Origin of the sequence: Burkholderia alba (assembly GCF_034721475.1) — a bacterium.
In the GTDB taxonomy this organism is placed as follows: Bacteria; Pseudomonadota; Gammaproteobacteria; order Burkholderiales; family Burkholderiaceae; genus Burkholderia; species Burkholderia alba.
This window is the reverse complement of record NZ_JAWJWL010000028.1, coordinates 1-57,671: the sequence shown is the minus strand read 5'-3', so window position 1 is coordinate 57,671 and position 57,671 is coordinate 1. Positions and strand designations below refer to the sequence as shown.

At 67.2% G+C, this 57,671-nt stretch carries 47 protein-coding genes and 1 pseudogene (1 of these 48 running past the window's edge); 23 read left to right on the top strand and 25 right to left on the bottom strand.

The window, feature by feature from the left end; translation table 11 throughout:
• The 4 genes from RZR99_RS26495 to RZR99_RS26480 form a co-directional block, all read right to left on the bottom strand.
• Positions 1 to 225, bottom strand: the 5' end (the start) of a protein-coding gene (locus RZR99_RS26495; protein WP_323122744.1) for a proline dehydrogenase family protein. Its footprint begins 747 nt before the window's first position; the window shows 225 of its 972 coding nt (coding positions 1–225); it begins with the start codon at positions 223 to 225; the stop codon falls past the left edge of the window.
• Positions 226 to 1,224: a guanitoxin biosynthesis L-arginine gamma (S) hydroxylase gene (gntB, locus tag RZR99_RS26490; RefSeq protein ID WP_323122743.1), complete on the bottom strand. Its 999-nt coding sequence runs from the start codon at positions 1,222 to 1,224 to the stop codon at positions 226 to 228.
• Positions 1,225 to 1,809: 585 nt separating this feature from the next.
• Positions 1,810 to 2,910, bottom strand: a complete 1,101-nt coding sequence (locus RZR99_RS26485) for a polyamine ABC transporter substrate-binding protein (protein WP_407655501.1) — start codon at positions 2,908 to 2,910, stop codon at positions 1,810 to 1,812.
• Positions 2,911 to 2,995: 85 nt separating this feature from the next.
• Positions 2,996 to 4,726: an amidohydrolase gene (locus RZR99_RS26480; RefSeq protein ID WP_323122742.1), complete on the bottom strand. Its 1,731-nt coding sequence runs from the start codon at positions 4,724 to 4,726 to the stop codon at positions 2,996 to 2,998.
• Positions 4,727 to 4,940: 214 nt separating this feature from the next.
• Between RZR99_RS26480 and RZR99_RS26475 the strand changes: the two genes are divergently transcribed.
• A complete protein-coding gene (locus RZR99_RS26475) occupies positions 4,941 to 5,771 on the top strand; it encodes a helix-turn-helix transcriptional regulator (RefSeq protein WP_323122741.1) in 831 nt (276 codons plus the stop codon).
• 236 nt (positions 5,772 to 6,007) lie between these two features.
• Complete coding sequence (locus RZR99_RS26470) at positions 6,008 to 8,044, top strand: arabinofuranosidase catalytic domain-containing protein (protein ID WP_323122740.1); 2,037 nt, start codon at positions 6,008 to 6,010, stop codon at positions 8,042 to 8,044.
• A 124-nt stretch (positions 8,045 to 8,168) separates the two neighbouring features.
• Here RZR99_RS26470 and RZR99_RS26465 read toward each other — a convergent pair.
• From RZR99_RS26465 to RZR99_RS26445, 5 genes and pseudogenes are all read right to left on the bottom strand, one after another.
• A pseudogene (locus tag RZR99_RS26465) lies at positions 8,169 to 8,498 on the bottom strand (Gfo/Idh/MocA family oxidoreductase); the annotation flags it as partial.
• A gap of 41 nt (positions 8,499 to 8,539) precedes the next feature.
• The gene (locus tag RZR99_RS26460) at positions 8,540 to 9,565 is read right to left on the bottom strand and encodes an ABC transporter permease (protein WP_323122739.1); all 1,026 of its coding nucleotides are present in this window, start codon (positions 9,563 to 9,565) and stop codon (positions 8,540 to 8,542) included.
• 29 nt (positions 9,566 to 9,594) lie between these two features.
• Positions 9,595 to 11,148 carry a sugar ABC transporter ATP-binding protein gene (locus tag RZR99_RS26455; RefSeq protein ID WP_323122738.1) on the bottom strand — a complete coding sequence of 518 codons (1,554 nt, stop codon included), beginning with the start codon at positions 11,146 to 11,148 and terminating at the stop codon, positions 9,595 to 9,597.
• A gap of 70 nt (positions 11,149 to 11,218) precedes the next feature.
• A complete protein-coding gene (locus RZR99_RS26450) occupies positions 11,219 to 12,145 on the bottom strand; it encodes a sugar ABC transporter substrate-binding protein (RefSeq protein ID WP_323122737.1) in 927 nt (308 codons plus the stop codon).
• 140 nt (positions 12,146 to 12,285) lie between these two features.
• Positions 12,286 to 13,131, bottom strand: coding sequence for a TIM barrel protein (locus tag RZR99_RS26445; protein WP_323122736.1), 846 nt, complete (start codon positions 13,129 to 13,131; stop codon positions 12,286 to 12,288).
• Positions 13,132 to 13,633: 502 nt separating this feature from the next.
• Here RZR99_RS26445 and RZR99_RS26440 point away from each other — a divergent pair.
• Entirely contained in the window at positions 13,634 to 14,725 is a 1,092-nt protein-coding gene (locus RZR99_RS26440; RefSeq protein ID WP_323122735.1) for a LacI family DNA-binding transcriptional regulator, read from the top strand.
• A 150-nt stretch (positions 14,726 to 14,875) separates the two neighbouring features.
• Here the strand turns inward: RZR99_RS26440 and RZR99_RS26435 are convergent, their stop codons facing one another.
• The 3 genes from RZR99_RS26435 to RZR99_RS26425 all read right to left on the bottom strand — a co-directional run bounded on the left by RZR99_RS26435 (position 14,876) and on the right by RZR99_RS26425 (position 18,047).
• Positions 14,876 to 15,265 carry a DUF488 domain-containing protein gene (locus RZR99_RS26435; protein WP_323122734.1) on the bottom strand — a complete coding sequence of 130 codons (390 nt, stop codon included), beginning with the start codon at positions 15,263 to 15,265 and terminating at the stop codon, positions 14,876 to 14,878.
• 144 nt (positions 15,266 to 15,409) lie between these two features.
• A complete protein-coding gene (locus tag RZR99_RS26430) occupies positions 15,410 to 16,612 on the bottom strand; it encodes an amino acid aminotransferase (protein WP_323122733.1) in 1,203 nt (400 codons plus the stop codon).
• Positions 16,613 to 16,661: 49 nt separating this feature from the next.
• Positions 16,662 to 18,047, bottom strand: coding sequence for an amino acid permease (locus RZR99_RS26425; RefSeq protein WP_323122732.1), 1,386 nt, complete (start codon positions 18,045 to 18,047; stop codon positions 16,662 to 16,664).
• 341 nt (positions 18,048 to 18,388) lie between these two features.
• Between RZR99_RS26425 and RZR99_RS26420 the strand changes: the two genes are divergently transcribed.
• Positions 18,389 to 18,877 carry an Lrp/AsnC family transcriptional regulator gene (locus RZR99_RS26420; RefSeq protein ID WP_323122731.1) on the top strand — a complete coding sequence of 163 codons (489 nt, stop codon included), beginning with the start codon at positions 18,389 to 18,391 and terminating at the stop codon, positions 18,875 to 18,877.
• Here RZR99_RS26420 and RZR99_RS26415 read toward each other — a convergent pair.
• Positions 18,874 to 20,736, bottom strand: coding sequence for a potassium transporter Kup (locus RZR99_RS26415; RefSeq protein ID WP_323122730.1), 1,863 nt, complete (start codon positions 20,734 to 20,736; stop codon positions 18,874 to 18,876). The two genes, RZR99_RS26420 and RZR99_RS26415, sit on opposite strands and share 4 nt — an antisense overlap.
• 603 nt (positions 20,737 to 21,339) lie before the next feature.
• On the opposite strand from RZR99_RS26415, the gene RZR99_RS26410 reads away from it, so the two are divergent.
• The 4 genes from RZR99_RS26410 (at position 21,340) to RZR99_RS26395 (ending at position 23,730) form a co-directional block, all read left to right on the top strand.
• Positions 21,340 to 22,014: a Crp/Fnr family transcriptional regulator gene (locus tag RZR99_RS26410; RefSeq protein WP_323122729.1), complete on the top strand. Its 675-nt coding sequence runs from the start codon at positions 21,340 to 21,342 to the stop codon at positions 22,012 to 22,014.
• A gap of 107 nt (positions 22,015 to 22,121) precedes the next feature.
• Positions 22,122 to 22,679, top strand: a complete 558-nt coding sequence (locus tag RZR99_RS26405; RefSeq protein ID WP_323122728.1) for an RNA polymerase sigma factor — start codon at positions 22,122 to 22,124, stop codon at positions 22,677 to 22,679.
• A gap of 145 nt (positions 22,680 to 22,824) precedes the next feature.
• Positions 22,825 to 23,097, top strand: coding sequence for a RebB family R body protein (locus RZR99_RS26400; protein ID WP_323122727.1), 273 nt, complete (start codon positions 22,825 to 22,827; stop codon positions 23,095 to 23,097).
• 36 nt (positions 23,098 to 23,133) lie between these two features.
• On the top strand, positions 23,134 to 23,730 hold the full coding sequence (locus RZR99_RS26395) for a hypothetical protein (RefSeq protein ID WP_323122726.1): 597 nt from the start codon (positions 23,134 to 23,136) through the stop codon (positions 23,728 to 23,730).
• Between the two features lie 600 nt (positions 23,731 to 24,330).
• On the opposite strand, the gene RZR99_RS26390 is transcribed toward RZR99_RS26395, so the two are convergent.
• From RZR99_RS26390 to RZR99_RS26375, 4 genes are all read right to left on the bottom strand, one after another.
• On the bottom strand, positions 24,331 to 24,654 hold the full coding sequence (locus RZR99_RS26390) for a RebB family R body protein (RefSeq protein WP_323122725.1): 324 nt from the start codon (positions 24,652 to 24,654) through the stop codon (positions 24,331 to 24,333).
• 159 nt (positions 24,655 to 24,813) lie between these two features.
• The gene (locus RZR99_RS26385) at positions 24,814 to 25,197 is read right to left on the bottom strand and encodes a RebB family R body protein (RefSeq protein ID WP_323122724.1); all 384 of its coding nucleotides are present in this window, start codon (positions 25,195 to 25,197) and stop codon (positions 24,814 to 24,816) included.
• Positions 25,198 to 25,392: 195 nt separating this feature from the next.
• Positions 25,393 to 25,722, bottom strand: coding sequence for a RebB family R body protein (locus RZR99_RS26380; protein ID WP_323122723.1), 330 nt, complete (start codon positions 25,720 to 25,722; stop codon positions 25,393 to 25,395).
• A gap of 84 nt (positions 25,723 to 25,806) precedes the next feature.
• A complete protein-coding gene (locus RZR99_RS26375) occupies positions 25,807 to 26,496 on the bottom strand; it encodes a hypothetical protein (RefSeq protein WP_323122722.1) in 690 nt (229 codons plus the stop codon).
• 659 nt (positions 26,497 to 27,155) lie between these two features.
• On the opposite strand from RZR99_RS26375, the gene RZR99_RS26370 reads away from it, so the two are divergent.
• The 3 genes from RZR99_RS26370 to RZR99_RS26360 are packed head-to-tail and all read left to right on the top strand — an operon-like array spanning position 27,156 to position 31,740.
• Positions 27,156 to 30,065, top strand: coding sequence for a molybdopterin oxidoreductase family protein (locus tag RZR99_RS26370; RefSeq protein WP_323122721.1), 2,910 nt, complete (start codon positions 27,156 to 27,158; stop codon positions 30,063 to 30,065).
• Positions 30,066 to 30,083: 18 nt separating this feature from the next.
• On the top strand, positions 30,084 to 30,752 hold the full coding sequence (locus tag RZR99_RS26365; RefSeq protein WP_323122720.1) for a 4Fe-4S dicluster domain-containing protein: 669 nt from the start codon (positions 30,084 to 30,086) through the stop codon (positions 30,750 to 30,752).
• 37 nt (positions 30,753 to 30,789) lie between these two features.
• Positions 30,790 to 31,740, top strand: a complete 951-nt coding sequence (locus RZR99_RS26360) for a dimethyl sulfoxide reductase anchor subunit family protein (protein WP_323122719.1) — start codon at positions 30,790 to 30,792, stop codon at positions 31,738 to 31,740.
• 124 nt (positions 31,741 to 31,864) lie between these two features.
• Here RZR99_RS26360 and RZR99_RS26355 read toward each other — a convergent pair whose 3' ends face one another.
• A complete protein-coding gene (locus tag RZR99_RS26355) occupies positions 31,865 to 32,722 on the bottom strand; it encodes a PA4780 family RIO1-like protein kinase (RefSeq protein ID WP_323122718.1) in 858 nt (285 codons plus the stop codon).
• A gap of 687 nt (positions 32,723 to 33,409) precedes the next feature.
• Between RZR99_RS26355 and RZR99_RS26350 the strand changes: the two genes are divergently transcribed.
• The 3 genes from RZR99_RS26350 to RZR99_RS26340 all read left to right on the top strand — a co-directional run bounded on the left by RZR99_RS26350 (position 33,410) and on the right by RZR99_RS26340 (position 37,748).
• Positions 33,410 to 34,120 (top strand): lytic polysaccharide monooxygenase auxiliary activity family 9 protein, encoded by a 711-nt coding sequence (locus RZR99_RS26350; protein ID WP_323122717.1) that lies wholly within the window; start codon positions 33,410 to 33,412, stop codon positions 34,118 to 34,120.
• A 411-nt stretch (positions 34,121 to 34,531) separates the two neighbouring features.
• Entirely contained in the window at positions 34,532 to 36,214 is a 1,683-nt protein-coding gene (locus RZR99_RS26345; protein WP_323122716.1) for a phospholipase C, read from the top strand.
• Positions 36,215 to 36,317: 103 nt separating this feature from the next.
• A complete protein-coding gene (locus RZR99_RS26340; protein WP_323122715.1) occupies positions 36,318 to 37,748 on the top strand; it encodes a cytochrome-c peroxidase in 1,431 nt (476 codons plus the stop codon).
• Positions 37,749 to 37,831: 83 nt separating this feature from the next.
• Here RZR99_RS26340 and RZR99_RS26335 read toward each other — a convergent pair whose 3' ends face one another.
• Complete coding sequence (locus RZR99_RS26335) at positions 37,832 to 38,092, bottom strand: hypothetical protein (RefSeq protein WP_323122714.1); 261 nt, start codon at positions 38,090 to 38,092, stop codon at positions 37,832 to 37,834.
• Between the two features lie 90 nt (positions 38,093 to 38,182).
• Here RZR99_RS26335 and RZR99_RS26330 point away from each other — a divergent pair, with 90 nt between their 5' ends.
• The 5 genes from RZR99_RS26330 (at position 38,183) to RZR99_RS26310 (ending at position 45,741) form a co-directional block, all read left to right on the top strand.
• The gene (locus tag RZR99_RS26330) at positions 38,183 to 38,968 is read left to right on the top strand and encodes an AraC family transcriptional regulator (RefSeq protein ID WP_323122713.1); all 786 of its coding nucleotides are present in this window, start codon (positions 38,183 to 38,185) and stop codon (positions 38,966 to 38,968) included.
• 250 nt (positions 38,969 to 39,218) lie between these two features.
• The gene (locus tag RZR99_RS26325; RefSeq protein ID WP_323122712.1) at positions 39,219 to 40,481 is read left to right on the top strand and encodes a hypothetical protein; all 1,263 of its coding nucleotides are present in this window, start codon (positions 39,219 to 39,221) and stop codon (positions 40,479 to 40,481) included.
• A gap of 13 nt (positions 40,482 to 40,494) precedes the next feature.
• Positions 40,495 to 41,826 (top strand): cellulase family glycosylhydrolase, encoded by a 1,332-nt coding sequence (locus RZR99_RS26320; protein WP_323122711.1) that lies wholly within the window; start codon positions 40,495 to 40,497, stop codon positions 41,824 to 41,826.
• Positions 41,827 to 41,905: 79 nt separating this feature from the next.
• Entirely contained in the window at positions 41,906 to 44,257 is a 2,352-nt protein-coding gene (locus RZR99_RS26315; RefSeq protein WP_323122710.1) for a GNVR domain-containing protein, read from the top strand.
• A 227-nt stretch (positions 44,258 to 44,484) separates the two neighbouring features.
• On the top strand, positions 44,485 to 45,741 hold the full coding sequence (locus tag RZR99_RS26310) for a beta-glucosidase (RefSeq protein ID WP_407655502.1): 1,257 nt from the start codon (positions 44,485 to 44,487) through the stop codon (positions 45,739 to 45,741).
• 10 nt (positions 45,742 to 45,751) lie between these two features.
• On the opposite strand, the gene ribD is transcribed toward RZR99_RS26310, so the two are convergent.
• From ribD to RZR99_RS26280, 6 genes are all read right to left on the bottom strand, one after another.
• Positions 45,752 to 46,915 (bottom strand): bifunctional diaminohydroxyphosphoribosylaminopyrimidine deaminase/5-amino-6-(5-phosphoribosylamino)uracil reductase RibD, encoded by a 1,164-nt coding sequence (gene ribD / locus RZR99_RS26305; protein ID WP_323122708.1) that lies wholly within the window; start codon positions 46,913 to 46,915, stop codon positions 45,752 to 45,754.
• The gene (locus RZR99_RS26300; RefSeq protein ID WP_323122754.1) at positions 46,912 to 47,895 is read right to left on the bottom strand and encodes a formylglycine-generating enzyme family protein; all 984 of its coding nucleotides are present in this window, start codon (positions 47,893 to 47,895) and stop codon (positions 46,912 to 46,914) included. The genes ribD and RZR99_RS26300 overlap by 4 nt, the downstream gene beginning before the upstream one ends.
• A 107-nt stretch (positions 47,896 to 48,002) precedes the next feature.
• Positions 48,003 to 49,694, bottom strand: a complete 1,692-nt coding sequence (locus RZR99_RS26295; RefSeq protein WP_323122707.1) for a WD40 repeat domain-containing protein — start codon at positions 49,692 to 49,694, stop codon at positions 48,003 to 48,005.
• Positions 49,691 to 50,332 (bottom strand): GTP cyclohydrolase II, encoded by a 642-nt coding sequence (locus RZR99_RS26290; RefSeq protein WP_323122706.1) that lies wholly within the window; start codon positions 50,330 to 50,332, stop codon positions 49,691 to 49,693. The genes RZR99_RS26295 and RZR99_RS26290 overlap by 4 nt, the downstream gene beginning before the upstream one ends.
• Before the next feature lie 121 nt (positions 50,333 to 50,453).
• Positions 50,454 to 51,191: a class I SAM-dependent methyltransferase gene (locus RZR99_RS26285; protein ID WP_323122705.1), complete on the bottom strand. Its 738-nt coding sequence runs from the start codon at positions 51,189 to 51,191 to the stop codon at positions 50,454 to 50,456.
• A gap of 354 nt (positions 51,192 to 51,545) precedes the next feature.
• Entirely contained in the window at positions 51,546 to 52,451 is a 906-nt protein-coding gene (locus tag RZR99_RS26280) for a LysR family transcriptional regulator (RefSeq protein WP_323122704.1), read from the bottom strand.
• A 96-nt stretch (positions 52,452 to 52,547) separates the two neighbouring features.
• Here RZR99_RS26280 and RZR99_RS26275 point away from each other — a divergent pair, with 96 nt between their 5' ends.
• The 4 genes from RZR99_RS26275 to RZR99_RS26260 all read left to right on the top strand — a co-directional run.
• Positions 52,548 to 53,093, top strand: coding sequence for a DMT family transporter (locus tag RZR99_RS26275; protein WP_323122703.1), 546 nt, complete (start codon positions 52,548 to 52,550; stop codon positions 53,091 to 53,093).
• 27 nt (positions 53,094 to 53,120) lie between these two features.
• Positions 53,121 to 54,218 (top strand): efflux RND transporter periplasmic adaptor subunit, encoded by a 1,098-nt coding sequence (locus RZR99_RS26270; protein ID WP_323122702.1) that lies wholly within the window; start codon positions 53,121 to 53,123, stop codon positions 54,216 to 54,218.
• Entirely contained in the window at positions 54,215 to 57,307 is a 3,093-nt protein-coding gene (locus RZR99_RS26265) for an efflux RND transporter permease subunit (protein ID WP_323122701.1), read from the top strand. Before RZR99_RS26270 ends, RZR99_RS26265 begins: the two co-directional genes overlap by 4 nt.
• A 29-nt stretch (positions 57,308 to 57,336) precedes the next feature.
• Positions 57,337 to 57,671 (top strand): TolC family protein (locus RZR99_RS26260; protein WP_323122700.1); only part of this gene is annotated, 335 nt, incomplete at its 3' end.

Genomic DNA, 57,671 nt, shown 5'->3' with positions numbered 1-57,671 from the left:
CTCGCCGACATACTCGAGACCGATCTCATAGCCTTTCGCGGCCAGCATCCGCATCCGGTCGATCGCCGTCCCGGCTTCGCCGGCCACGATGTAACGGCTGGCCGGCGCGTGCAGCAACTGGCGCAGCGCATCGCTTTCGCGGAAGCTGCGCGCGTATCGAGGATTGGCGGCAAGGCCTTTCAAGGCGGCAGCGGCAAGGGTATGGATTTCGTTGTTCATGGTCATTCAGGCGCCTTGACGGGAATCGACAGTGGAATCAAGCGGAGCGGAAACGCGGATTTCGTCGAGAATCGAACGAATGGCGGAGCGCCGGCCGGCGGGTGCGGTGAAGATTCCGCCGGACGTCCGGTTCGCGGCGGCGTAAGCCGGATCGTCGAGCAGGATCGCGTGCGCTCGCCGCAGATTCCAGAACGGAATACCTGCGAGCAGATGGTGCACGAGGTGATAGTTATCGCCGTGCATGCCGATAAATGCACGCTCGACGGCATGGGGAAAACGATTGCGCGTAATCGTCAGCGTACTGCGCGCTGTCCGGATCAGAGGATAATGCTCGGATATCTCGGTAAACCACCCGATCACCTGAAATGTCGTGATCAGCGGGATAAACCAATACAAGATATATCCGACCGGACCGACGGTAACGGAGAACAGTGCGAATATGGCTAATTGAGCCACCACCAGCTCGGTCAATGTTCTTCTATCGATCGAATCCTTTCCGAGCCGATTGATCAGCAAATATCGCAGATAATTCGCCACATTCAGCAGAAATAGCGTCTTGAATATGAAACGAATTACGAAATCGAGGCGATCGCGCACCTCGAACAAACCGCTTTCGACGTACTGGATATAGTCGGGGTCGCGGGTCTCGTCGCCGAGAAACGTATGATGATCAAGGACATGCGACTTCACGTAGGCCGCATGGCTCTGGAAGATCGGGTAGCCGGCCAGCCAGCGGCCGATGAAGTTGTTCAGCCCGCGGTGGCGCGAGAACGTCTTGTGACAGGATTCGTGCAGGAGCGAAGCCAGCGCCCGTTGACGCGATCCGACGACAAGCACCGCCAACGGGTAAAACCACATCGACCATTGCGCCGCGTAAATCGCGGCGGCCATGCATAGATAGTCCCCTGTCAGTTCGAGTGGCCCCCGCCAGTTGTTCAGTGCAAATAAAGGTTTTAATCGATCGCGAATTTCTTTTGAAAATTGGTGCTTTTCTATCACGGTCATCCCCGTCTGCTTATTCTAATAATCGACCCCCGCTTCAGACATCGATGTGTCATGAATGCGGAAATCCCCTCAGATTTTTATCACCACCAGAATCAGCCGACACATTACACGCCGCAAGCATTTTTGCAAACGGCGGTTTAGTCGATGAAATGCTCGAATTTCGTCATAGTGATACATGTTTTCGTCGTTTTGACGAAAATGACGCCTTTCCGTCTGTATTTTTTTGTAAATTCTCGAGGCGAGAAATGCTTAAGCCGGCATTGTCGGGGACGCGCGATCGCGGCCGGCGCTTTCCGGCGGCAATCTTCTGCGATGCGGCACGCGCAATCGGGAAAAGCGGACGGAGGAGTTGCCGGGAAGAAAGCGCACGGCGATGAGGTCCGCGGCGCCACGATGGATCACAACGGGACGGCATGGACCGGCATCCAAACGCCGACCGCGCTTCGCCATAGACGCTCAGGTCGCGCCGCCGCCTGCTGCGCGACGACCTCCGCTTGCGCTTGAGGCGCGAAACCGCGCGGTCCGCGCGAGCGCTATCCCCTGTCCCGCGTCGCGACACCCGATCCGCCTACCGCGGACAGCGGCCTATCCGCTTTTGAGTTTGGTCCAGAGCCGGTTCATCAGGCGCGTCAGATCGGCCGGGATGGGTTTGCTAAGACTCAGCCTGCGCAACGCATCGGACGGCGGGAATACAGCGGGGTCGGCCGTCACTTCCGCGCGCACGCGCTGTTTCGCGGACGGCACTGCCGTCGGATAGAAGGTGTCGTTCGTCAGGTTCGCGCTCTGCGGCGCCGACAGCACGAAATCGATGAACGCGTGCGCCGCATCCGGGTGCGGCGCATCCTTCGGGATCGCCAGCATGTCGAACCACAGCACGCTCCCCTCGCGCGGAATCGTATAGGCGATGCGATACGGCTTGCGCGCATTCGCCGCCGCGAGCCGGGCGGCGTTGACGTCACCCGACCAGCCCAGGGCGACGCAGATGTCGCCGCCGGCGAGATCATTCACATAGCCGCTCGAATTGAATTGCGTGATGTACGGCCGCACGCGCTTCAGCAACTCGTACGCAGCCTGGTAGTCCGCCGGGCTCGCGGTATTCGGATCCTTCTTCAGATAGATCAGCGCCACGCCGAACGCATCGGCGGGGGAATCGAGCATCGAGATGCCGCAGCCCTTCAGCTTCCGCGCGTACTCGGGATCGAACAGCAGCGCCCAGCTGTCGAGCGGCGCCTCCGCGCCGAGCGCGGCTTTCACCTTTTCGACGTTCAAGCCGAGCCCGTCGGTCCCCCAGGCCCATGGCACGCCGAACTGGTTGCCCGGATCGTCCGCCGCCAGTATGGTCATGATCGCCGGATCGAGCAGCGCGCGATTGGGCAGCTTCGACTTGTCGAGCTTCTGGAAAATCCCGGCCTGCAACTGCCGCGCCCAGAAGATATCCGACGGCACCACCACGTCATAGCCGGCATTCCCCGACAGCAGCTTCGCCTGCAGGGTCTCGTTCGCGTCGAACTCCTGGTAGACCACCTTGATGCCCGTCGCCTTCTCGAAATCGGCGATCGTGGTCTTGCCGATCGAATTGCCCCAGTTGTAGACATGGACGACGGAATCCGCCGCGCTCGCCGCCCCGCTCATCAGCGCGAACGCCACGAACATCGTGCCCGCTCGCTTTTTCCACGACGCATCCATCGGCCTGCCCTCCGTCGGTTTTCCTGTCCCGCTCGACACTCGCGCCGCGCACTCGACGCCTCTCGCCTCCCGGTGGCAAACCGCGTCATGTGCCATCGGCGGCCGCGCGCGAACGGCCGCGCCGCATGTCGAGGCCGACTTGCGCGCCGAACCCGGCATTCGCGTGCGTCACGTCACCGTTCATCATCGTCAGCGCGACGTCGATGCGGCCGATCCTGTATTGGTTCGTCTCGAACAGGTTGTCCTCCAGCACGACCAGATCCGCGCGCTTGCCCACCGTCAGCGAGCCGATCTCGTGCTCCATGCCGAGCTGATACGCGCCGTGGATGGTGTAGGCGGCGATCAACTGGGGCAGGCTGAGCCGCTCGGCGATATCGGGAAACACGGCCGCGTCCGGCTCGCCGGCCAACTGGCGCGTATGTCCCGACTCGATATGCTCCAGCGGCCGGTGCTGGCAACGGCACTGACACGCGAGGCCGTCCATCCCGATCGATACCGTCACGCCCTGCTCGATGAAACTGCGAAACGTGTACATGCGGCTCCAGCGCGAAAAACCGTAGTGCTCGCGCAGGCGTTCGCTGTAACGGTCGACCACGCCCCACTGGAGCTGCGTGTTCGCCATCACGCCCGCGCGCCGGAACCGGGGAATATCGTCCGGGTGCGTGAGAAACGCATGCGTGATCACATGCCGGCGGTCGCGCGGCGGGTTGTCGCGATTCACCCGCTCGAAGCCGTCGAGCGCCATGCGCACGGCGGCATCGCCCACGCAGTGAACCATGACGTTCGCGTTCGCGCGATCCGCTTCGGCGAGGTAACGGTTGAACGTATCGGCCGGCATCGTCGGCGCGCCGCGCGTATCCGGGCGGTCCGCGTAGGGCTCGAGCAGGTAGGCCGTGTGGTTGGTTTCGGTACCGTCGAGGAACAGCTTCAGCACGCGCGCCTTCACCAGCGGCGTGTCGTACTTCTCGCGATAGGCGACCAGCGTGCCGACCGGGTCCTCGATCGCGCCGACCACGGCGACGCTGCCTACGACGCGCTGTTTCAGATTCCCGGCCCGCTCCAGCGTCTGCAGGGTCTCGTACAGCAGCGACTGGTCGCCGCCCGCGTCGAGAAAACCCGCATCGAACACGGTCGTTACACCGGCGGCAGCGAGCTTGTCCTGCCATGGCGGGATCGACCGCAGGTACAGGTCGATTCCCGACGGCAGATAACCCGCGCGGCTGATCCTGCGCATCAGCAACGCGTACGCGGCGCCGTCGATCACCACGCCCGTGGGCTCGCCGGTCACGGGATCCTTGTCGAACCAGCTGGCTCCCGCCTGTATCGGCGGCGTATCCGCATCGATGCCGGCAATCTCCAGCGCCTTCGAGTTCACCCACATGGTGTGGAAGTCGGTCGACAGCAGGCACACGGGCCGGTCGGAACAGATCGCGTCGAGCGTCTCCTTGCGCAGCAGCGCCGCCGGGATCGTCGCCTGGATCCAGCCCATGCCGGTGATGGCCGGCTCGTCCGGATGCGCGTCCACGTACGCACGCAGCGCGTCGAGCACCTGCGTCGGGTCCTCGAAGTTGACGAACGCCTGGAACGCGAACGCGGTGGTCTCGAAGTGCCAGTGCGACTCGACGAAACCCGGCAGCACCAGACGCCCGCCCGCATCCACGCAGGTCGTATGCGAGCCGACGTAGCCGAGCACGCCGCCCTCGTCGCCGACATAAACGATCCGCCCGTCGCGGACCGCGAGCGCCCGCGCCCACGGCAGGTGGGGATCGACCGTGTAGATCGTGGCGCGCGTCAGGACGAAGTCCGCCGGTTCCATTGCGGTTCGCGCCGTTTCCGTATGCATGACAGGCCTTTGGTCGAACGTGACGGGATGCCGTTCACTATAGGGAGGCTCGCGCCGCCGGTCTGCCCCCCCGGCACGGGGGCAACCGCGTTTTCTCCGCGTGGCCGCCGCGCGTCGAATTGTTTCCCGACAGACGGCCGTGCGCGACACGCGTAGCATCGACGCATCGCGATCAGCCCATGCCGCCATGCACGCTCTCCCCTCCGACCCGCGCGATCCCGGCTACCACCCGATCGGCCTGAACCCGACCATGCTCGGCGCGGCGATCGATGCGATCGGTTCGTCCGGATTCGCCAGCGCGGTCGCGTCGCTCGTCACCGGACAGATCCCCGGCGACGCCGTCCATCTCGAGCGCTGGCGGATCAATCCCGGCAGTGCCTCCGGCTACCGGGTCGAATGGCTCGGCAGCGGCGGTTCGCGCGAGACCGAGCTATGCACGCTGATGGACCTCTATTACCGGGACTACGCGCTCACCGATCCGCTGTTCCTCCCGGTGCGCGGCCGCAGCGGCACGCTACTGCTGCAACGGCACGTGGGCGGCCTCGCCGACGGCGAATTCCGGCGCCGCTTCTTCGACGAACCACGGATCGCGCAGGAATGCGTGCTGGTGCGAGGCAATGCGCACATCCAGTACGCGATCGCGCTCACGCGCACGAGCGATCAGGCGCGCTTCAGTACCGGCGAACTGTTCCAGTTCCGCCAAATGGCCGACCTCCTGTTCCCGCTGGCGGAGCTGAACGCGCGCACGTGTGCGGCGCTGCGGGTCGCGCCGTCGCCCCTTGCATGCGCCGCGCCGCCCGCCCGCTTCGATGCGCGAGTCGCCCGCCAGGCGATACGGCTGTCGCGGCGCGAGCACGATATCTGCCGGCTGCTGCTGAGCGGCCGCACCCTCCCCGAAGCCGCGGCCCATCTCGACGTGAAGTTGTCCACCGCCGACTCGTTCAAGCAACGCGCCTTCGCCAAGCTCGGCATACGCACGCGGCGCGAACTGTTCGATTGGGCGTTCACCGGCGACTGAGCCGCGATCGGCCATTCGGGCTACCTCGTTCGTCTAGGTAATAATACGGGTAAACACTATAGTAATAATATTTGCAATAAGTTTACCCGCTTGTACTATTGCTTCGGCAGCCTGCCGTCACGACCCACATGATTCGGCATCCTGTCGATGGAATCATGCCGCGCGGAGCGGTATTCCATCCCATCAATACTCAGTATGTCTAAATGAACTGATCGTCCGGAATGGAGGGGATATCCATGGAGTCGTTACTGAAAAAGAAGGCCGCCCCGAGGGCCGCTCGTCTGCTCGGCGGACTCGTGCCCGCGCTGCTCGTCGGCGCGATCCTGCCGTTGGGCATGGCGGGTCAATCGGCCCATGCCGCCACCGCCGGCGCGGCCGGCGCGCCGACTCCGCTGCCCTGCGACGCGGCGGCCGGCGCCGGCACCCAGTGTTCGGCCGCGCATAGCGTAGTCCGTTTGCTGACGGGGAGTTACACGGGGCCGCTGTTTCAAGTGCAGCGGAAATCGGACGGCAAAACCCAGGATGTGTATCCCTATACCGCCGCTACCCTGCCGGCCGGCGCCGATGCCAAGCTGATCGGGTCGACCAACGTGGGAAGCCTCGATCGCTTCTGTGCGAGTACGAGTTGCGTGGTCACGTATCTCTACGATCAGATCGATCTGATCGCCGCGCTGAAGGGAAGCTTCGGCAATGTCCCCGGAACGCTGAAGCTCGATACGAAGACGTCCGGATCCCTGACGCTTCTCCCCCCGGGCAAACCGTCGACGACGGTCCCGGTGACGAACGGCTTTGCCACGCTCAGGCTGCCGTCGGGTCCGACGCTCACCATTCAATTCATTCGACCGTTCGAGGACGGCAATACGTTTCCGGCGACGCAGAACGTGACGGTCGGCAATGACCTGCCCGGCTTGAGCGGCCACTACGACGCGGGGAACACCAAGGATTTCTCCTATACGCCGTTGAACTATGAGTCGCTCGGAAACGGCACGAGAATTCCCACGCTCAAGATGATCGGCGGGAATGCGTACCGCAATCGCGTGGGCACCGTGAATCAATCGATCGGCGACAGCGAGATCGCGGCCTACATGGTGGTGAATCCGCAGTACAGCCAGCCCTCCACCTGCTGCGGCACTTACGGAAACATGGAGGGAAACTACGATCCGAACAAGCAGAACCAAGTGGAAGGCCTGATGTTCGGCCTGGCCTTTTCGAGCGGCGCGTGGGCCACCGACGGCTACGGCAAGGGATACGTCCCCGGCACGAACTACAAGGATTTCGTTGGGAAGAGCGATGCGGCGAACAACGCCAACGTGAACTGGGCGGGCGTCGACGCCGAAGCCGGTGTCTGGCTCTACGGCCCGCAGCGCCCCTCCACGGAATCGTTCTTCACCGTGCTCGCCAAGTACTCTCCGGCAAATGCCGCGAACTACTTCGCCGTGAAGGGCGGCGATGCCACGCAGCCCACGCTCACGTCGCTATTCAATCAAGCCCCGCCTCGCGCCAGGAATTTCGGCAACGATGCCGGCTACAACTTCAAGGGGAAATGGGAAGGCGGACTGTCGCTCGGCGAAGGGGGCGACGCCAGCATCGCACCCGTGCAATTCTTCGAAGGCGCGCTGCTCGCCAAGGCCACGTCCGCCGCGACCGACAACGCGATCCAGAGCAGCATCCAGAGCTTCTACGGCCCGCCGCGCGATGGGACCGCCGCCGCATGCTATGCCAACAACCTGGTGAACTTGCCGCTGAGCCTCACGGATACCTCGGTCTGGAGCGGGAACGTCGACGGCAGGGCGCTCTCGTCGGCCGTCGACATCTCGGGCGTCACCTCCAACGCGGCGGTCGTGTCGAATGCCAGCGGCAGTCCCTTTTCGGCCATCAAGCAGTGGGTCAAGGTGCAAGGCGGCCAGACCTACACCTTCACCGACTACGTGCTCGGCACGTCCGATCCTTCCGTCAAGGTGTTCCCCGGCGGGTCGGTGCAGACCGACGACGCCGGCAATACGGAGTTCGCGTGGGTCGTGAATACCGCCACCGGCAAGGTCACGAGAGGAACCTGGGGCAACGGCGCGATCACCTCGGCGACCTCGGTAAGGACCGGCAATTGGTGGAAGATCTCCATCACCTTCACCGCACCGGCCGGCGCCGGCAACGCGAGGATTTTCATCGATCCTCCGACGTCGGACGCATCCGGCAACCGGAGCACGCAGAATGCCGGACTGGCGGCGACGCATTTCTGTCCGAGCCTGGGGATCGACGCGTCCGTCATCCATTGAATGGCGGGAGGGTGACGTGCAAGCGTCCCCTCCTCTTCGGGTTTCCCGACACGCCCGATCCGCATGCCGACGCGCAGGTGGACCGCAGCCGCCTCGCTCCGGCCGAGCCGAAACGCGGCGCGATTCAGGAACGCCAATCGAGTACCGTCCGGCATCCGCGCGAGACATCGAGCGCGGATCCGCGGCGCCACGATTGCATGGCCGGTTCGGCAAGCTCCAGCGCTTTCACGCCATCGTCGATCGTCGTGCGCGCCGGCTCGTCGCAGGTCAAGGCGTGGACGAAATGCGCGATCTCCGCCGCGTACGCGACGCGATAGCGTTCAAGGAAAAACGGCTCCGGCAAATCGGACGACACGCCCTCCGAACGGGACGACACGACCTCGACCGGACACAGATTGCCCGCCTGCAGCATGCCCTTGCCGCCCAGCACTTCCAGGCGCTGGTCGTACCCATACATACGCGGCCCGTCTCGCCCCCCGCCGGCCCGACCGCCGATCAGCGCCCGCGACGCTTGCGGTATTGATCGGCGATCACCGCACTGACGATCACGCCGCCCTTGACGATTTCCTGGATATACGAATCGATGCCGAGGAACGTGAAGCCGCTGGATATCACGCCGAGGATCAACGCGCCGATCACGGTGCCGGTGATCCGTCCCGCTCCGCCGGCGAGGCTGGTTCCGCCGATGACGGCGGCGGCAATCGCGTCGAGCTCATACGAGAGCCCCATGCCGGACTGGCTGGTCTGCGCCCGAGCCGATACCACCACGCCCGCCAGCCCCGTCAGCAAACCGGCGATCGTATACACCGCGATCAGATTGCGCCCGACGGCAATGCCCGATACGCGCGCCGCCTGCACGTTGCCGCCGATCGCGTACAGACACTTGCCGAAGCGGGTGTAGCGCAGGACCACGTGGAACACCCATGCCGCGAGCAGGAAGATCGCCACCGGCTTCGCCCCGCTGCCGATGGCCGAGTAACCGTCGGTGAACAGGCTGATCGGCTGCCCGTGCGTGTAATAGCGCGCCAGCCCTCGCGCGGACACCATCATGCCGAGCGTTGCGATGAAGGCGGGCACGCCGGTTCGCACGATCAGCACGCCGTTGAGCAAGCCGCACAGGCCGCCCGCCAGCACGCCCGCCAATACCGGGACCAGCACCGGCAGGTCCGCCGCCCCCGGGAAGATCGTCGAACCGAAGGCCGCCGTCTGCGCGAGGCTGCCCGCGAGCATCGCGGACAGCGCGACCACCGAGCCGGACGACAGATCGATCCCCCCGGCGATGATGACCATCGTCACGCCGACCGCGATCAGACCGATCTCGGACACGCGCAGCACCATGATCAACAATCCCTGCGGATTGTAGAGAAACGATTGGCCGCGCTCGATCCAGCCGAGCGCCTCGAACGCCAGCGCGATGACGACCAGCACGAACAGGATGCCCGCCTCCTGGGGCAGGCGCCACTTTCGCGGCGCGGAGGCCGCCAGATCCGGGGGGTCGAGAGCGGGGTTGCGCACATCCATCTCCTGTCTTCCTGTCGTTGTCGGTTCCATCAAAGCGACTCGCCGGAGGCCAGCGTCATGATCGCCTCCTGGGTCGCGGCATCGCGCGAGACGATGCCGCCGACCGTGCGCTCGCACATCACCACGATGCGGTCGCTCATTCCCATGACCTCGGGCAACTCGGACGAAATCATGATGATCGCGGCACCCTGACGGGCCAGCCGGGAGATCAGCGCATGGATTTCCGCTTTCGCCCCTACGTCGACGCCGCGCGTCGGCTCGTCGAGGATCAGGATCTTCGGGTCGTTCAGCAGCCAGCGCGCGAGCAGCGCTTTCTGCTGATTTCCGCCGCTCAGATTCTCGATGATCTCGTGCAGCCCGCCCGTCTTGACCTTCAGGCGCCGGCAGAAATCGGCGCACGCGGCGTCGAGCGGCCGCTGCCGGACGAAACCCCATCTGCAGTGACGCGCCAGTGCCGCGATCGCCATGTTCTCGCCGACCGACAATTGCAGGAACAGTCCCGAGTCCTTCCGGTCCTCCGTCAGAAACGCCACGCCGGCGGCGATCGCCTGGCGAGGCGTGCGGATCGACCGCCGGGCGCCGTCGAACAGCAACTCGCCCTCGTCCGCAGGAGCCACCCCGAAGATCGCTTCCATCACTTCGGTGCGCCCCGATCCCATCAAGCCCGCGATGCCGAGGATTTCGCCGTAGCGAACCTCGAAGCTGACGTTGGAGAACGCACCCCGGCGCCCGAGATTGCGCACTTCGAGCGCGGCGTTGCCGATGTCCGCCGTCTGCTTCGGGAAGATCTGCGTCAGTTCGCGGCCCACCATCGCCGCGATCAGGGTCCGCTTGGTGAACGCAGCGGCGGGACGCGTGACGACGTGGCGGCCGTCGCGAAAAATCGAAATGTCGTCCGCGATCCGGAACACCTCGTCCATCTTGTGCGTGATGTAGATGACCGCCTTGCCTTGCGCCTTCAGCGCCCCGACGATCCGGAACAGGTGCTCGACCTCCGCCTCGGCGATCGCGGACGTCGGCTCGTCCATGATCAGCAGATCCGAATCGAACGACACCGCTTTCGCGATCTCGACCATTTGCCGGTTCGCAAGGCTCAGGCTGCCGAGTTGCGCATGCGGATCGATCTCGATGGCGAGCCGGGCGAAGAGCGTTCGCGTGCGGCGGTTCAGTTCGCCGTGGTCGATCAGGCCGAACCGGTTGCGCGGTTCGCGGCGAATCCAGATGTTCTCGGCGACCGTCATCAACGGCAGCAGATTCAGCTCCTGATGAATCATCGCGATACCGCGATCCAGCGCGTCGCGCGGCGATTGCAGCCTAACGGGCCGCCCCTTGAAATACAGCGCGCCGCCGTCCGGCGCGTGCACGCCGGCGAGGATCTTCATCAAGGTCGACTTGCCCGCGCCGTTCTCGCCCATCAGCGCATGCACCCGCCCGGCATGGATGTCCATGCAGATATCGTCGAGCGCGACGACGCCCGGAAACGCCTTGCGCACGTTGCGCGCGGCAAGCAGCGGCGGGCGGGCCGGCTCGATCGGGCCGGGCGCCGGCCGATCCGCACTGGCGGTAACGCTGTAATCCGGCATGACGGCGGCTCCTTCAAGACCTCGCGGCGAACGAAGCGAACCGTCCCTGCGTTCACTTCCATCGGACCGGTTATTTGTTCAGAAAACTCCGATAGTTGTCGGGCGTGACGAGCTGATACGGAATCCAGTTTTCCGCCGGCACCGTCCGGTCGCCGCCCGCCAGCCGCACCGCGGCATCGACCGCCGCCCGGCCTTGTCCCTTGCCGTCCTGGAACACGGTCACCGCCAGCTCGCCCCTGGACATCGCGAACAGCGCATCCTTCGTCGCATCCACGCCGCCCACCAGGATCGATGTCGGCGGCACGCCCGCCTGCTTCATCGCCAGCAGCGCGCCGAGCGCCATCTCGTCGTTGTTCGCCGCGATCGCATCGAATTTCTTGCCCGCGCTGAGCCACTGGCTCATCAGATCGATCGCCTGGCTCCGGTCGAAATTGGCCGTCTGCTCGGCCGCCACCTTCAGGCCGGGATACCGCGCGACCACCTCGCGCACGCCGCGCGTGCGATCGCGCGTCACGTCGGTGGACAGCTCGCCCAGCATGACGGCGATCTTACCGCGCCCGCCCAGCCTCTTTGCCAGGTAATCCATCTGCAGGCGCCCGGCCACGAGGCTGTCGGAGCCGACGAAGTACGCGCCGTTCCCCATCGGCTCGTTGGGCTTGCGGTTGACGTAGACGATCGGAATCCCGGCCTTGCGGGCGGCATCGGTCATGCGTTTGGTGGCCGACGCATCGGCCGGATTGACGATGATCGCGGCCACCCGCTGCGCCACGAAACTTTCGACCTGGCTGACCTGCCTGCCGACATCCCCTTGCGCGTCCTCGACGTTGAGACTGACGTGCCTCTGCTTGCCTTCCGCCGTCATCGCCTCGCGCACGGTGGTCAGAAAATTGTCGTCGAAATGCGCCATCGACACGCCGACGGTGGTGTTCGCGAGCGCCGTGGCCGGGGCGAGCGCCGCCAGCGAAGCGGCAAGCATCAGCCTGCGCAGATAGTTCATGGATCGTCTCCTGATCGTATTTATTCTGCCTGCGCCCGGCGGATTCGAGCGCGACGACGCGCGTTACCGGGCGCCGGATGACTCAGCGAATCCTGATCCTGCTGCCGCACTCGACGGCGTCCCGCGCATCGCGGCGCCGCTCACGCGGCTGCGCGCCGATGCGTCGGATCGACCCCCGCGCGCAGGTAGTCGATGCTCGCCCTGAGCTGGCGCTCGATGTCGTTCGACGCGGCGATCTCCTCGGCGAACGGTTCGAACGACACGTGGCCGAGATAGCCGCGCGCGAACAGCGTATTCAGTTGCTCGACATTGCCGAGCCGGTCCGCCGCGCCGACCAGCACCCGATCGCTGTCGCGCATCGCGCCGACCGCCAGATCCGCGTTGTCGACACCCGACACGTGCACCAGCCCCGTGAGATCCGGGAAGAAGAGAGCCTCGCCGGCCAGGTGATGGTGGAAGGTGTCGTGAACGAGCCTGAAGTGCCGCTCGCCCTCGGCCTCGCGGATTGCCCCGACCGCGTCCGACTTGCGCCGCAGCGCGCACGCCTCGAAACCGAGCGGTTCGATCAGCGCGGACAGGCCGTGATCGTCGAGAATGGGTTTCAGCTGCTTGAGCGCGGCGACGAGATCGCGGAATCGCGAATCGGCCGACCGGGTGTCCCGGCGGCTGTGGGTCGGACACAAGACCAGCGCGCGGGCGCCGCACTCCGCCGCGAAGCGGGCCAGTGCGCGCGCTTCGCTCGCGCGCGCCGCATCGAACTGGTCGAAACGCTGCAATGCGTTCACCGACAGGATCGTCAGCCCGGCCGCCGACATCGCGGCGCCGATGTCGGCGGCGGCGGTGCCGTCCTCGATTTCCACGCCCGCCAGATCGTTGCGTATCTCGATCGCATCGATCCCGAGCCGGCGGCACAGCGCGACGAACTCCGGCAGCGCAAGGCGCGGCGCACTCATGCGGTTCAGCGCAAATCGCAAGACTTCGGTCATCAAACGTCCCCAGGGTAAACAATAGAGCAATCGACTGTGCGGCTCGGAATTCGCGCGCTTGCGCGGCGAAGACGACGCGCCACCTTCGCGCGTGCCGTCCCGTGCCGCGCTTGCCTCATGCCGCGTGACACACTTCCACCTTCGGCGCCTCGTCCGCGGACTGATCCGGTCAAATCCCCGGGCAACGCCGCGCCAACCGCCGCCCCGGCCGTTCCGTTCCGTTCCGATCCGGAAACCGGAGCGTCGATCGTTCGCGGGATCCTCATGCTGGCGGCAACGCGACCTCTGAAGATTCAAAGAGGATTGCGAACCATGGCGGGCGCATGCGGTCGCTGAATCCCGGTTTCCGACGCCGCTCAGGCGGCGCCGAGGAAGGCTTGACAGAAAGATAGCGGTCGAGAAAACTCTCATCCACACAAGAATTGACGTTTTTTCGTCAATCGCGGCAATGCGCGCGGCCGCCTGCCTTCCAGGCATCGCCTCATGGCCATGGAGCCCCGACATGACCAATCCGCCCACCACGAGGCGCCGCAAGCGCACGGCCCGCTTTGTCGAAATCGCACAGGCCGCCGGCGTCAGTCCGACGACCGTCGACCGCGTGCTGAACGAACGCGGCAGCGTGTCGGCCGCCACGCGCGCGCGCGTCGTGGCGGCGGCCCGGCAGCTCGAGGTTCCCCGCATCCTGCCCGATACCCTGCACGGCCTGATCCATGTGGACGTGCTGCTGCCCCGCAACACCACGCCGTTCTTCAGACGGCTCAATCTCGCGCTGGAACGCTCGATGCAGATGCTCGACAAGCGGATCGTCGTGCACCGGACGATCTTGCCGGAAGCGGACGACGACGTGATCACGCGCGCGATCCTCCATCCGCCGTACAACCGCCGAGGGTTGATCGTGACCACGCGCGACACGCCGCGCGTGCAGACCGCGCTGCGCACCGTGATCGAGCGCGGGGAGCCGGTGATCACGATGGTGACCGACATGACCGACGTCGCGCGGGTGCATTACGCCGGCATCGACAACCTGTGCGCGGGGCGGACCGCGGGGTATTTCGTCGGCCGTCTGGCGCAGCACCCCGGCCGAGTGCTGCTGCTGTGCGGCCGCCAGGATTACCGGGTGCACAGCGACCGCATGCTCGGATGCCGCCTGCAGCTCGCGGAAACGTTTCCCGAGCTGACTGTCGACGGCGCCGGCATCGAGACGCTGGACGATCCCGATCGATGCTATCGGGCGGTGCTCAAGGCGTTCGGAGAGGGCAACGTGGCCGGCATCTACAACAGCGGATACGGTTCGGCGGGCGTCGAGGCCGCGCTACGGACCTGCGGCGCGGAGGGCCGCGTGGTCTGGGTCACGCATGAAATGCTCGACCGGCATCGCGATTACATCGAAACCGGCAAGATGGACATCGTCATCGATCAGGACCCCGACGGACAGGTCATATCGGCGATACAGCACCTGCTTCACGCGTGCGGCGTGGTGGATATCGCGCCCCCCGGCGGCCCGCTCGACTTCCGGATCTTCTGCTCGACGAACGTCCCGCGCGGCGGGTATCTGCCTCGCGGCGGCGTTGCCGCGCCTCAGGGATCCCGCTGACGTCGCCACCGGAGATCGGCGCACGCTGCGCGGCGCCGAGCGGCGATGCGCCGTCACGCACGACCATGTCCCGCCGCCGTTTCCGCAACGCAGGCGGGTCAGGCGCATGCGTTGCCTGATTCCGCGGGGTCGCGGCCTCGCGAAACGGCGCTACGCGTTGACCACCGCCCCTCGCTCCGTCAGCAACTGCCGCAGCATGCCGCGATGGCACCGCGCTTCGCTGTCGCAGTAGCACCCGACCGAGAAATGCGCCGTCGCGGACAGCGCGGCCAGCGTGTCCAGCACCTTCGCCGCGTCGCCGTGGTTCATCTCCGCGCGGAACTTGCGCGCGAACGCGTTCCATTGCGCATCGGTCCCGGCCGCCTGCGCCTCGGCCACCAGCTCCGCGCTCGGCGACAGCGTCGGCAGCCACACGTCGTAATAATCGCGCGACGCGAATTCCGCCTTCGGCACGCCGCGCGGCGGGCGCCGCACCGTGCCGATCCGCAGGCCTTCGTCGGCGCCGCGGGCCGAACCGAGCTGAACGATGCTGATGCTCATGCTGACTCCCTGATCTTCGCTACCGGGACACGCGCGAGACCCCATTCGATCGCGCCTCGCGCACAGACGCAACGGCGAGGGAATCCCTCGCCGTTGCGGACACTTCATGCCGGTCGCGTCGCGCGCGCACCGGCCGCGCGGCCGTCACACGCCGCTCGCGAGCACCGCGCCGATCGCCGTCACGACAGCGCCGACGTTCGATTCGTTCAGCCCCGCCACGCACATCCGGCCCGAGCGGAGCACGTACACGCCGTGCTGCTCGCGCAGGCTCTCGACCTGCGTTTCCGTGAGACCCGTGTAGGTAAACATGCCGCGCTGCTTCACGTAGCGCGACAGCGCCTCGCCCCGCACATGCTCGCGCAGGCCGTCGTGAATCGCGCTGCGCATCTTGGCGATCCGCCGGCACATCGCCGCCAGCTCCTCTTCCCACTGCGCGCGCAGTGCCGGCGTCGTCAGCACCTTCGCGACCACCTTCGCGCCATGCGTCGGCGGGTTGCTGTAGTTCGCGCGCACCGCGCCCGCCAGTTGACCCAGCACGCGCCCGGCCGCCGTCGCGTCCTCGCAGATCACGCTGAGGCCGCCGCACCGCTCGCCGTACAGCGAGAAATTCTTCGAGAACGAATTCGCGACCAATGCCGGCATGCCGCGGCGCGCCAGCTCGCGCACCGCGAACGCATCGGCGTCGAGCCCCGCGCCGAAGCCCTGGTACGCCATGTCGACGAACGGCAGCAGCTCGCGCGTCTGCAGCACGTCGATCAGCTTGAGCCACTGCGCATCGTCGAGATCGACGCCCGTCGGATTGTGGCAGCACGCATGCAGCAGCACGACACTGCGCTTGGGCAGCGCGTCGATCGCGGCGAGCATCGCGTCGAACCGGAGGCCGCCCGTCGCTTCGTCGTAGTACGGATACGTGTTGACCGCGAATCCGGCGCGCTCGAAGATGAAGCGGTGGTTCTCCCAGCTCGGATCGCTGATCCACACCTGCGCATCCGGAAAGTAGCGCTTGATGAAATCCGCGCCGACCTTGAGCGCGCCCGATCCGCCGAGCGTCTGCAGCGTCGCGATGCGCCCGGTCCGGCGCGCTTCGCTCGCGTCGCCGAACACCAGCGACTGCACCGCCTCGCGATACGCGGCGATCCCCGTCATCGGCAGATACGGCGTCGGGCCGGATTCGCCGTACAACGCGGCCCCGGCTTCGCGCACGGCCCCCATCACCGGGATCTTGCCGTCGGCATCGAAATAGATGCCGATGCTCAGGTTGACCTTCCGGCTGCGCGGATCTTTCTGGAAATTCTCGTTCAGCGAGAGAATCGGATCCCCGGGATACGCATCGATATGTTCGAACATGGCGGTGTCTGACTGGATGATGAAGGATTCGTGGGTGCGCGCGGACGGATCAGCGCGTCGACGCGCCGTCGTGCAGCGGGTAGCCGGCATTCCTCTGACGGTACCGGTAGCCGATGCCGAGCACGGCGAGCCACACCGGGATCAGATACACGGACAGGCGCAGGTCCGGCGTCAGGTACATGACGACCAGGATGCCGGCCATGAACGCGAGGCACAGGTAATTCGTCAGCGGATAGCCGAGGCTCTTGAAGCGGGTTTCCACGCCCGCTTCCCGCTTCGTCTGGCGGAACTTCAGGTGAATGATACTGATCATCGCCCAGTTGATGATGATCGCCGACACGACGAGGCCCATCAGCATCTCGAACGCCTTGCCCGGCATGAAGTAGTTGATCACGACGCACAGCGCGGTGGCGAGCGCCGACGCGCCGAGCGCGACGAGCGGAATGCCGCGCCGGTTCACCTTGAGCAGCGCCTTCGGCGCGTTGCCCTGCTGCGCGAGGCCGTACAGCATCCGGCTGTTGCAGTACACGCCGCTGTTGTACACCGACAGCGCCGCCGTCAGCACGACGAGGTTCAGCACGTTGGCGACGAGATTGCTGCTGAGCGCGTGGAAGATCAGCACGAACGGGCTGCCGCCCGACACGACCTTCTCCCACGGATACAGCGACAGCAGCACGCCGAGCGCGCCGATGTAGAAAATCAGGATCCGATAGATCACCTGGTTGGTCGCGCGCGGAATGCTGTGCTTCGGATCGTCGGCCTCGGCCGCCGTGATGCCGACCAGTTCGAGCCCGCCGAACGAGAACATGATCACCGCCATCGACATCACCAGCCCGCTCACGCCGTTCGGGAAGAACCCGCCGTGCCGCCACAGGTTGGCGACGCCGGCTTCCGGGCCCGCGTTGCCGGAGGCCAGCAGATAGCCGCCGAACAGGATCATGCCGACGATCGCCGCGACCTTGATGATCGAGAACCAGAATTCCGTCTCGCCGTAGGATTTGACGCTCGCGAGATTGATCGCATTGATGACCGCGAAGAACACCAGCGCGGACACCCAGGTCGGCACGCCGGGCCACCAGTACTGCACGTAGATGCCGACCGCCGACAGTTCGGCCATGCTGACGAGGATGTACAGCACCCAGTAGTTCCAGCCCGACAGGAAGCCGGTGAAGTGCCCGCAATACTTGTTCGCGAAATAGCTGAACGAACCGGCCACCGGCTCGTCGACCACCATTTCGCCCAACTGCCGCATGATGAAAAACGCGACGATGCCGGCCACGCCGTAGCCGAGCAGCACCGACGGACCCGCCATCTTGATGGTCTGCGCGATACCCAGGAACAGCCCCGTGCCGATCGCGCCGCCCAGCGCGATCAGCTGGATGTGGCGGTTCTTCAGGCCGCGCTTGAGGCCCTCGTTCTCGTGATCCGAAACCATGTCTTCTCCACACGCTCCGCCTTGTTCGAAGGCGGCGCGCCGTCGGGCCGACTCTTCGGTCGGCGATCCAGGCGCTGTTTTGCTGTTACCGGCGGCCATGCGGGTTTCCTGCGTCAGGCGCCGAATGGGGAAATGCGATCTTCATGCAACGCGCCTCGTCGTCCGTTCAACGGGCAGAAACACCCGATCCCGTCATCCGCCGCGCGCCGTCTTCTTGATCCAGCACAAAAATCGGGGCTCAGTGTATCGCCGGCGGGATGAAATGGGGTTTCGTAAGCCCTTCATGCAAACCCTACATTATGAGATAAGATTGCGCTCAGGAGACCATCGAGGAAATAAAAATGCACGAACCGCTTCTGGACCGGATCGACCGCCACTTGCTGGGCATTCTGCAGGAACACGGCCGGACCACGAATCTGGAACTGGCGAAGGCCGTCGGCCTGTCCCCCGCGCAAACCTTGCGGCGGCATCGCCGGCTCGAGGAGATCGGCGCGATCCGGCGCTATGAGACGCGGCTCGACCCCGAGACGCTCGGCTTCGGCGTGACCGCGTTCGTGCAGGTCACGATGGAGCGCGGACACATCCGCGATCTGTCGAAATTCCAGACGCTCGTCGCGGAACTGGCGCAGATCCAGGAGTGCTTCTCGGTCACGGGCGACATCGACTACGTGCTGAAAGTGGTGGCCGAGGATCTGAAAGGCCTGTCGACCTTCCTGCTCGACACGCTGATGCGCATCCCCGGCGTGAGCGGCGTACAGTCGAGCGTGTGCCTCGACGAAATCAAGTGCACGAGCGCGATGCCGATCGAAAACGCGAACCCTCGCGCCTAGATCGACACCTGCCGCCCCAGGTCGACCACCTGATCGGCGGGCACCCGCAGGTAGTCGGTCACGCGCGCGCAGTTGCGCAGCATCGTCGCGAACAGCGCTTCGATCCAGCGCGGCAGGCCGAGCCCGTCGTCGCGCGGCACGATCCGCTCCATGCCGATGAAATAGGTCACCTCGGCCGGATCCACCGGGCAGCCCTGCTGCGCGATCCGCGCCATCAGCGCGGGCAGATCCGGCCGCTCCATGAAGCCGTAGGTCGCGATCACCGACCAGTAGTCCGGCGCGGGCTGCGCGAGCTTGACCCGGCTGTCCGCCGCCACCCAGGGCGTCGACGCCGTCTCCAGCGAGATCGTCAGCACGCGCTGCTGCAGCGCCCGGCTGTGCTTCACGTACCAGCGCAGCACGGCGGGCGTCTCGGTCTTCGCGCGGGAGAGGAACACGGCCGTGCCGGGCACGCGCGCCACCCCTTCGGCGGCGATCTCCGCCGTGAACGCGGCGATCGGCATCGCGTTCTCGCCGAGCCGGTTGGCCACCGCCGTGACGCCCCGGTGCCAGACGTACATCACGAGATAGACCAGCGCCGCCAGCATCAGCGGCACATAGCCGCCGTCCAGCAGCTTCATCATGTTCGACGCGAAGAACGCCGCGTCGAACACGAAGAACAGCGCCGCCACCGCGCCGCTCGCCGCGCGCCCCCATCCCCAGATCTCGCGCATCGCGATGAACAGCAGCATCGTGGTCATCAGCATCGTGGCCGATACCGCGATGCCGTATGCGCCTGCGAGGTTGTCGGATTTGCGGAAGGCCAGCGCGAGGCCGATCGTCACCGCCATCAACGTCCAGTTGACCGCGCCGATGTAGATCTGGCCGTACCCGTCCTCGGAGGTCTGCGAGATTTTCAGGCGCGGCATCCAGTCGAGCTGGATCGCTTGCCGCGTCATCGAAAACGCGCCGGTGATGATCGACTGGCTCGCGATGACCGTGGCGACGGTCGCGAGGATCACGAGCGGCAGCAGCAGCGGCTCGGGACACAGACGGAAGAAGATGTTGCCGCTGGTGGGCGCGCCGGCGAGAACGATCGCGCCCTGCCCCGCATAGTTCAGCACGAGGCTCGGAAAGACGAGCGAGGACCACGCGAACTTGATCGGACGCGCGCCGAAATGCCCCATGTCCGCATAGAGCGCTTCCGCGCCCGTCACGCAGAGAAACACGCCGCCCAGCACCAGGAAACTGCCGCTGCCGCCATGCAGCAGATACGTGAGCCCGTACAGGGGGTTGAGCGCCCACAGGATCGCCGGATGCCGCGCGATGCCCATGATGCCCAGCACCGCCATCGTGACGAACCACAGCGCCATGACGGGGCCGAACGCGCGCCCGATCCGGGCGGTGCCGAGCGGCTGCAGCGCGAACAGTCCGAGCAGGATCGCCACGGCCAGCGGCAACACGTAGGGCGCCAGCGCGGGCTCGACGATGTTCAGCCCCTCCAGCGCGGACAGCACGGAAATCGCCGGCGTGATCGCGCCGTCGCCGTAGATCAGCGCCGCGCCGAACAGGCCCGCCGCGACGATCATCGGCCGCTTGTGCCGCTTGACCCCGAGCAGCGCCATCAGCGCGAGGATGCCGCCTTCCCCGTCGTTGTCGATCCGCATCGCGAAGCCGGCATACTTGACCGTCGTGACGACGATCAGCGTCCAGACGAGCAGCGACACGATGCCGAGTATCGTCGCCGGCGATTGGCCGCCCGACAGATCGAGCACGGTCTTCAACGTATAGAGCGGGCTCGTGCCGATGTCGCCGAACACCACCCCCAGTGCGCCGACACCGCCTGCCAGCAGCGTGGGCTTGCGCCACGAATTCGACATGTTCAGTTGTACCCGGAAAGATCGGTTGGAAGTCAACGCGGACATAGCCTACACAACCGCCGTGTGGATCAGAAGCGGCAATTGCCAAACTTGGTCAAACTTGCGTCGACGCCTAGAGGCAAGTCCGCAAACGCGGTGACGGCGCGCGCACCGACAGCCCTTCGTAATCCGGCTGCCGTCGGAACGTCATCCCTCCGGCGTAGCGGGCGCCGGCCGCCGCGTGTCCGCGCCGGGGCCGCGCGCGGGGATGGCCCGGGTCCGGTGCCCTGGGAGGCCATGGCGAATCCGCGTCGCTCTCTCGCGTCGCGGCTCTCCTTTTCGGCCATGCGTTCCATTCGGCATTCGGGCATCGCCCGCGATGCCGCTTAAATGACGCGCGGCATTTTCTTATCCGGGTGTTATATCTGCGCCCGGAATTCGCTTCGGATTGCCGCAATGGCATTCGAGCCGATTATTTCCCTTCGTCATTCCCGATTCCGATTGTCGATACGATCTCATCACCTACCAATTGTGGTAGGTGTTCTCATCGTCCCTTTCACACCGTCCTTGACAAGACGTTTTCCGCTGGGTGGTTGAAATATTAAACAACGGCATACGGAAAACATGTCTGCTCCTGCTCCCGCTCAAGCACTGTGCAATACCCCGATACTCGACAAGCTGCCGGAAAGCCTGCTGCTGCACATCGAACGACATCTCGCGCCGTGGCCGGAACGCGGCAATCGCCTGCTGTTCTTCAAGGGCGACCCCGAGGATTTCGTGGCGTTCGTCCATCGCGGCCACGTGTACAAGACACTGCACGAGCCGGGCGGACGGGAAATCATCCTCGGGCGCTCGCTGCCCGGAGAGCTGATCGGCGAAAGCGCGCTGGCGGGCGCCCACCGGCGCAGCTTCACCGCGCAGCTCAGCCCGGATTGCCGGATTTCGCTCCTGCATCGCCAGCACTTCGCGCCGCTGCTGGCCGACGCCGATTTCATGGAGCGGGTCTACGGGCAACTATGCCGCCACCTGCACCAGTTGAGCGATTTCGTGGAGTCGGCGTGCCTGTATCGGCTGGAGGCGCGGCTCGCGCGCTATCTGCTCGACCGGGGGCAAAACGGCAACCGGGAAGTCGTGCTCCCGGAGAATCAGAGCATCTTCGCCGCGATGCTCAATGTCAGCCGGCCCCGGTTGAATATTCTTTTGCAGAAATGGCGGCGGGAAGGTCTGATTCGCGTGAATGGACAGGGATTGACCATGGAAAAACCGGAGCGGCTTCGGCATATCGTTAATGCAAACTAAATCAGTCCTTTCAAACGAAATTCGAATCCGATGTTGTTACATGCGTAACTGCGTGACCGCCGTCACCAAACCGATCCTGTGCTTTCCCCAGACGAGGAAAGTCCAGGATGAAAATCTCAAGCCAATCCGACGCCCCGACCGATGCCTCGCTCACCCAGCAGCTCGATCGCACCTGGCGGGAAATGCAGGGGAAACTGCGGCGGCGCGCGCGCCTGCTGTGCAAAGGCGACACGCACCGCGCCGACGAACTGCTGTCCGACACGGCGCTCAAGGTGCATGTGTATCTGCAGCGCTCGCCGGGGCGGGTGCAGAACCTGGCCGGTTTTCTCTTCCTGGTGCTCAACCATGCATTCCTCGATTACGCGCGGCGCCGCAGCCGCGAAAACTGCGTGCTCGAATTCGACGCCGACTGGGACGAGGATCATGTCATCGAGCTGGCCGGCCATACTCCGTCGGTGGAACATCAGCATCTGCTGAAACAGCAGCTGCTGCGTCTCGAACACACGCTGTCCACGCTCACGCCGCAGCAGCAGGCGCTGTTCGTGCTGAAGTTCGAGGAGGATCGGCCTTACCTGCATATCGCCGCGACGCTCGGCATCAACGAGCCGCTCGCCAGAAAACGCGTGGAGCTGCTGCGCAAGAAGCTGCGCGCCGAGCTGGCTTGAGGCCCGCCCATGCGGGCGGCGGATTCCGGCGCGCCTTCACAAACGCGCGGTCGCAGCGTCCGTAATGGCGTGTACCGCGCGGCCGGTCGTCCGGCCCGCCCCGCTCTTTCCATCGCGTGCCGTACCCGAGATCCCAGGAGGCCTCGTGGCAGACAAAGTCAACGAACAGATCACCGACGCGGTGACCCAGAGCAACGTCAGCGTCGTCGCGGGATCCCCCGCTCAGGCCATGGGCACCCTCTATCAGGTGTTCAGCCAGGCCGTCGGCATCTCGGCACAGAACATGACGCAGCAACAAGCCGCGCTGAACCAGATTTCGAACGCGGTCGTTTCGAAGGCGGTGGCGATGATCCTGTCCATCGAACCGTCGTCGCCCAAGACGTCGGCCGCCGCGCCGGCGACCGGCAAGATCCTGTAAGACGCCCTGACCGCTTGATTCCGAGGACATCTGGACATGACCACGAAAGGCCAACCCGGCGACAAACGTAATCCGGCCCGCACGGGCGCGCAGGAAGCCGACGCCGCGTCCGCGCCGGCGGCGACCCGGGGCGCGCAGACGCCGCGGGCCGGCGCCCGGACCTGGCCGACCAATCGTCTGCGCCGGTTTTCCGACGCGCTGCAGGTGCCGGACGCGGGCGGCCTGGCCGGGCGGGCCGGCAGCGCATCGCTGCAGACGGTACAGGCGATCAACGCGGAGGCGGCCGCCTACGCCACCACCCAGATCGCCATCGGCCCCAACATGATGATCACGCAGGCGGGCGGCATGGTGGCCCAGGCGGCGGCGAACTACTTCGAGGCGTCCACCTCGCTGGCGATCGCCGGCAAGGGCGTGCTGATGCGGGATCTGGCGCAGAAGACCATCGACGAGGACGAGCGCGGCATGGCGATGGACGCGATCGGGCTGCTGCTGACGGACCTGTTTGTCGCGACGGCCGCGATGGTCGCCGGCGCCGCCGAAGCGATCGAGGGCGAAGCGGCCAGTTTCGCGCTCGAGAAGATCGACGAGAGCCTGCTGAAGTACCAGTCGCTGCTGGACAAGAAAGGGCCGTGACACCCGTGCGAGGGCATGGCCCTCGCGAGACCGAACGGCGAGCCGCATTCGAACGCGGCATCGAGCGTGCTCCCCGGATGCCGGTCGGTCCGTTCCGTCGCGGCGAATCGGATCGACGGCGACCGGCGGCCCGCGCCGCCCTCTCCCGCCCGACCCGCCCCTACTCGAGCCTACCTCCCGACCGCATGCGCACAGCGGATTGCCCCGCATCGAGCCGCACTGTCCGCCTGCGCCGACCCGGCGGCCTGCGGTACGGCACATCGCACGGAACGGAATAAACCGAGACGCCGGCGCCGGGACAGCGCTCCGGCGGACAACACACCGGCATGCGAAGGCGCAAGCCTCCCCACGTACGCGGGGCTGCGCGGCCGCCGTCGCGGACATCGACGACCCGGGTCTGCAAGCGACCGGCGCCGCGGCGCGATCGAGATCCGGATCGGACCGTGCAGCGATCGGCGACAGGACAATTCACCGCCAAGACCCCGCGAGCACGCGACATCGGCTCAAGGTTTCCCGAGCCCCTTCGCGCGGGCCGGTCCGCTGACGCGGCTGCGCCCCGCGCCCGCCGGGCCGGTTCGAGCGCCCGACGGGCAGCGGCGGTCAACCTCGATGGGGATGAACGGCATGAATGAGTTGCGCGATGGCCGCGATCTGCGACGTGAAGCTGTTGTTCGCCGCCCGCACCGCGGCGGCGACGGCCACCGGCGTGCCGCTGTAGAGCTGCAGGATGCCCGCGGTCGTCGCGGCCTGGTTGGCGGCGGCCTGATTCGCCTGCATCTGCACGGCGTTGTGGAGCAGCACCGAGGTAGCGTGCGCATTCGAGATGAAGAGCGTGCCCAACGCCACGGCGGGCGACTCTCCCACCACCTTGACGTTGGTCTGCGCGACCGCATCGGTGATCGCCGGGGAAACTTTGTCTGGCATCGCGTATCTCCTGGTTGGCCGGCGGTCTCGACAGGGTCGCGGGCAAGCGCGTCGACGGCCGGCGGGTTCGGGACGATCGCCGGGCCGCGAACGCGGCGCGGAAAGCGGCGGCGACTCGTTCGACCGAGCCGCCGCCTGACGCCGGCGCCGGGGGAAGCGTTAGAGCGGCGTGGGCCTGGGCCCGAGCGCTTTCCCGATCGCGAGCACATCCGCCAGCACGGAAATGATGCCGTTCGCCCCGATCGACGTGGCCGCCGCGCCTGCGCTGGCCGGCCCGAGGGTATAGAGCTGCATCGTGCCGACGTTCGTCGAAGTCTGCAGCTGGATGGCCGCCTGCGACTGCTGCTGCACCGCGTTCTCGAACAGAATGCCGAGGGAATGGCTCTGGGCCTGATAGAGCGAACCCATCGCCATGGCGGGCGCTTCACCCACCACCTTGACATTCACCTGCGTCACCGCGTCGGTGATCGCGGAATTGACGCCGCAAGCCTTGCACGGGTCCGTTGCCGCCGGGCCGTTGTTATCACCTGCGATAGCTGGCATATCGATTTCTCCTGGTTGACTGACAGCCGCAACATCGGCTCCGTGAAGCGCGCATGTTGATCAGCGTGTCCGGAACATGGCCCGGCGCCGTTGCCTCCGGCGCCGGCCGTCATCGTGCTGATCTACCCGGCGCCGGGGTCGGACGTCGGCTCGGGCGAGCCGAGCGGCGGCCGACCCCGGCGCCCGGGTAGCGCTTCAGACCACGGCCTTGCCGATCGCGAGCACGTCGGCCAGCACGGCGATGATGCCGTTCGCCCCGATCTCCGTGGCGGCGGCGCCCGCGCTCTCCGGCCCGATGGTGTACAGCTGCATCGTGCCCACGTTCGTGGAGGTTTGCGACTGGATGGCCGCCTGCGACTGCTGCTGCACCGCGTTCTCGAACAGGATGCTGAGGGAATGGCTCTGAGCCTGGTAGAGCGAGCCCATCGCCATCGCCGGCGCTTCGGCCACGACCTTGACGTTGACCTGGGTCACCGCATCGGTGATCGCCGGATTGACCTGGCACACATGGCACGTATCAGTCATCTTTTGCTCCTTGGTTCACGTTTGAAGTTGGGAAGTCGCACGCCGGTCGCTGGCTGAAGGTTCGTTCGGTCAAGAGCCCGGGTGCTACTCCAAGGACGCTGGACCGGGCGCGTCGTGAACGGCATTCGAGGGGTTCGGCGCCGCCTCGGCCGTCGCCGGCGATGCGGGCGCGATTTCGTCCGTCTCCCGCGCCTGCGCGCGCGCCTGCAGATCGCGCACCCGCTCATGCATCTCCTTCACCTGTTCGGCGAGCGGCTCCACATACCACTGGAAGCATTTTTCGATCTCCTGCTTGACGAGCTCCGTCATGTGCGCGCCGATCATCAGGAGTGCCTGACGTGTGCCTTCCTGCGGATCGGGCGGCGCGGGCTGCGAATCCGGCGCGCCGGGTTCGTTCGGCGGCTCGCGCGCGTCGAGCATGCCGGAGACCGTCTTCTGCTCCGCATCCAGCATCTTCAAGGTCGTTTCGTTCTGAGCATCGATCGTCTGCAGGATGCCGCGCATCTTTTCGTAGGCCTTCTGCTGGTTCAGCTGCAGGAAATGTTTCATCTGATCCCGCACCTCCTGGCGGTTTCTGGGTGCCAACGCGGGCGGACTCGGCGCCGGCGCGTGCTGCGGAGCCGGCGCGACCGGAGCGGCGGCCTGCGCCTGCGGGTTTCCCGTTTCGCGTCGCAGCCGCTCCACCAAGACCTGTTCCTCCTCGGGCTGCAACGCACGGCCCAGGCGTTTCTCGGCAAGCTGCCGGAGCAAAGGTTCGAGCGCCTCGTTACGCATGACGCGCGCCTCCCCGTTGCCCGGCCGCCGCACCGGTCCGCAGCGGATGGTCCGCCGCTCTCGCGAGGCGTCGCGAAGGCAGGTGCTGCCGCGGCGGCGGGCCGCGCCGGCCGGCGGCACGCCGGCCTCTCGGCCGGATTCGCGGGCGGTGCCGCGTCGAAGCGCTCTGGCAGAGGCAGGTCTGTCCATCTGGCATGAAGTTCTCCCGGAAGGTGGATGTGCGGACAGCCCGCCGACACGTCGGCGGGACGCTTGCAAGGACGATTCGCGAGGGGGATTCGTGAAGCGATGCGGGCGGCCGCGAGCAAGCCCCGCCGAACGCGCGGGCCCGGCCGCCGCCCGCGAACGGCCGAGGCGTCTCGCACCCGGCCGCGGATGCGGTTTCCCGGTTCGCGGAAGAGGCCTCCGCGCGGCCAATCAGGCGGAACCGCCTCCGGGCGACCGCCAAGCCGCGCCGTCCGAGGCCCGCTCGGATCCCCACGCCCGCAAGCACCGCCGCGCTACCGGCCGCGCCGGCTCGCGCACGGTCATCCATCAGCGGAGATGATGGACCGGATCAGCAATCGCGATTTCCCGTTCGCCACGCAAACCGTTACGATCGCACTCACCGTCCCCGATGCCGGTTCGCCCGACCGAACCGCAGAACCCACGAGGTCAGCATGGAACATCACGCGCGCACTCAAGACGAGGCGCTCGACGTCAAGACCACCACCTGCTACATGTGCGCGTGCCGCTGCGGCATCCGCGTCCACCTGCGCGACGGCGAAGTCCGCTACATCGACGGCAACCCCGATCACCCGCTGAACCAGGGCGTCATCTGCGCGAAGGGCGCATCGGGGATCATGAAGCAGTACTCGCCCGCCCGCCTCACGCAGCCGCTGATGCGCAAGCCCGGCGCGGAGCGCGGCAGCGCCCAGTTCGAGCCGGTCAGTTGGGACGTCGCGCTGGACCTGCTCGAAAAGCGCCTCGCCCACCTGCGCGCCACCGATCCGAAGCGCTTCGCGCTGTTCACCGGCCGCGACCAGATGCAGGCGCTGACCGGCCTGTTCGCCAAACAGTTCGGCACCCCGAACTACGCGGCGCACGGCGGCTTTTGCTCGGTCAACATGGCGGCCGGCATGATCTACACGATGGGCGGCTCGTTCTGGGAGTTCGGCGGCCCCGATCTCGACCGGGCGAAGCTGTTTTTCATGATCGGCACCGCCGAGGACCATCATTCCAATCCGCTGAAAATCGCGATCTCGAAGTTCAAGCGCGCGGGCGGCCGCTTCATCGCGATCAACCCGATCCGCACCGGCTACGCGGCCATTGCCGACGAGTGGGTGCCGATCCGCCCGGGCACCGACGGCGCGCTGTTCATGGCGCTGATCCGCGAGCTGATCGAGGCCGATGCTTACGACCGCGATTTCGTCGTCCGCTTCACCAATGCCGCCGAGCTGCTCGACATGAACGAGGCAGGCGATGCGTTCGGCCTGTTCGTGCGCGACCCCGCCGCCCCGGAGCGCAATCCGCTGTTCCCGCAAAATCATCTATGGTGGGATCCCGCCGCGCAGCGCGCCGTCGCGCACCACACCCCCGGCGTGACGCCCGCGCTCACGGGCCGCTACGCGCTGGCGGACGGCACGCCGGTCGCGCCGTCGTTCGCGCTGCTGCGCGAGCAGGTCGCCGCCTGCACGCCCGAATGGGCGGAAGACATCACCGGCATCGCCGCCGCGACCATCCGCCGGCTCGCGCGGGAAATGGCCGCGACCGCGCGCGACCACAAGATCACGCTGCCGATCCGCTGGACCGACGCATGGGGCGAGACCCACGACACCGTCACCGGCAACCCCGTCGCATTCCATGCGATGCGCGGCCTCGCCGCCCACTCGAACGGCTTCCAGTCGATCCGCGCGCTGGCGGTGCTGATGTCGCTGCTCGGCACGATCGACCGGCCCGGCGGCTTCCGGCACAAATCGCCGTATCCGCGCGCGGTGCCGCCGTCGGCGAAACCGCCGAGCCATCCGGACCAGGTGCGGCCCGGCACGCCGCTCGCGAGCGGTCCGCTCGGCTGGCCCGCCGGCCCCGAGGATCTGTTCGTCGACGACGACGGCCGGCCCGGTCGGATCGACAAGGCGTTCTCGTGGGAATACCCGCTCGCGGTGCACGGCCTGATGCACAGCGTGATCACCAACGCCTGGCGCGGCGATCCCTATCCGATCGACACGCTGCTGATCTTCATGGCGAATCTCGCGTGGAATTCGTCGATGAATACGGTCGGGGTGCGGCAGATGCTGGTCGACAAGCGGGACGACGGCGAATACCGGATCCCGTTCATCGTCGTCTGCGACGCGTTCCAGTCGGAGATGACCGCGTTCGCCGACCTGATCCTGCCGGATACGACCTACCTGGAGCGTCACGACGCGATGTCGGTGCTCGACCGGCCGATCTCGGAGTTCGACGGACCGGTCGATTCGGTGCGGGTGCCGGTCGTGCCGCGCACGGGCGAATGCCGGCCGTTCCAGGAGGTGCTGGTCGAACTGGCCGGCCGGCTCAAGCTGCCCGCGTTCACGGCGCCCGACGGCGGGCGCAAGTTCCGCGACTACCCCGACTTCATCGTCAACTACCAGACCGCGCCCGACTCCGGCGTGGGCTTCCTGATCGGCTGGCGCGGCCGCGACGGCGACCAGGCGCTGGTCGGCGAACCGAACCCGGACCAGTGGGACGCGTACGCGCGCAACAACTGCGTGTTCCATTACACGCTGCCGGAGTCGCTGCAGTACATGCGGGGCGCCAACGGCCCGTATCTGCAATGGGCGGTGGAGCACGGCTTCCGCAAGTTCGACACGCCGATCGTGATCAACCTCTATTCCGAGGTGCTGCAGAAATTCCGGCTCGCCGCGCAGGGCAAGACCCGGGGCCGCGTGCCGCCCGCTCATCTGCGCGAGCGGCTGCAGCGCTATTTCGATCCGCTGCCGTTCTGGTACGCGCCGCTCGAGGCCGACGCGACCGATCGCGCGCGCTATCCGCTGACCGCCGTCACGCAGCGGCCGATGGCGATGTACCACTCGTGGGATTCGCAGAACGCGTGGCTGCGGCAGATTCACGGTGAGAACTACCTGTACATGAATCCCGGCGTCGCGCGCGAGAACGGCATTGCCGACGGCGCGTGGATCTACGTCGAGTCGCAATGGGGCAAGGTGCGCTGCATGGCGCGCTACAGCGAGACCGTGGAGCCCGGCACCGTGTGGACCTGGAATGCGATCGGCAAGGCGGCGGGCGCGTGGAATCTCGGCGCCGATGCCAGCGAGGCGCGGCGCGGCTTCCTGCTGAACCACCTGATCACCGACGAATTGCCGGACGCGGCCGGCGCGCGGCTGTCGAATTCCGATCCGGTCACCGGCCAGGCGGCCTGGTTCGACGTGCGCGTGCGGATCTATCCGGCGGAGGCGGACGCGGATCACACGCTGCCGCAGTTCGCGCCGATGCCGCCGCTGCCCGGCTCGACCAACATGGTCCAGCGCGTCGTGCGCGCGTATTTCGCCGGCCGGCGGCGCGGCGGGAAATCCGCCGGCACGCCGGCCAAATGAAGCGACGGAGGAACGGCTATGACCCAGATGGCGCTCGTCATCGACCTGAACGTCTGCGTGGGCTGCCAGGCCTGCGTGACCAGCTGCAAGGAATGGAACACGTCCGGCGAGGCCGGCAGCCTGTCCGACCTGAGGCCTTACGACGCCGGCCACTCCGGCACCTTCTTCAACCGGGTGCAGACCTACGAGGTCGGCGAATTTCCCGACGCCGACACCGTGCATCTGCCCAAGTCGTGCCTGCACTGCGAAGATCCGCCGTGCGTGCCGGTGTGCCCGACGGGCGCGAGCTACAAGCGCAAGGAAGACGGGCTGGTGCTGATCGATTTCGACAAATGCATCGGCTGCAAGTACTGCGCGTGGGCGTGCCCCTACGGCGCGCGCGAGCTGGACGAAACGCGCCAGGAAATGACCAAGTGCACGCTGTGCGCGGACCGCATCCATAACGACGCGCTGCCCGAGCGCGACCGCAAGCCGGCGTGCGTGCTGGCCTGCCCGACGTCCGCCCGCCTGTTCGGCGACATTCACGATCCCGATTCGGTCGTCTCGCAGGCGATCCGGGAGCGGGACGGCTATCAGCTGATGCCGGAATGGGGCACGAAACCGGCCAACCACTACCTGCCGCGCAAGCCGGTCGCCTCGTGCGGCAGCGGCTGCGCGTGTTCCGCACCGCCGGAGGCCGGCGCATGAACGGCGCGCCGGCCTCGCCATTCTTGACGAGGGATCGATGAAACCTGCTTTTTCCGTGGTGTTCCTGACCACGCTGTGCGGCGCGGGACAAGGCCTGCTGATCGCGCTGTTCGGCGTCGAATGCGCGAGCCGCGCCGGCTGGATCGCACCGCCGCCGCCGCTGTTCCTCGCGTCGGGCGCGATCTTCGCCGGCCTGCTCGGCGTGCTGGGCCTCGTCGCGTCGTTTTTCCATCTCGGCCATCCGGAGCGCGCGTGGCGCGCGATCGCGATGTGGCGCACGTCCTGGCTGTCGCGCGAATGCCTGTGCCTGCCGCTCTTCATCGCGAGCGCATTCGCGTACGGCGGCGCGCATGCACTGGCGCTGCCCTATGCGTTCGCGATCGGCGCGTTCGGCCTGATCGCCAGCGGCGCGCTGTTCGTCTGCACGTCGATGATCTATGCGTGCCTGCGCTTCCTGCAGGAATGGGCGACGCCGCTCACGATGCTCAACTTCACGCTGCTCGGCTGCGCGTCGGGGTTCACGGTCGCGGCGGCCGCGGCCGCGTGGCTCGCGCCGGATCTGCTCACGGGCCTCGCCGCCTGCGCGTGGGTACTGACGCTCGCCGGCTGCGCGGGCCGCGTCGCCGCGCTGAGCCGCAATGCGCGCCTGCGGCCGAAGTCGACGCTGCAAAGCGCCACCGGCCTGCATGCGAAACAGGTGGTGCAGATCTCGCGCGGCTTCACCGCGAGCGCGTTCAACCTGCGCGAGTTCTTTCACGGCAGATCGCCGCAGGCGCTGCGGCGGCTCAAATGGACGTTTCTCGTCGGCGCGTTCGGCGCGCCGGCCGTGCTGATCGCATGCGGCGGCAGCGCCGGAAGCGGCGCGCAGGCACTGGCGCTGCTGCTGGCCGCGAGCCTCGTGCAGTTCGGCGGGCTGGTGGTGGAGCGCTGGTATTTCTTCGCCGATGCGCGGCATCCGCAGAACCTGTACTACCAGCAGGCGGCGTAGGCGGCGGGTGCGGAGTCGTCACGGCTTGCCAAGCGTCGGGCGATCCGGCGGGCGGCATCCGCGCGGAAAGGCACGCATCGCGATCCGGCGCCGGCAGCGCCCGTGATCGCACCGCGCCGCCCGCTCACGCCCCCGAGCGCGACGCCTCCAGCCGCATGAGCCGCGCCTCCTCCTCGAGGCGCGTGTCTTCGAGTTCCTGCAGCACGCTGTCGAGATCCACCGGCCCCGCGGCGACCGGCGCCACGCCGGTCAACTCGGTATCCACGCTCAGTTCGCCCGCCTCGTACAGCGCCCAGATCTCCTTGCCGTAGCCGGTTCCCAGCAGTTGCGGCGCGAACTGTCCGAAGTAGGTCGCGAGATTGTCGACGTCGCGCCCGAGCATCGCGGGCGCCTCGTTGTTGCCGGCGGCGTCGACCGCCTGCGGCAGATCGATGATCACCGGCCCGTCGCCCGCGAGCAGGATGTTGTACTCGGACAGATCGCCGTGGATCGCCCCCGCGCACAGCATCCGGACGACCTCCTTCAGCAGCACCGCGTGCAGATCGAGCGCGCGCGCTTCGGTCAGTTCGACATCGTTCAGGCGCGGCGCGACATTGCCGTCGCCGTCCAGCACCAGTTCCATCAGCAGCACGCCGTCGGTGCAGATGTACGGACGCGGCACCCGCACGCCTGCGCTCGCCAGCCGGAACAGCATGTCGACCTCGGCGTTCTGCCAGGCCTCTTCCTGCATCTGGCGGCCGTAGCGCGTGCCCTTTTCCATCGCGCGGGCCTGACGACTGTTCTTCACCCCGCGGCCGTCCCGATAGGTGGCCGCCTGCCGGAAGCTGCGCTGCTTCGCATCCTTGTAGACCTTCGCGCAGCGCGTCGATTCGCCGCTGCGCACCACGTAGACCGTGGCTTCCTTGCCGCTCATCAACTGGCCGACGACTTCGTCGATCAGGCCTTCCTCGACCAGCGGGACCAGGCGTTTCGGTATTTTCATGCGATCGCCGTGCGCTGCTTGCGCGCCGCCGATGCGGCGGAGAAAGAGGACATCGCGGGACGCGGCTGCGGCCGCGACGATGACGCGTGCGGCCGCAGCCGCAGCTCGATGGGCGGAAAAACCGCCGGAACGGGAAATGAAGTCATGCGCGATTATAAAAGCTTTGCGGATCGCGGCCGGACTGCGCGTCGCCGCGCCGCGATGCGGCCCGCCCCGCCGTCCCGTCCCGCGTGCCCCGATCCGCCCGGTCGGCCCCTTGCGGTTCGCGTCGCGGCCGGCGCGTCTTTCGCTCCTTTGCGCGTGCGAAATAAATCTGAAAGCAAATATTTTTCCACACCCGACAATTTGCCGACACTACCTGTTCTGGGTAGCTGCCCGTTCACCGATCGCGCGCTAATCTCCGTTCAGGAAATCGCAACCGAATCAATCGATTCGGCCCGATGCCCGACAAACCGACGCCGGTTGCGCCGCATCAATTCGTTTTCGCGCCGCCGGTCTATCTTTACGATTCGCCCACTCGGCAGGCCGCACCGGAAAGCGCGATGTCACGATTCATTCGCGCTGCCGACGGTGCGCCGCCGCGCATCCGGGTCAGCCGCCGGTTCGGCGGCGCGCCCGCAATCCGCCGTATCGAACCGCATCCGGTTCGCGGCTTCGACCACCGCCCCCCTCACCCGCGAGGACCTCATGAAACAGCTGATTCGACGTTCGGCCGCTTCCATCACGACGCACGCGCTGGCCGGCGCGGCACTGCTCGCCGTCGCGGCCGCCGCCGGCGCGCACGGCCGCCTGACCGACCCGCCGTCGCGCATCGTGCTGTGCACGCAAGGCCAGAATCCGGACTGCGCGGTCGACGCATGGCATGCGAACGCGATGGAAAACGGCAAGTTCTTCCCCGCGACGCAAGGCGGGCTGTCGGACCCGTTCGCGCCGGACGACGCGAAGAACGCCGCACCGCCGAAGGACGGCGAAATCGCGGGTTCGAGCACGAACGGCAGCCTGCCGGTGCTGGACGAGCAATCGCCCGGGCGCTGGCAGAAGATCCCGCTGCGCTCCGGCGCGCTGCAGAATTTCAAATGGGAATACAGCGCGGTGCACAAGACCCGGCGCTGGAACTACTTCATCACGCGCACCGACTGGAATCCGTCCGAGAAACTGACGCGCGCGCAGTTCGAAGCGAAACCCTTCTGCACGATCCAGAACCCCGGCCAGCCGTACTGGAGCGCGAACGCGAACCTGATTCCGCCGCAGCCGACCATCCACCAGTGCCAGTTGCCGGTACGCAGCGGCTATCACGTGATCCTCGCCACCTGGGAGGTCGCCGATACGGCGATGGCGTTCTACCAGGTGATCGACGCGATCTTCACCGACACCGGCACGACGCGCAGCCCGTTCTGACCGGAGCGTCGCGCGCGGCTCGCTTCCCGCCTGAGCGAGCCGCGCGTGCGCGATGCAACGCGCTTCTTCTCTTCTTCGCTTCCTCGCTCGCCTTCACCCCGCCTCGCCGCGTCTCGCATCCTCGCCTCCCCCAATCGCCGCTTCGCGCGCCGCGACACGCCCGCGCGCACCTGCGCCCTGCGCCGCGCTGTCCGGGCCGGCTGTAATTCGCCCGATATTTCCACGTAACGTCCGCGAAAGCGCCCCGCCTCCATAACTTCATACCGACCTGTTTCAATGCTGCTGCTCCGAAGCCGGGTCGCGTACTGCACCGAAACCCGCGACGAGCCCCCATCCGAAACCGATTCGGTTCATGCCGTCGCACACGGGGATTTGAAAAAAACAGACGGCTTTCCAATGGAGTCCCACAAGATGCTTCGTCGAGCTTTGATCGCCACTGCGTGCGCCGGATCGGCCATCGCCCTCTACGCGTGTGGCGGTACCGACACTTCCAGCCCCGCGCCGGCACCCGTCGTGTCGTCCCAGGACGCGCTCAAGACCGCGACCCCGATCAAGCACGTGGTCGTGATCTACAACGAGAACGTGTCGTTCGATCATTACTTCGCGACCTACCCGAACGCGAGCAATCCGTCGGGCGAACCGGTGTTCAACGCGGCCTCCGGCACGCCGACCGTCAACGGCCTGTCGGGCGCGCTGCTCACCGCGAATCCGAATTCGACGAACACCACGAACGGCGCGGGCGCCGCCAATCCGTTCCGCCTCGACCGCACGCAAGCGGCGACGGCCGACCAGAACCACGCGTACACGGCCGAAGAGCAGGCCTACGACAACGGCATCGCCGACCTTTTCCCGAAATACACGGGCTCGGGGTCGAGCGGCGGCGCGGGCGCGTTCGGCACGACGGGCCAGGTGATGGGCTACTTCGACGGCAACACCGTGACGGCGCTCTGGAACTACGCGCAGCACTTCGCGATGAGCGACAACGCGTACACGTCGACCTACGGTCCGTCGACGCCGGGCGCGCTCGAGGTGGTGTCCGGCCAGACCAACGGCATGCAGATCGTGAAGACCTCGGCGGCCGTGTCGACGCTCGCGAAGAAGTCGTATTACATCAACGACGGTCAGAGCGGCTACACGATGATCAACGACGTCGACCCGGGCTACGACGTGTGCTCGAGCACGACAGACCAGGCAATGATGTCCGGCAAGAACATCGGCGACCTGCTGAACGGCCAGAACATCTCGTGGGGCGGCTTCATGGGCGGCTTCAACCTGTCGACCACCAACAGCAACGGCACGACGGGCTGCAACCGCAGCACGATCGCCACCGCCGTGAACGCCGCGACGTCGGACTACATCCCGCACCACAACTGGTTCCAGTACTTCGCCTCGACCGCGAATCCGCAGCACACGCGTCCGAGCTCGGTCGCGGCGATCGGCTCGAGCGTCCAGACGGACGGCAAGACGGCCGAGCCGGCGAATCACCAGTACGACACGGATGACTTCTTCGCCGCCGTGAAGGCCGGCAACTATCCGTCGGTGAGCTTCCTGAAGGCCCCGGCCGCCCAGGACGCGCATGCCGGCTACTCGGACCCGCTCGACGAGCAGGCGTTCGTGACGAAGGTCGTCAACTTCCTGCAGCAGCAGCCCGACTGGCAGAACACCGCCGTGATCGTCACCTACGACGATTCGGACGGCTGGTACGACCATGCGTACACGTCGCCGACGCACGCATCGTTCGACGCGATCGAGCAGCTGAACGGCAACGGCAAATGCGGCACCGGCACGGCGCCGAACGGCGTCGGCGGTGCCCCCGTGAACGGCCGCTGCGGCCCGGGCACGCGCATCCCGTTCATCGTCGTGTCGCCGTGGGCGAAGCAGAACTACGTGAGCCACGTGCTGATCGACCAGGCGTCCGTGGTCCGCTTCATCGAGGACAACTGGCTGAACAGCGCGCGTCTCGGCGGCGGCTCGTTCGACGCCAGCGCCGGCGATATCCGCGATCTGTTCAACTTCAGCGGCAGCGCGAACACGACCACGCTGTACCTGGATCCGACGCTCGGCACGCAAGTGAGCACGCCGCCGTCGATCTGAATCCGGGCCTAACCCGAAACCGGCCGGCGCGCAGAGCGCCGGCCTTTTGCCTATCTGGCGCGCCGCGACGCCAGCACGAATCCAAGCACGAGACCGCCTCCGCATGACCGAGTTTTCCGCTACGCCCACGACTTCCCCGTCTCCCGCCGCGCAGCCCGGCGCCCCCACGCCGCGCCCGCGCCGCCCGCTGCGCATCGCCGCGTGGCTGATCGCCGCCGGCGCGCTGGGCTTCGCCGCGTTCGCCGTCGCGTTTCCCGCCGATACGCCGAAGGCCGTCGGCGAGCTGGTCGAGAACCTGACCGGCGCGAATCCGCATCCGGTCGTGCTGCAGCGCCCCGCCGCCGCGCCGCTGAGCGCCGTCGCGCAGCTCGGCAAGGCGCTGTTCTTCGATCCGGCGCTGTCCGCGTCGGGCCGCCAGTCGTGCGCGTCGTGCCACAGCCCGGACCACGCGTACGGGCCGCCGAACGATCTCGACGTGCAGCTCGGCGGCAAGGCGATGGGATTGCAGGGCTACCGCCCGCCGCCGTCGCTGATGTACCTGTACCGGCAGCCGAACTTCACGATCGGCCCCGATACGTCGGAGAACGACGATGCCGCGAGCGTCGCGCAGACCGCCGCTTCGTCCGCCGACGTCGTGAAGGCGCAGAAGACCGCGGGCGTCGCCGCCGCGCCGCAGATGGTGCCGCAGGGCGGGATGTTCTGGGACGGCCGCGCGGACACGCTGCAGCAGCAGGCGTTCGGTCCGCTGCTCAATCCGGTCGAAATGGCGAACACCAGCATCGACAGCGTCGCGCAGAAGCTCGCGCAGGCCCCGTACGCGCGGCAGTTCACGCAGCTGTTCGGCGCGCGCATCTTCGGCGATGCGCGGCTCGCCGTTTCCGAAGCGATGTTCGCGATCGCGCGCTACCAGGTCGAGGATCCGTCGTTCCATCCGTACGCCAGCAAGTACGATCGCTGGCTGGAAGGCAAGGCGCGGCTCACGCAGGCGGAGCTGCACGGACTGCGGCTCTTCAACGATCCGAACAAGGCCAACTGCGCGGGCTGCCATCTGTCCAAGCCCGGCGCGGACGGCCTGCCGCCGATGTTCACCGACTACCAGTACGAAGCGCTCGGCCTGCCGCGCAATCGCGCGCTCGCGCAGAATCACAACCCCGATTTCTACGATCTCGGCGTGTGCGGCCCGTTCCGGGAGGATCTGAAGGACCAGACGCAGTACTGCGCGATGTTCCTCACGCCGACGCTGCGCAACTCGGCGACGCGCCACGTGTTCTTCCACAACGGCGTGTATCACACGCTCGATCAGGTGATGGATTTCTACAACGCGCGCAATACCGATCCGGGCAAGTTCTACCCGCGCGGGCCGGACGGCAAGATCGCCAAGTACGACGACATCCCGGCGAAGTACCAGGCGAACGTCGACGTGACGGACGCGCCGTTCGACCGCAAGTTCGGCGACGCGCCGGCGATGACGCCGCAGGACATGAAGGACATCATCGCGTTCCTGAAAACCCTCACCGACGAAAAGTCGAACTGAAGCTCCGCTGCACGCCTGGAATACGCGCCGACGGCCGCCACGGCCATCGGCGCTTTTTCATGGGGACGCGCGTTGAGCCGCCGCTAGCCCCCGCACCGCGCGGCGACGAACGCCGCGAGCGCCGGATCGCGGATCTCCATCACGTCGAACAGGCCGAGCGCGCGCAGCGCCGGCAGGGCATCGGCGATATCCCGTTGCGCCGCCGCGCGCGCGGCGGCGCCGCTCGACGGATCGCACCATGCGCGGGCGTTGACGAGGAACGCGCCGACAGTCCCCTTGCGGATCGGCACGCCGCCGATCGTCGTCCGGTCTTGCCCGTCGGGCAGCATTGTTTCGGCTTTCATCATGGACTCCTGGGTAGCGAGGCCTCCACGATAGATTGCCGCGCATGGCCTTACTGCGTTATAAATGCCATTCGATACGCCACTCGCGCCATGACGACCCCGCTCATCCTCCCTGCCCGCAGCCAGTCCCGCGACGGTCCCGTCGTTCATGCGGTGCGGATCGCCGGCCCAGACATCCGCGTGACCCGGGCGCACCGCCATGCGCGGGGGCAGCTGTTCGGCGCGCTCGCGGGGCTGCTGTCGATCGGCGCGGCATGCGGCGAATGGGTGGTGCCCGCCACCCATGCGGTGTGGATTCCCCCGGACGTCCCGCACTCGATGCGCTCGCACGGGCCGTTCTCCGGGTGGGCGGTGTACGTGACGCCCGGCGCGTGCGCCGCGCTGCCGGCCGAACCCTGCGCGCTGGCGATGCCGGCGCTGCTGCGCGCCGCCGTCGAGCGGGCGGCGAGCTGGCCCGGCGGTACGCTCGACGCGGCGCAGGACCGCGTCGCCGCCGTGATTCTCGACGAGATCGCCGCCGCCCCGCGCGAGCCGCTCGGCCTGCCGCTGCCGCACGATCCCCGGCTGCGACGCATCGCCCGGGCGCTCGCCGACCATCCCGCCGACAACCGCACGCTCGATGCGTGGGCGCAGTGGGCGGCGATCGCGCCGCGCACGCTGACCCGCCGCTTCGTCGCCGAGACCGGTTTCAGCTTCACCGCGTGGCGGCAGCGCGCGCGCCTGCTGCGCGCGCTGGAGATGCTGGCCGCCGGCCTGCCGGTCACGCGGATCGCGCTCGACCTCGGCTACGACAACGTCAGCGCCTTCATCGCGATGTTCCGGCGGCAGCTCGGCGCCACGCCGGCGCGCTATCGCGACGACGCGCGGCCCGGCTGACCCGGATCGCCCGTCGAGGGCCCCCGTCGCGCCGCGCGCTGCCCGCGCGGCCAACACGGGGTCAAACACTGTCATTTCCACCGTCTACGGTGGGTTATCGTACTTTCTCCCTCAATCGGTACGGCTATGCTCCCGACCGGGATGCCCCGCAGGTCAACAGCGGAGCGTCCGGAACCGGGCCCGCCGCCTTTCGCCGAGCGCTCCCATCACTCGAATCGACTCCAGTCAATCGGCAGGCCAGATCGTCATCATGAGCGGGATACGACCCTTCCACCGGTTTTGGGCCGCGACATTCGTGATCGCCGCGGCAAGCGAAGTCCTGTCCGGCGGGATCCGGTATTACCTGTCGGTCGCGGGTATCGCGCCGCTCAGCTATCTGCCGAAGGTGATGATGGTGGGCTGCGTCGCCGTCGCGCTACTGCAACGCCCCCGGCCCACGAGCCTGATCGTCGCCTGCTACATCGCCGCGCAGACCTGCGTGGCGCTTGGCAACGGCGTCGGACTCGCCGCGACCGGGTTCTGGATCTGGACCGTGTCGCCACTGCTGTTCGCGATGCTCACGCCGCCGGAAGCGCTCGAAGCGCTCGAATCTCCGCGCATGCTGAAGGCATTCATCGTCATCGCGGCGCTGTGCAATGCCGGCGTGATCATCAATACCTTTACCCGCATGCCGTGGGCCGGCGGCAGCGTCGACGTCAACGGCGTGAGCGTGGAGATCGCCGTCAACACCTACGTCGGCACCGCGACGCGGCTGGCCGGATTCGGTCGCAGCAGCGCCACGACCGGACTGATGATCGGCATGCTGGCGGTCTGGCTGCTGCCCCGGCTGCGCGCCCCGCTCGTGATCGCCGCCCTGCTGACGGTCTCGGCGATCGGGATCTGGGACACCACCAACAAGACGACGCTCATCGCGCTCGCGATCGTCGTCGGCTTCCATTACCTGCTGCGCCCGCCCGCGCTCAAGCGCGCCTGCGCGTGGATCACCATGCTGATTGTCGTGCTGCCGTTCGCGGGCTGGGTCGCGTCGCTGTCGACCAACGCCGGGATGACCGATTCCACGCTGTTGGCATCGATGCAGGACCGCTTCATCAACACCTGGCCCCAACTGCTCGAAGGGCTGCTGCACGAACACCTGATCTGGTTCGGCATCGGGCCGGGCGGCTTCGGCTCGGCCACCGCGTATTACGTCGGCGACTTCGGCTTCAACGTCGGCTGGTCGGACAATGCCGCCCTCCACATGATCGCCACGTTCGGCGTGATCGGCACCGCGATGTCCTTGTTCGCCTTCGCCCACTACGTGCTCGCGAGCCGTGCGGCCGACGTGCGCGCATGGCTGATGCTGTCGTTCCTGCTGTTGAGCGGCATCACCACCGACATCTACGAAACGCTCGGCTGCCTGCTGTTCTTCGGCATCACGCTGCGCATACTCACGCTCGGCCCGGCGCAAGCCGACGCGAATCGCGCGGTCTGCCCCGTGCCGGCCGCGCCCCGCATCGCACCGCTCTGGCGCTGACTCCGGATTCGCGATGCGCCACCACACCCGCTCCCTCGTCCGCCGAACCGTCCGCTGCCGCCTGCGGCTCGCGGCCGCGCTCGCGAGCGCGGCGCTCGTCGCGTCCGGCGCGGCGCACGCGGCGGCCGTCGTGGTCGTTCCCGGTGCGGCGGCGTCCTATGTCGAGCTGCCGCGCTTTGCCGCCTCCCGCGCCAATACCGGCATCGCGATCCACGACATCGACGAGCCGGGCCTGCTCGACGCGGTGCGCGACGCGGGCTTCTCGTTCGTCCGCACCGACCTGTTCTGGGAAGCGGTCGAGACGCCGGGCGGCTGGGATTTCTCGAAGTACGACGCGCTCGTCGCGAACCTCGCCGAGCGCGGGCTCGGCGCGCTGTTCATCCTCGGCTACCAGCATCCGCGGCACAGTCCCAAACAGCCGCCCACCACCCCCGCGCAACTGGCGGCCTTCCGCGCGTATGCGTACCAGTCGGCGCTGCGCTACCGGCACGACGCGGTGCGCTTCGAAGTCTGGAACGAGCAGAATCACCCGACCTACTGGCTTGCCGCGCCGTCCGCCGCCGGCTACCGGAACCTGCTGAAAACCGCCGTGCAGGCGGTCAGACAGGCCAATCCCGCCGCCCAGGTCGCGACGGGCGGCGTCCAGCAGATCGATCGATCGTTCATCCGCGCGGTGGGCGACATCGGCGCCGGCGCACAGTCCGCGCCGGACGCGGTCAGCGTGCATCCGTACCGGCAAGGCAATCCCGAGACGGCGCTGGACGACTACCGCGTGCTCCGCCGCGACCTGTCGGCCTATCGACGAGTGCCGGAGATCTGGGCGACCGAATGGTCGTATCCGAGCGTCGGCTACGCGTACGTCGCCGATCTCGCCGACGGCCACGCGCCGCGCGCGCGGGCCCGGCAGGCCAACTACGCGGCGCGCCGGCTGCTGGTCGACTGGATCGCGCAAATCGGACTGAGCGCGTACTACGACATCCGCGACGACGGCCCCGACCCGAAGAACATGGAACACAACTTCGGCCTGCTGAATGCGCAGGGCGAGCCGCTGCCCGCGTATGTCGCGGTGAAACGGCTGTTCGCGTTCACCGCGCACGCCGCCCATGCCGCCTATCGGATGGATCCGACCGGCCGCTACATCGTGCTGAAGCTGAGCGACGGCGCGGCGACCCGCTATGCGGTCTGGTGCTACGGCCCGGGCAACGCCGTCACCGTGGACCTGTCGCGCCTGCCGCCCGCCGAAGCGACCGCGACCGACCTGTACGGCGCGCCGCGCGCCGCGCACAACGGCCTCGTGACGTTGCGCGAGGATCAGGGACCGCTCTACATCGGGCCGGACGGCTAGCGCCGCGCGCCCGGCCGACATACCTACATTTGAAACATCGCGGCGGTCGTCATGATTGCCGCACAGGGCAGGACTGGAAATGAATCTGAATGCGCAACGGATGCCGGCGACCCAGCCGGCGCAGCAGGACGACGGGCTGTCGAGCCTGTGGTGGAGCACGGTCCGGTATCGATGGTGGATCGCGACGATCGTCGCCGCGTTCACGCTGATCGGCACGATCTACGCGCTGGCCGCGACGCCGCAGTACCGCGCCGAGGCGCTGCTGCGCATCCAGACCAAGCCCGGCGCGGCGATCAGCGCGCTGTCGGACGTGTCGGGCACGATCTCGACCGGCCCTTCCGCGAACGACGAAAGCGAGATCCTGACGTCCCGCTCGATCGTCCTCGAGGCGATCGAGCAGACCGGCGCCGGCTACGACATCCGAACCGAAAGCCATTTCCCGCTGATCGGCCGCCTGCTTGCCTCGCGGCGCGCCAACGACGACACGCTCGCCGCGCCGCTGCTCGGCCTGAGCAGCTATGCATGGGGCGGCGAGGCGCTGAAGCTCGGGGTGTTCTCGATCCCCGACGACGCGCTCGGCGAACCGTTCAGGATCGTCGCCGAAGACGGCGGGCGATGGACGCTGCGGGACAAGGCGGGGCATCCGCTCGCGCAGGGCGCGCTGGGCGAGACAGTGCCGTTCCGCATGAACCTGGCCGGCGCGGAGCAGGCCGGCGAGATCCGCGTCGACACGCTGCGGGCACGGCCCGGCATCGCGTTCTCGGTGCGCAAGGAGCCGGAGCAGCTGGCCTACGACGACGTGTCGAAGCGCCTGAAAACCGTGGTGACGAACCGCGACTCGACGCTCGAGGCGCCGTCGATGATGCGGCTCAGCTACCAGTCCGACACCGCCCGGCATGCCGAGCAGATGGTCAACGCGATCGTCGCCATCTATCTGCGGCGCGACCTCGCGTTCCGCACCGACAAGGCGCGCCGCAATCTCGATTCGCTGCACGCCCGTCTGCCCGGCCTGAAGAAGGATCTGCAGAAGGCCGAGGACGCGCTCAACCGCTACCGCACCGCGACCGGCACGATCGACGTCGACCAGCAGGGCGCGGCGCTGATCGCGCGCCTCAACACCCTCGCCGAACACCAGACGGTGCTGCAGCTCGCGCTCGACACCGTCAAGGAACGCTTTCTGCCGGCGAGCCGCGAATACCAGACGGTGATGTCGCAGCTGAACCTGGTGAAGGGCGAGATTCGCGACACCACGGCGGCGGCCGGCAAGCTGCCCACCGCGCAGCGCGAATACGTCCGCCTGTCGCGCGACGTGGCGGTCGCCACGCAGCTCTATACGAGCGTGCTGACCAATTCGCAGCAGCTGGACATCGCAGTGGCCAGCACCGCGCCGGGCGTCAGCGTCGTCGACTGGGCGGCCGCGCCGTACCGTCCGACCTGGCCGCGGCGCGGCCTCGTGGTGCTCGGCGCGATGCTGGGCGGGCTGTTCGTCGCGCTCGTCCTCACGCATCTGCTGGCCCGCTATCGCCGCGAGTTGTACTCGCCGCTCGCGCTCGCCGCGCTGTCCGATCGTCCTTGCGTGGCCGTCGTCGCGGCCTCGCCCGCGCTGCGCGACCAGCGCCGCGCCCGGTACACCGGGCCACGCCTGCCGGACCATCTGCTCGCCGCCAGCCTGCCGCGCGATCCGAGCATCGAATCGCTGCGCGCGCTGCGCACCAGCCTGAAAGCCGCATTCTCGAAGCGCCGCCGAGGCGGCGCCGGCAAGGTCCTGCTGTTCACCGGGCCGACCGCGAACGTCGGCTGCAGCTTCATGGCGTCGAACCTGGCCTATCTGCTGGCCGAGGTGAACGCGCGCGTGCTGCTGGTCGACGCCAACCTGCGCGACGGCGCGACGGCGACGGCGCGCGAATCGACCGGTCTCGCGGACGTGCTGGCCGGCGCCGTGCCGCTCGACGCGGCCATTGCGCCGCTCGACAAGAGCCGGCTGTCGATCCTCGGGCCGGGTACGGCGGACGGGGTCAACCCGGGCGAACTGTTCGACCAGCCCGCCTTCCGCGAACTGCTGGCGACGCTGCGCGCGCGCTACGATTACGTGATCGTCGACGCGCCGCCCGTGCTCCCCTATAGCGACACGCTCAGCATCGCCTCGGAGGCGTGCGACATGATCCTGCTGGTATCGCGCGCCGGCCTGACCCGCGCGTCGGAACTCGAAGCCGCGCTGCAGCGGCTGGCGAGCGTCGGCGCGAGCGTGGCGGGGCACGTGTTCAACGCCGACACGGACACGTCCGCGCAAGGCGCCGATCCGGCGTGGCGCGCGCGATTGCTCGGCTTGACCGGACAGCACGCGTCGCTCGGCAGAAAGGTGTGGGCCGCGACGGCGGGACAGGCGCTCGCGTTGACGAAAAAGACCGTGGCCGGCGTGTCGCGCAATTGAACGCATCGAGACGAATGGCACTGGAGCGGGCCGCAGCGGCGCTCGCGCATTGCCTCCGGCCCTGATCGAATCCTCGACCCGAAACCGCGGATAACACGCGATCGCGCATCAAAGCGCGGGCGGGTCGATGATTTTGTCTGAAATGATAGAAATCCTAATGAAAAGTCACATAGAATGTGCTCCTTTTTCAAGATAGGATTTGATCAATGGAGCATTTGGCCGACTTGATGGGCGCGCGTGCCGCGGCCCTGCGTTCGACCGTGGGCACGGTGCTGCTGGCGAGCCTCCTCGCCGCATGCGGCGGAGGAGATGGAGGCGGTGCCGGCCCGGCCGTCGCATCGCCCGCCTCCACGCCGACGCTCGTTCCTGTTCCGGGTCATTCGTCCGGCCCTTCGTCGCCGACACCCACGCCGACGCCGACACCCACGCCGACACCCACACCGACACCCACACCCACGCCGACACCTACCCCCACACCGACGCCAACCCCCACCCCGACGCCGACGCCGACACCTAACCCCATCACCTCGACCCTGCCGTTCTTCGGCGTGAACGGCCACTACGTGCAGGGCGGCATCTACGCATCCACCCCGTTCGCGACGCAAGCCGCATCGATCACCCAGCTCGGCGCCGGACTCTACCGGCAGGACGTGTACCTGCCCGCGCATATCGACATGCTGGTCAACACCGTCATCCCCGGCCTCGGCTCGAAAGTCACGGTGCTGCCGATGATCGAGGCCTATCCGTGGGACGATCCGTCGTTGAAAGGACAAGCGCCGACCGAGGCCAGCGCCTACGCGTATGCGTACACGCTATCCGTCTATGCCGCGCAAAAACTCGCGGGCATCCCCCTCGTGGAATTCGGCAACGAGTACGACAGCGATCCGCACAACGCGCCGATCAAGGGCGACGGCCTGAATCCGTCGGATTTCGACAACTCGACCTTTCCGATCTACCGCGGTGCCTTGCGCGGCGCGCTCGACGGCTGGCGCTCGGTAGACACGCAGCGCAAGACGATGCTGATCGCGAACGCGTCCACCGGCTGGCTCAATTTCGGCTTTCTCGACGCGCTGATGACGGGCACGCAGCCGGACGGCTCGACCGGACACCCGAAAATCACGCCCGATGCGATTCAGTGGCACTGGTATTCGAACGGGGGCGATTTCGAGAACGCGTTCGCCAAGACCGGCGGCACCTACAACGTGCTGGCGCGGCTCAAGGCGTCCTACAACCTGCCGATCGTGTTCACCGAACTGGGTGTCGATACCGACAACACCGATGCGCAGGCAGCCGCCTATATCGCGAAGACGGTGCCCGAGATGGTGGCCGCGAAGGCGGCCTACAACGTGATCGGCTTCGCGTGGTACGAACTCTACGACTACAAGAACACCACGTTCGGATTGCTCAACGCGAGCGGCGCCCCGAAGCCGCGCTATGCCCGCTTGCAATCGGCCATCGCGACCAGTACCACGAATCCGCGGTGATGCGCGTCCGTCACGCGGGCGCGGTCAGCCGTGCGAGGATCCGCAGGTCCGGGCCGATGCGCTCGACGTCATGGAACGCGAGCCGGGTCCGGCCGTCGAGCGTCGCGGGCGCGGCGAGCCCGAACATCGCCGCCGCGTCGTCGCCGAGCAGGCTGGGCGCGACGTAGGCGAGCAGTTCGTCGACGCAGTGCTCTCGCAGCAGCGCCCCGCCCAGCGTGCGCCCCGCCTCGACATGCAGTTCGTTGATGCCGCGCTCGCCCAGCATCGCGAGGAGCGCCGGCAGGTCGACCTGGCCGCGCGGGTCGGCCAGCGGCACGATGTCCACGCCGCGCGCGCGCAACGCGGCCGCGCGCGCCTCGCCCGCCGCGTCGAGCGCCGCGCAGATCAGCATCGGCGGCGCGCCATCGAGCAGCCGCGCGCCGGACGACAGCCCGACCCGGCTGTCGACCAGCACCTTCAGCGGCTGGCGCGGCGTATCGATGCCGCGCACGGTCAGTCGAGGATCGTCGTCGCGCACGGTGCCGATCCCCGTCAGGATCGCGCAGGCGCGGGCGCGCCATGCATGCCCGTCGGCGCGGGCCGCGGCGCTCGTCAGCCATTGGCTTTCGCCGGTCGGCAGCGCGGTGCGCCCGTCGAGCGACATTGCCATCTTCATGCGCACCCACGGCCGGCCGCGCGTCATCCGCGACACGAACCCGACGTTCAGTTCCGCCGCCTCGTGCGCGAGCAAGCCGCACGACACCTCGATACCCGCATCGCGCAGCATCGCGATGCCGCGCCCCGACACCTGCGGATTGGGATCCTCCATCGCCGCGACGACCCGGCCCAGCCGCGCGTCGATCAGCCCGCGCGCGCACGGCGGCGTGCGGCCGAAATGGCTGCACGGCTCGAGCGTCACGTAGGCGGTTGCGCCGCTCACGTCGTGGCCGCGCGAGCGCGCGTCCTTGATCGCCCGCACCTCGGCGTGATCGTGGCCGGCCGGCTGCGTGAAGCCTTCCCCGATCAGTTCGCCCTCCTTGACGATCACGCAGCCGACGCGCGGATTCGGCGTGGTCGTGTACATGCCGCGCGCCGCGAGCGCGAGCGCGCGCGCCATCCACGCGCGATCGCGCTCGTCCGGCGCGTCGTCCCGCCGCGCGCCGTCGTTCGCCGCCCTGCGCGGCGCGCCGCTCACGACAGCGACTCCGCGACGCGAAAGCCCATCGCATAGATGTCGCGCTGATAGCGGCCGTGCCGGCGCGCGCAGCGCGCCAGATCGCCGAAGCGCGTGAAGCTGCCGCCGCGCGCGACCCGGTACGCGCCCTGGGTCAGCAGCAGATCGTCGTCGATCGGCGCGCCGCCCGGATAGGGCCGGTAATCGTCGGCCACGTATTCCTCGACGTTGCCGCCCATGTCGTCGAGTCCGAACACGCTGCGCCCGCCCGGGAAAATGCCCACCGGCGTCGTGGTCAGCGGGCCGGCCTCGGCGGTGTTGGCCGCGCTCGGATCGAACGCGTCGCCCCACGGATACTCGCGGCCCGCGCTGCCTGCCGCCGCGTACTCCCATTCAGCCTCGCTCGGCAGCCGGAAGCGGCGCCCGGTCGACTCGGCCAGCCACTGCGCATAGCGGTCGGCCGCCTCGGCGGGCACCGACCACACCGGATGATTCGCGCGCTCCGCCGGATACGCGCCGAACGCCCACGAGGTCGGCAGCCAGGTCGCGCCGGTCTGTTCGAGGAACATCCGGTATTCGAGATTCGTGACCGGATAGCGCATCAACGCATACGGCGCGAGTTCGACCGTATACGACGGGCACTCCTTGGCGATCCACGGCTCGATCACGCCGACCCGCGACCACTCGCCCACCACCCGCCCGACTTCGCCGAGAGCGAGACCGAGCTGCGCGCTCGCGGCCGGAATCTCGCACATCAGCGGATCGAGCGGGCGGATCCGCGCATCGCCGAGCAGGCCGAGCAGCGCACCCGCCGCGTGGCGGCGCGCGAACGGCAGCGCGGGATTCTCGGCGGCGGCGATCAGTTGCGGCGGATCGGCCCGCAGCAGGTCTTCGTGGCCGGCCAGCAGCGCGGCGGGCGTGCGCGCGACAAAGGTCGCGGGCAGTCCCATCGCTTCGCGGTCGCTCAGGCGGTTCGGATTGTCGGCCAGCGTGGGCATCATGATGGATAGCAAGGTCATGTCGTCGAAAGGCGCGCGACGCAGCGTCGCGCGCCGGATCAAAAAAACGTTCGCCGCGGATGCCGCGCAACGGCGGCATCCGGCGGGGCTCAGCGGGACTGCAGCGGAATCCGGTAGACGTTGCCGTCGTAGGAACTCGCGAGGAACACCTGCGCGCGCGGGTCGTAGCACAGCGACGACACGCCGGCGGTGGTCACCCGCACGTCGGTGCGCCAGACGCCGTCGCGCCGGTCGTAGACCGCCACGCGCCCGTTATAGCTGCCGGTCGCGACATGGCGGCCGTCGTCGCTGGCGGACACGCATTTGATCGAATGCGTGTGCGGCGTGGCGATCACCTCGGCCTGCTGGTCCGGCGACCAGATGCGCAGCTTCAGGTCGCGGCTGATCGACGCGACATAGCCGTCGACGAGCCCCGCGCAGCCGTTCGCGATCTTGTCGTGCGCGCCGGGCAGCGTGGCGACGATCTCGAGCGTCGAGCAGCGCGTCCAGGTGGCCGATGCGTCCGCCGCGACCGAGAACAGCAGGTCGCCGGAGCGCGCGATGCCCTTGACCGCGTTCGGATGCAGCGGCAGGTCGGCGACGTGCGTCACCCGGCCCCCGTCGATCCGCAGCACGATGCCCTCGCCGGTGTACGCGCCGATCACCGCGTGGACCACGCCGTCGCGCTCGAACGACACGCCGCAGTTGAGCGGCGAACGGTGCTGGTACAGCTCGCGGCCGGTGCGCGCATCGAAGACCTTGCCGAGCTGGCCGCCCGTCAGGATCAGATCGCCCGCGGCGGTCAGGAAATTGCAGAGGCTGCCGGTGCGCGCGTGCTCCTGGCCGTCGACCCGCACGACGCCCGCGTCGCCCACGGTCCAGACCTTGCCGTCCAGCGGCAGCACCGCGTTGGCGCCCAGGGTCGGCGCGAGTTCCGCCTCGTCCCAGCGCGAGCGCTTCCAGTCGTAGCGCCGGTACGCCGCATGGAACGTCGAGAACACCAGATGGTCGTCGCCTTCGAACGAGCAGGAACGCGGCCAGATTTCCGGCGGCAGCTGCGCGACGCCGATCGACTCGGGCAGCCCCTTGCCGACCTGCCACAGCCGCATCGTGCGATCGTAGGAAAGCGAGACCAGCAGCCCGCGCTCGCCGTCGAGCACCAGCCGCTTCACGCCGGCGTCGTGCGCCTGCAGCGTGCGGCGGGTCTCGCCGTCGATCACGATGATCTCGCCCTCGTCGTTGCCCGCGAAGATGCGCCCGTCCGGCGCGATCACGATGGTGTCGGTCTCGATGCCGTCCAGGTCGACATCGCCGATCAGGCCGCCGGTCGCGAGCGACCAGCGCTTGATCGTGCCGTCGTCGCTCGACGACACCAGCTCGTCGGCGCCGCGCATCCATTCGACCGAGATCACGTCCGCCGTGTGCCCCGCGAACGTGTGCAGCAGCCTGCCGCTGAAATCGTAGACGCGCACGCGGTGATCCCGCGACGCGGTCGCGACGAGCGGCTTCACCGGGTGGAACACGCTCATCTCGACGTCGTCCTCCTGATCGGCGAACACCGCGACGAGACGCAGATTCGGCACGGTCCAGAGGCGCGCGGTGTAGTCGGACGACGACGTGACGACGTACGCGCCGTCCGGCGAGAACGCGCCCTGGTTCGCCAGGTGGTCGTGCATCGCGCGCGCGATCGGCTGCTGGGTCTTCGCGTCCCACAGGATCACCTGGTTGTCGTAGCCGGCGGTCAACACGTATTGATCGCGATGCGCGGCGATGCCGCTGATCGGGCTGCGGTGGGTCATCATTGTTGAAAATCTCCGCTCAGGTTGATCGCATGCCGGTGCTGGCTCACCTTCGCATGCAGGTAGCTGCGATTGACGTTGTTCGCGAATACGCCCGTCGACACCACGCGTTTGACGTGGATGCCGTGCCGGGTGATCTGTGCGACCTTGTCGGGGTTGTTGGTGACGAGCGAGATCTCGCGCACGCCGAGCGACTGCAGCATCTGCGCCGCCACCCGGAAATCGCGCAGGTCGTCGGGGAAATTCAGCGCGCGGTTCGCGGCGAACGTGTCGAGCCCCTGCGAGATCTGCAGGCGGTACGCTTCGAGCTTGTTGTAGAGCCCGATGCCCCGCCCTTCCTGGCGCAGATACAGCAGGATGCCGCCCTGTCCGCCGAACAGCCCCACCGATTCGTCGAGTTGTTCGCCGCAGTCGCAGCGCGCGGAGCCGAACACGTCGCCCGTCAGGCATTCGGAATGCACGCGCACGAGCGGCGCATCGGTCGCCGGGCCGAACACCAGCGCGATATGCTCGGCGCCGTCGCACAGGCCGGTGAAGGTCACCATCTCCGGCTCGTAGGTCTCGGCGCTCGCGCGCGGCCGGATCGGCACTTTCACCCGGGTGCGGATAGCCGGACCGCGTTCATCGTCGGATTTGTTCATACGTTGGACCTCATGGTCGGGGGATAGGCGCACGCCGGCCGCCGCGCAACCAGAACGTTGCGCCGCGCCGACATTCGCGGATTCTTGGTGAAATCGGCGGTGAATCCCGCCTATTGATTTATCAGGACTTGCAGATCAAGCCGGTTTGCAGGCAATTGATCTGGAATATGTTCCAGAAACCTTCCGGGTACGTGGCGATATCGTCCTGATCCAGCAACGGCTTTTGCCACTGGAATTGCCGGAAACCGGCATCGGCAATCGCCGATTCGTAATCGGCGCGGCTCCACCGATAAAAAACGAACGGGCTGGGCGGATCGGTAACGAACTCCGCTTCATGGCGAAACCCGTTGCGCCATGCCTGCTCGGTGCGCACATTCACGCCGTACCGATCGAAATTCCCTTTCTTCAGCGAAAAATCCGGATCGACCGTATAAGCGACCAGTTTGCCGCCCGGTTTCAGGTTGGCCTTGACCGCCTTGAACATTTTCCCCAATTCCTCGGGGGATTCCGCGTAATTGAACAGCCACGCGGCATTCACCAGATCGAATTGCCCGAGCGTGCCCATCTCCGCGACGTTGCCGACGTGAAACGCCAGCGGATCGCCGTATTTAAGCGATTCCTGCCGGGCCAGATCGATCATTTTCTCGGAAATATCCACGCCGACCACGCTCGCCGCGCCGCGCCGATGGATTTCCCTGCCGAAAAAGCCGAAGCCGCAGGCGAGATCCAGCACCGACTGGCCGGCGACATCGCCGAGCATGTGGAAAATGGTGCGCACCTCGATGGCTCGCTGTGCCGCGGTATGGGTGAAATCCTCGAACAGTCCGCCAATGGAATCGTATCGAGATATCGTGCTCATTCGGGATCCTTGAATATCTTAAAAATGTATTGCTTTGACGAATTCGCGCGGTCGCGCTCGCCCTCGGATTGACTTCATTTATTACCGTTCATGCAACTCAATGGCGAATTTATTCATGAAGCTGTATTAACGCCACGAATGTTTTCGTTTCCATCGAACCAAAACCTGCCGTTATTCAATGAAAATATTTTTAATGTGGTGGATTCTATATGAAAGGCCCGTCATCGAGGAATTCGTTCTACGAATCGAGCCCATTCACCTTGCGAATTCATTACTCGCCATGAAAAGGTCATATTCGGGAATCCGATGTCCGTGATGCGGCTCGCCAATAACCCGCCCGCGCCGCATCCGGATTCAACGATCGCGCACCACGCGCGCGATGACCTGACGCAGCCAGATATGCGCCGGATCGCCCTGCCGCCGCTGGTGCCACACCTGCTGGAACTCGAAGGATTCGACCGGAAAAGGCGGCTCGAATACGCACAGCCGCGTGTCGTCGAGCACCTTGTCGAGATTGCGGCGCGCGACCGTCAGCACCAGGTCGGTATCGGCGATCAGCTCGTTCGAGACGCCCCAGTGCGGCAGGATCACCGCGATGCGGCGCTCGCGCTTCAGTTGCGCGAGCGCGCGGTCGATCTCGTTGTCCATGCCGTCGCGCATCGCGACGAGCGCGTGCGGACGCGAGAGCCACGCCTCCAGATCCAGCACGCCGGAGGCCGGCATGCTCGCCGCGTCGGCCAGACACGCGAACGACTCGACGAACAGCGCCTGGGTATGCAGCTCCGCCGGCGGCGACGGAAACACGCCGAGCGCGAGATCGATCTCGCCGTCCATCACCTGCATCCGCATCGCTTCGCGGGTGGCTTGATTGACGACCACCTCGATGCCCGGCGCGGTCGCGCGCAGCATCCGCACCAGCTTCGGCAGCACGATCCGCGCGCCGTAGTCCGACATCGCGAGCCGGAACACCCGCTGTGCCTGCGACGGATCGAAATCGGGCGGCTCGAGCAGCGCGCCCAGCTGGTCGAGCGCATCCGCGAGCGGCTGCATCAGCTCGCTCGCGCGCGCCGTCAGTTCCAGCCCGCCGCCGCGCCGGACCAGCAGCGGATCGTCGAAGATCTCGCGCAGATGGGCCAGCGCATGGCTGATCGCGGGCTGGCTCTTGTGAAGCCGGATGGCGGTGCGCGAGATGTGTTTCTCGGTCATCAGCGCGTGGAGGGTCACCAGCAAATTGAGGTCGATACGCTTTAAACGATTCATGATCCGAATAATGAAGATGTTTAATACGAATTTCCATTCAGATTATTAATAGAAGAAAATCGTCTCGAACACAACCACTGAATGACGAACGTCCCGATGCCGACCTCCCTTTCGCTCTCCACCGCCAGCCTCGCTTGCGCCGCTCTGGTCGCGGGTGCGCTGGTGCCGTTCCAGGCCGGCAGCAATGCCACGCTGGGCCGCGCGCTCGGACATCCGCTATGGGCGACGGTCGCCTCGCTGCTGGTGAGCCTGATGGTCGTGATCCCGGCGCTGCTCGCGCTGCGCGCGCCGGCGCCGCTGCTCGGCCAGACCGCCCAGATGCCGGTGTGGATCTGGTTCGGCGGCGTCGCGGGCGTGATCTACATCACGTCCGCGCTGGTGCTGACGCCAAGGCTCGGCGCGACGACCTTCATCGTCAGCGTGATCGCCGGGCAGATGCTGACCTCGCTGCTGATCGACAACTACGGGCTGATGGGCCTGCCCGTCAAACCCGCCAACCTCGGCCGCGTCGCCGGCGTGCTGCTGATCTTCGCCGGCATGCTGCTGGTTCAGTGGTTCACGCCCGCGCCGCAGTCCGCCGCGCCCCGTGCGCATGCCGACACCGCGCCCGGCGCCGTCGCGAGCGCATCGTCGCGGACCTGACCGTCCGCCGCCCAAGCAGAGGAATTCATGAAGCGCCACCTGTTGTTCGCCATCGCCGCGATGGCCCTGATCTTCGGCAGTCTGTTCCTGTGGCGGCAAGGCCGCGAGGCGGTCGCCAACGAAGCGCCGCCGCCCGCGCCGGCGCTGCCCGTCGCGGCATCCGTCGTGCGCTCGGGCGCCGAGTCCGCGTCGCTGGAGGCGATCGGCACGCTGGTCGCGGTACGCCAGGTGACGCTCGCGCCCGAGGTCGCGGGCCGCGTCACCGCGATCCATTTCACGCCCGGCGCCGAAGTGCGGCGCGGTCAGGCACTGGTCCAACTGTACGACGAGCCCGAACGCGCGCGGCTCGCCAGCCTGCAGGCGAAGGCCGCCTTCGCGAAAGCGCAGCTCGCGCGCTCGCAGGCGCTCGCGCCGGCCGGCGCGGAACCGCGCAACACGTTCGATCAGCACCAGTTCGACTTCGCCGCCGCGTCGGCCGATGCGCGCCAGGTCGACGCCGTCATCACGCAGAAGCTGGTGCGCGCGCCCTTCTCCGGCGAGATCGGCATCCGCCAGGTGAATCTCGGCCAGTACCTGAACGCGGGCGATACGATCGCGACGCTCACCGATCTCGATACGCTGTACGCGAACTTCACGCTGCCGCAGAAGTACCTGGGCCAGCTTCGCACCGGCCAGGCGGTGCGCGTGTCGACCGACGCGTTTCCCGGCCGGACGTTCGACGCTCGGGTCACCGCGATCGAGCCGCTGGTCGGCGACCTGACCCGCAACGTGACGATCCAGGCGACGCTCGGCAACGCCGGGCACCTGCTGCGGCCGGGCATGTACGCGCAGATCGCGCTCGAACTGCCGCCTCAGCCCGACGTGCTGACCGTACCCGACACCGCCGTGCAGACCTCGCAGGACGGCGAGACCGTGGCGGTCGTCGAGCAGCCGGACCGGCACGGCGTCGGCGCGGTCAGGATCCAGCGCGTCCATACCGGCGCGAGCCGCGGCGGCCGCACCGCGATCGTCGACGGTCTGCGCGCGGGCGACGTCGTCGTGACGTCCGGACAGGTGCGGTTCGGGCCGGGCGCGAAGGTGAAGATCGCGCTCGGGTCGACGCCCGGGCAGGAGCGCGTGCAATGAGCGCCGGCCGGCCGAGCTCCGGCATGACGGACATCTTCATCCGCCGCCCCGTGCTCTCGCTCGTCGTGAGCCTGCTGATCCTGCTGGTCGGCCTGCGCGCGCTGATGGCGCTGCCGATCCGCCAGTACCCGACGCTCGAGAGCGCGACGATCAACGTCGAAACCAGTTACCCGGGCGCGTCGCAGGCGCTGATGCAGGGTTTCGTGACGACGCCGATCGCGCAGTCGATCGCGACCGCCGACGGCGTCGACTACCTGAGCTCGACGACCACCCAGGGCAAGAGCGTCGTGAAGGCGCGGCTGCGGCTCAACGCGAACGCCGACCGCGCGATGACGGAGATCATGGCGAAGGTCCAGGAGGTGAAGTACAAGCTGCCCGCCGATGCCTACGATTCGATCATCACGAAGCTGACCGACGCGCCGACCGCGGTGATGTATCTCGGCTTCGCGAGCGATACGCTGTCGGTGCCGGAGATCACCGACTACGTGGTGCGGGTCGCGCAGCCGCTCGTGACGACCGTGTCCGGCGTCGCGTCGGCCGACGTCCTCGGCGGCCAGAATCTCGCGATGCGCGTGTGGCTCGATGCCGGGCGGCTCGCCGCGCACGGACTGTCGGCGGGCGACGTCGCCGCCGCGCTGAAGGCCAACAACGTACAGGCCGCGCCGGGTCAGGTGAAAGGCTCGCTGACGCTCGCCGACATCTCCGCGAACACCGATCTCGACAATGTCGCCGCATTCGGCAACCTGGTGGTGCGCGCGGCCGACAACGGCTACAGCGTGGTGCGCTTGAAAGACGTTGCGTCCGTCGAGATCGGCGGCCAGAACTACGACGCGAGCGCGTTGATGAACGGCAAGCGCGCGGTGTACATCGCGGTCAACGCGACGCCCTCGGGCAACCCGCTCGACATCGTGCGCGGCATCAACGCGCTCTTGCCCGCGATGGAACGCAACAAGCCGGCGGGCCTCGCGATCGCCGACGGCTTCGACGTCGCACGCTTCATCAACGCGTCGATCGACGAGGTGCGCGCGACGCTCGTGGAAACCGTCGCGATCGTCGTGGTGGTGATCTTCCTGTTCCTCGGTTCGTTCCGGGCCGTCGTGATCCCGATCGTCACGATTCCGCTGTCGCTGGTCGGCACCGCGCTGCTGATGCTGATGTTCGGTTTCTCGCTGAACATCCTGACGATGCTCGCGATGGTGCTCGCGATCGGCCTCGTCGTCGACGACGCGATCGTCGTCGTCGAAAACATCCACCGCCACATCGAGGCGGGCGAGCCGCCGGTGCGGGCCGCGCTGATCGGCACGCGCGAAATCGTGATGCCGGTGATCGTGATGACGGGCACGCTGGTCGCGGTCTATGCGCCGATCGGGCTGATGGGCGGGCTCACCGGCTCGCTGTTCAAGGAGTTCGCGTTCACGCTGGCGGGCGCCGTGTTCGTGTCCGGCGTGATCGCGCTCACGCTGTCGCCGATGCTCAGTTCGCTGCTGCTGACCCGCAACCTGTCGGAAGGCCGGATCGCGCGGCGCATCGAGCACGTGCTCGGCCGCCTCACGGAAAGCTACCGGCGCGCGCTGCGCGCGAGCCTCGCATCGCGACCGGTCGTGCTGCTGGTCGGCGTGGCGGTGCTCGCCGGCATGGTGCTGCTGTTCTCCGGCGTGAAGCGCGAGCTGGCGCCGCCGGAGGACCAAGGCTCGATCATGGCGGTGATGAAGGCGCCGAAGTACGCGAACCTCGACTACATGGAGCGCTACGCGCCGGACCTGGAACGGGTGTTCCGTTCGCTGCCCGAGGCCGACACCAGCTTCATCCTGAACGGCTACAACGGCAACAATCTCGGCTTCGCCGGCGTGAACCTGGTCGACTGGTCGAAGCGCACGCGCAGCGCGGCCGCGCTGCTGCCGCTCGTGCAGGCCGGCGGCAGCGCGATCCTCGGCGAGCAGGTGTTCACGTTCCTGCTGCCGTCGCTGCCCGCGTCGAACGGCGGCCTGCCGGTGCAGATGGTGCTGCGCGCGCCGGCCGACTATCCGCGCCTCTTCGCCGCGATGGAGAAGCTGAAGGCCGACGCGACGAAGAGCGGCCTGTTCGCGATGGTCGACAGCGATCTGACGTTCGACAGCCGCGCGGTCAGCGTGACGGTCGACCGCAGCCAGGCCAACGCGCTCGGCATCACGATGAAGGACATCGCCGACACCCTCGCGGTGCTGGTCGGCGAAAATTACGTGAACCGCTTCAACTACAAGGGCCGCTCGTACGACGTGATTCCGCAGGTCGCGCGCACCGAACGACTGTCGCCGGAGATGCTGAGCCGCTACTACGTGAAGACCCGCGCCGGCGCGATGATTCCGCTGTCGACCGTGGTGCACGTGTCGACCGGCAACCAGGCCAGCATGCTCAATCAGTTCAACCAGATGAATGCGGTCACGTTCTCGGCGGTGCCGGCCGCCGGCGTGACGATGGGCCAGGCCGTCGAATTCCTCGCCGCGCAGCCGCTGCCGCAAGGCTATTCGATCGACTGGCTCGGCGAATCGCGGCAGTACGTGCAGGAAGGCAACCGCCTCACCGTCACGTTCGTCTTCGCGCTGATCGTGATCTTCCTGGTGCTCGCCGCGCAGTTCGAAAGCCTGCGCGACCCGCTCGTGATCCTCGTCTCGGTGCCGCTGTCGATCTGCGGCGCGCTCGCCCCGCTCTATCTCGGCTACGCGACGCTCAACATCTACACGCAGATCGGCCTCGTCACGCTGATCGGCCTGATCTCGAAGCACGGCATCCTGATGGTCAGCTTCGCCAACGACCTGCAGCGCCACGACGGGCTCGACCGGATCGCCGCGATCGAACACGCGGCCGCGGTGCGGCTGCGGCCGATCCTGATGACGACCGCCGCGATGGTCGCGGGCCTCGTGCCGCTCGTGTTCGCGAGCGGCGCGGGCGCGGCGAGCCGGTTCGCGATCGGCATCACGGTGTCGACCGGCATGCTGGTCGGCACGCTGTTCACGCTGTTCGTGCTGCCGACGGTCTACACCTTCATCGCGCGGAATCACGGCGCGGTCACGCGCTCGGAGCGCGAGCGCATCCTCGCGGCCACGCCTTGACGCACGCCCCACGAACCGACCGGATCACCATGAACCACCCCGTCCTGGCCGCGACCGCCCTCGCGCTTTTCACCGCCGGCTGCACGATGGCGCCGCACTACCAGCGGCCCCCGGCCCCCGTGTCCGGCGCGTTCCCGTCCGACGGCGTCTACGCGACGCAGCCGGGCGCGACGTCCGGCCAGCGCAGCGCGAACGGACAGGCCGCGACCGATATCGGCTGGCGCAACTTCTTCGTCGATCCGCACCTGCAGCGGATCATCGAAATCGCGCTGAAAAATAACCGCGACCTGCGCGTCTCCGTGCTGAATGTCGAAGCCGCCCGCGCGCAGTACCAGATCCAGCGCGCGGCGCTGTTCCCGACCCT

Coding starts and splice junctions, on each gene's coding strand:
- gntB (WP_323122743.1), bottom strand. CDS start 1,224: ATGACCGTGATAGAAAAGCACCAATTTTCAAAAGAAATTCGCGATCGA.
- RZR99_RS26485 (WP_407655501.1), bottom strand. CDS start 2,910: ATGGATGCGTCGTGGAAAAAGCGAGCGGGCACGATGTTCGTGGCGTTC.
- RZR99_RS26480 (WP_323122742.1), bottom strand. CDS start 4,726: ATGGAACCGGCGGACTTCGTCCTGACGCGCGCCACGATCTACACGGTC.
- RZR99_RS26475 (WP_323122741.1), top strand. CDS start 4,941: ATGCACGCTCTCCCCTCCGACCCGCGCGATCCCGGCTACCACCCGATC.
- RZR99_RS26470 (WP_323122740.1), top strand. CDS start 6,008: ATGGAGTCGTTACTGAAAAAGAAGGCCGCCCCGAGGGCCGCTCGTCTG.
- RZR99_RS26460 (WP_323122739.1), bottom strand. CDS start 9,565: ATGGATGTGCGCAACCCCGCTCTCGACCCCCCGGATCTGGCGGCCTCC.
- RZR99_RS26455 (WP_323122738.1), bottom strand. CDS start 11,148: ATGCCGGATTACAGCGTTACCGCCAGTGCGGATCGGCCGGCGCCCGGC.
- RZR99_RS26450 (WP_323122737.1), bottom strand. CDS start 12,145: ATGAACTATCTGCGCAGGCTGATGCTTGCCGCTTCGCTGGCGGCGCTC.
- RZR99_RS26445 (WP_323122736.1), bottom strand. CDS start 13,131: ATGACCGAAGTCTTGCGATTTGCGCTGAACCGCATGAGTGCGCCGCGC.
- RZR99_RS26440 (WP_323122735.1), top strand. CDS start 13,634: ATGACCAATCCGCCCACCACGAGGCGCCGCAAGCGCACGGCCCGCTTT.
- RZR99_RS26435 (WP_323122734.1), bottom strand. CDS start 15,265: ATGAGCATCAGCATCGTTCAGCTCGGTTCGGCCCGCGGCGCCGACGAA.
- RZR99_RS26430 (WP_323122733.1), bottom strand. CDS start 16,612: ATGTTCGAACATATCGATGCGTATCCCGGGGATCCGATTCTCTCGCTG.
- RZR99_RS26425 (WP_323122732.1), bottom strand. CDS start 18,047: ATGGTTTCGGATCACGAGAACGAGGGCCTCAAGCGCGGCCTGAAGAAC.
- RZR99_RS26420 (WP_323122731.1), top strand. CDS start 18,389: ATGCACGAACCGCTTCTGGACCGGATCGACCGCCACTTGCTGGGCATT.
- RZR99_RS26415 (WP_323122730.1), bottom strand. CDS start 20,736: ATGTCGAATTCGTGGCGCAAGCCCACGCTGCTGGCAGGCGGTGTCGGC.
- RZR99_RS26410 (WP_323122729.1), top strand. CDS start 21,340: ATGTCTGCTCCTGCTCCCGCTCAAGCACTGTGCAATACCCCGATACTC.
- RZR99_RS26405 (WP_323122728.1), top strand. CDS start 22,122: ATGAAAATCTCAAGCCAATCCGACGCCCCGACCGATGCCTCGCTCACC.
- RZR99_RS26395 (WP_323122726.1), top strand. CDS start 23,134: ATGACCACGAAAGGCCAACCCGGCGACAAACGTAATCCGGCCCGCACG.
- RZR99_RS26390 (WP_323122725.1), bottom strand. CDS start 24,654: ATGCCAGACAAAGTTTCCCCGGCGATCACCGATGCGGTCGCGCAGACC.
- RZR99_RS26385 (WP_323122724.1), bottom strand. CDS start 25,197: ATGCCAGCTATCGCAGGTGATAACAACGGCCCGGCGGCAACGGACCCG.
- RZR99_RS26380 (WP_323122723.1), bottom strand. CDS start 25,722: ATGACTGATACGTGCCATGTGTGCCAGGTCAATCCGGCGATCACCGAT.
- RZR99_RS26375 (WP_323122722.1), bottom strand. CDS start 26,496: ATGCGTAACGAGGCGCTCGAACCTTTGCTCCGGCAGCTTGCCGAGAAA.
- RZR99_RS26370 (WP_323122721.1), top strand. CDS start 27,156: ATGGAACATCACGCGCGCACTCAAGACGAGGCGCTCGACGTCAAGACC.
- RZR99_RS26365 (WP_323122720.1), top strand. CDS start 30,084: ATGACCCAGATGGCGCTCGTCATCGACCTGAACGTCTGCGTGGGCTGC.
- RZR99_RS26360 (WP_323122719.1), top strand. CDS start 30,790: ATGAAACCTGCTTTTTCCGTGGTGTTCCTGACCACGCTGTGCGGCGCG.
- RZR99_RS26355 (WP_323122718.1), bottom strand. CDS start 32,722: ATGAAAATACCGAAACGCCTGGTCCCGCTGGTCGAGGAAGGCCTGATC.
- RZR99_RS26350 (WP_323122717.1), top strand. CDS start 33,410: ATGAAACAGCTGATTCGACGTTCGGCCGCTTCCATCACGACGCACGCG.
- RZR99_RS26345 (WP_323122716.1), top strand. CDS start 34,532: ATGCTTCGTCGAGCTTTGATCGCCACTGCGTGCGCCGGATCGGCCATC.
- RZR99_RS26340 (WP_323122715.1), top strand. CDS start 36,318: ATGACCGAGTTTTCCGCTACGCCCACGACTTCCCCGTCTCCCGCCGCG.
- RZR99_RS26335 (WP_323122714.1), bottom strand. CDS start 38,092: ATGAAAGCCGAAACAATGCTGCCCGACGGGCAAGACCGGACGACGATC.
- RZR99_RS26330 (WP_323122713.1), top strand. CDS start 38,183: ATGACGACCCCGCTCATCCTCCCTGCCCGCAGCCAGTCCCGCGACGGT.
- RZR99_RS26325 (WP_323122712.1), top strand. CDS start 39,219: ATGAGCGGGATACGACCCTTCCACCGGTTTTGGGCCGCGACATTCGTG.
- RZR99_RS26320 (WP_323122711.1), top strand. CDS start 40,495: ATGCGCCACCACACCCGCTCCCTCGTCCGCCGAACCGTCCGCTGCCGC.
- RZR99_RS26315 (WP_323122710.1), top strand. CDS start 41,906: ATGAATCTGAATGCGCAACGGATGCCGGCGACCCAGCCGGCGCAGCAG.
- RZR99_RS26310 (WP_407655502.1), top strand. CDS start 44,485: ATGGGCGCGCGTGCCGCGGCCCTGCGTTCGACCGTGGGCACGGTGCTG.
- RZR99_RS26300 (WP_323122754.1), bottom strand. CDS start 47,895: ATGATGCCCACGCTGGCCGACAATCCGAACCGCCTGAGCGACCGCGAA.
- RZR99_RS26295 (WP_323122707.1), bottom strand. CDS start 49,694: ATGATGACCCACCGCAGCCCGATCAGCGGCATCGCCGCGCATCGCGAT.
- RZR99_RS26290 (WP_323122706.1), bottom strand. CDS start 50,332: ATGAACAAATCCGACGATGAACGCGGTCCGGCTATCCGCACCCGGGTG.
- RZR99_RS26285 (WP_323122705.1), bottom strand. CDS start 51,191: ATGAGCACGATATCTCGATACGATTCCATTGGCGGACTGTTCGAGGAT.
- RZR99_RS26280 (WP_323122704.1), bottom strand. CDS start 52,451: ATGAATCGTTTAAAGCGTATCGACCTCAATTTGCTGGTGACCCTCCAC.
- RZR99_RS26275 (WP_323122703.1), top strand. CDS start 52,548: ATGCCGACCTCCCTTTCGCTCTCCACCGCCAGCCTCGCTTGCGCCGCT.
- RZR99_RS26270 (WP_323122702.1), top strand. CDS start 53,121: ATGAAGCGCCACCTGTTGTTCGCCATCGCCGCGATGGCCCTGATCTTC.
- RZR99_RS26265 (WP_323122701.1), top strand. CDS start 54,215: ATGAGCGCCGGCCGGCCGAGCTCCGGCATGACGGACATCTTCATCCGC.